This is a genomic window from Nocardiopsis sp. NPDC007018, assembly GCF_040635075.1.
Classification (GTDB): Bacteria; Actinomycetota; Actinomycetes; order Streptosporangiales; family Streptosporangiaceae; genus Nocardiopsis.
In genome coordinates, this window is the sequence record NZ_JBEYHA010000042.1 from 1 (window position 1) to 47,691 (window position 47,691).

Annotated in this window: 40 protein-coding genes and 1 pseudogene; 18 read left to right on the top strand and 23 right to left on the bottom strand. The window is 73.0% G+C overall.

Going from position 1 to position 47,691, the window contains the following annotated elements:
• Positions 1 to 179: 179 nt before the first annotated feature.
• The 4 genes from galK to ABZ635_RS20245 are packed head-to-tail and all read right to left on the bottom strand — an operon-like array spanning position 180 to position 3,960.
• Positions 180 to 1,322, bottom strand: coding sequence for a galactokinase (gene galK / locus ABZ635_RS20230; protein WP_357767347.1), 1,143 nt, complete (start codon positions 1,320 to 1,322; stop codon positions 180 to 182).
• 3 nt (positions 1,323 to 1,325) lie between these two features.
• Positions 1,326 to 2,351: a galactose-1-phosphate uridylyltransferase gene (galT, locus tag ABZ635_RS20235; protein WP_357767350.1), complete on the bottom strand. Its 1,026-nt coding sequence runs from the start codon at positions 2,349 to 2,351 to the stop codon at positions 1,326 to 1,328.
• Complete coding sequence (locus ABZ635_RS20240; RefSeq protein WP_357767354.1) at positions 2,348 to 3,316, bottom strand: EamA family transporter; 969 nt, start codon at positions 3,314 to 3,316, stop codon at positions 2,348 to 2,350. Before ABZ635_RS20240 ends, galT begins: the two co-directional genes overlap by 4 nt.
• Positions 3,313 to 3,960, bottom strand: coding sequence for a nitroreductase family protein (locus tag ABZ635_RS20245; RefSeq protein WP_357767357.1), 648 nt, complete (start codon positions 3,958 to 3,960; stop codon positions 3,313 to 3,315). The genes ABZ635_RS20240 and ABZ635_RS20245 overlap by 4 nt, the downstream gene beginning before the upstream one ends.
• A 78-nt stretch (positions 3,961 to 4,038) precedes the next feature.
• Here ABZ635_RS20245 and ABZ635_RS20250 point away from each other — a divergent pair, with 78 nt between their 5' ends.
• The gene (locus tag ABZ635_RS20250) at positions 4,039 to 4,545 is read left to right on the top strand and encodes a MarR family transcriptional regulator (RefSeq protein WP_357767360.1); all 507 of its coding nucleotides are present in this window, start codon (positions 4,039 to 4,041) and stop codon (positions 4,543 to 4,545) included.
• Positions 4,546 to 4,639: 94 nt separating this feature from the next.
• On the opposite strand, the gene ABZ635_RS20255 is transcribed toward ABZ635_RS20250, so the two are convergent.
• The 3 genes from ABZ635_RS20255 to ABZ635_RS20265 all read right to left on the bottom strand — a co-directional run bounded on the left by ABZ635_RS20255 (position 4,640) and on the right by ABZ635_RS20265 (position 7,152).
• Entirely contained in the window at positions 4,640 to 4,828 is a 189-nt protein-coding gene (locus tag ABZ635_RS20255) for a CsbD family protein (protein ID WP_357767362.1), read from the bottom strand.
• Between the two features lie 110 nt (positions 4,829 to 4,938).
• Positions 4,939 to 5,742: a bifunctional hydroxymethylpyrimidine kinase/phosphomethylpyrimidine kinase gene (thiD, locus tag ABZ635_RS20260; protein ID WP_357767365.1), complete on the bottom strand. Its 804-nt coding sequence runs from the start codon at positions 5,740 to 5,742 to the stop codon at positions 4,939 to 4,941.
• Positions 5,743 to 5,898: 156 nt separating this feature from the next.
• Positions 5,899 to 7,152 carry an NAD(P)/FAD-dependent oxidoreductase gene (locus tag ABZ635_RS20265; protein WP_357767454.1) on the bottom strand — a complete coding sequence of 418 codons (1,254 nt, stop codon included), beginning with the start codon at positions 7,150 to 7,152 and terminating at the stop codon, positions 5,899 to 5,901.
• A gap of 259 nt (positions 7,153 to 7,411) precedes the next feature.
• On the opposite strand from ABZ635_RS20265, the gene ABZ635_RS20270 reads away from it, so the two are divergent.
• The 3 genes from ABZ635_RS20270 to ABZ635_RS20280 all read left to right on the top strand — a co-directional run bounded on the left by ABZ635_RS20270 (position 7,412) and on the right by ABZ635_RS20280 (position 10,561).
• On the top strand, positions 7,412 to 8,017 hold the full coding sequence (locus ABZ635_RS20270; protein WP_357767368.1) for a TetR family transcriptional regulator C-terminal domain-containing protein: 606 nt from the start codon (positions 7,412 to 7,414) through the stop codon (positions 8,015 to 8,017).
• Between the two features lies 1 nt (position 8,018).
• Entirely contained in the window at positions 8,019 to 9,320 is a 1,302-nt protein-coding gene (locus ABZ635_RS20275; protein WP_357767371.1) for a DUF418 domain-containing protein, read from the top strand.
• A 74-nt stretch (positions 9,321 to 9,394) separates the two neighbouring features.
• Positions 9,395 to 10,561: a hypothetical protein gene (locus tag ABZ635_RS20280; protein ID WP_357767374.1), complete on the top strand. Its 1,167-nt coding sequence runs from the start codon at positions 9,395 to 9,397 to the stop codon at positions 10,559 to 10,561.
• Between the two features lie 158 nt (positions 10,562 to 10,719).
• Here the strand turns inward: ABZ635_RS20280 and ABZ635_RS20285 are convergent, their stop codons facing one another.
• A complete protein-coding gene (locus tag ABZ635_RS20285; protein ID WP_357767376.1) occupies positions 10,720 to 11,844 on the bottom strand; it encodes a hypothetical protein in 1,125 nt (374 codons plus the stop codon).
• Positions 11,845 to 11,990: 146 nt separating this feature from the next.
• A complete protein-coding gene (locus tag ABZ635_RS20290) occupies positions 11,991 to 12,788 on the bottom strand; it encodes a TIGR03084 family metal-binding protein (RefSeq protein WP_357767379.1) in 798 nt (265 codons plus the stop codon).
• A 136-nt stretch (positions 12,789 to 12,924) separates the two neighbouring features.
• On the opposite strand from ABZ635_RS20290, the gene ABZ635_RS20295 reads away from it, so the two are divergent.
• Together ABZ635_RS20295 and ABZ635_RS20300 are read left to right on the top strand one after the other, a co-directional pair.
• On the top strand, positions 12,925 to 14,088 hold the full coding sequence (locus ABZ635_RS20295; protein ID WP_357767381.1) for an acyl-CoA dehydrogenase family protein: 1,164 nt from the start codon (positions 12,925 to 12,927) through the stop codon (positions 14,086 to 14,088).
• A 20-nt stretch (positions 14,089 to 14,108) separates the two neighbouring features.
• Positions 14,109 to 14,822 (top strand): TetR/AcrR family transcriptional regulator, encoded by a 714-nt coding sequence (locus tag ABZ635_RS20300; protein WP_357767384.1) that lies wholly within the window; start codon positions 14,109 to 14,111, stop codon positions 14,820 to 14,822.
• 258 nt (positions 14,823 to 15,080) lie between these two features.
• Here ABZ635_RS20300 and ABZ635_RS20305 read toward each other — a convergent pair whose 3' ends face one another.
• Positions 15,081 to 15,269 (bottom strand): hypothetical protein, encoded by a 189-nt coding sequence (locus ABZ635_RS20305; RefSeq protein ID WP_357767387.1) that lies wholly within the window; start codon positions 15,267 to 15,269, stop codon positions 15,081 to 15,083.
• A 328-nt stretch (positions 15,270 to 15,597) separates the two neighbouring features.
• A complete protein-coding gene (locus ABZ635_RS20310; RefSeq protein WP_357767390.1) occupies positions 15,598 to 20,463 on the bottom strand; it encodes a hypothetical protein in 4,866 nt (1,621 codons plus the stop codon).
• 213 nt (positions 20,464 to 20,676) lie between these two features.
• Between ABZ635_RS20310 and ABZ635_RS20315 the strand changes: the two genes are divergently transcribed.
• Entirely contained in the window at positions 20,677 to 22,071 is a 1,395-nt protein-coding gene (locus ABZ635_RS20315; RefSeq protein ID WP_357767393.1) for a CoA transferase, read from the top strand.
• Between the two features lie 247 nt (positions 22,072 to 22,318).
• Here ABZ635_RS20315 and ABZ635_RS20320 read toward each other — a convergent pair whose 3' ends face one another.
• From ABZ635_RS20320 to ABZ635_RS20335, 4 genes are all read right to left on the bottom strand, one after another.
• The gene (locus ABZ635_RS20320) at positions 22,319 to 23,278 is read right to left on the bottom strand and encodes a nucleoside hydrolase (RefSeq protein ID WP_357767395.1); all 960 of its coding nucleotides are present in this window, start codon (positions 23,276 to 23,278) and stop codon (positions 22,319 to 22,321) included.
• A 50-nt stretch (positions 23,279 to 23,328) separates the two neighbouring features.
• Entirely contained in the window at positions 23,329 to 25,953 is a 2,625-nt protein-coding gene (locus ABZ635_RS20325) for a protein kinase (RefSeq protein ID WP_357767398.1), read from the bottom strand.
• 64 nt (positions 25,954 to 26,017) lie between these two features.
• A complete protein-coding gene (locus ABZ635_RS20330; protein ID WP_357767401.1) occupies positions 26,018 to 27,016 on the bottom strand; it encodes a small ribosomal subunit Rsm22 family protein in 999 nt (332 codons plus the stop codon).
• A 113-nt stretch (positions 27,017 to 27,129) separates the two neighbouring features.
• The gene (locus ABZ635_RS20335) at positions 27,130 to 27,936 is read right to left on the bottom strand and encodes a hypothetical protein (RefSeq protein WP_357767404.1); all 807 of its coding nucleotides are present in this window, start codon (positions 27,934 to 27,936) and stop codon (positions 27,130 to 27,132) included.
• A gap of 152 nt (positions 27,937 to 28,088) precedes the next feature.
• Here ABZ635_RS20335 and ABZ635_RS20340 point away from each other — a divergent pair, with 152 nt between their 5' ends.
• From ABZ635_RS20340 to ABZ635_RS20375, 8 genes are all read left to right on the top strand, one after another.
• Positions 28,089 to 29,915 (top strand): carbon starvation protein A, encoded by a 1,827-nt coding sequence (locus ABZ635_RS20340; protein WP_357767407.1) that lies wholly within the window; start codon positions 28,089 to 28,091, stop codon positions 29,913 to 29,915.
• 4 nt (positions 29,916 to 29,919) lie between these two features.
• Positions 29,920 to 30,201 carry a cory-CC-star protein gene (locus ABZ635_RS20345; RefSeq protein WP_357767409.1) on the top strand — a complete coding sequence of 94 codons (282 nt, stop codon included), beginning with the start codon at positions 29,920 to 29,922 and terminating at the stop codon, positions 30,199 to 30,201.
• Positions 30,192 to 31,142: an ArsA family ATPase gene (locus ABZ635_RS20350; protein ID WP_357767412.1), complete on the top strand. Its 951-nt coding sequence runs from the start codon at positions 30,192 to 30,194 to the stop codon at positions 31,140 to 31,142. Before ABZ635_RS20345 ends, ABZ635_RS20350 begins: the two co-directional genes overlap by 10 nt.
• A gap of 319 nt (positions 31,143 to 31,461) precedes the next feature.
• On the top strand, positions 31,462 to 32,532 hold the full coding sequence (locus tag ABZ635_RS20355; RefSeq protein WP_357767415.1) for a substrate-binding domain-containing protein: 1,071 nt from the start codon (positions 31,462 to 31,464) through the stop codon (positions 32,530 to 32,532).
• A gap of 62 nt (positions 32,533 to 32,594) precedes the next feature.
• Positions 32,595 to 34,262 (top strand): sugar ABC transporter ATP-binding protein, encoded by a 1,668-nt coding sequence (locus tag ABZ635_RS20360; RefSeq protein ID WP_357767418.1) that lies wholly within the window; start codon positions 32,595 to 32,597, stop codon positions 34,260 to 34,262.
• On the top strand, positions 34,259 to 35,275 hold the full coding sequence (locus ABZ635_RS20365) for an ABC transporter permease (protein WP_357767420.1): 1,017 nt from the start codon (positions 34,259 to 34,261) through the stop codon (positions 35,273 to 35,275). Before ABZ635_RS20360 ends, ABZ635_RS20365 begins: the two co-directional genes overlap by 4 nt.
• Entirely contained in the window at positions 35,272 to 36,252 is a 981-nt protein-coding gene (locus ABZ635_RS20370) for an ABC transporter permease (protein ID WP_357767423.1), read from the top strand. The genes ABZ635_RS20365 and ABZ635_RS20370 overlap by 4 nt, the downstream gene beginning before the upstream one ends.
• A gap of 85 nt (positions 36,253 to 36,337) precedes the next feature.
• Positions 36,338 to 37,606: a Gfo/Idh/MocA family oxidoreductase gene (locus ABZ635_RS20375; RefSeq protein WP_357767426.1), complete on the top strand. Its 1,269-nt coding sequence runs from the start codon at positions 36,338 to 36,340 to the stop codon at positions 37,604 to 37,606.
• An 85-nt stretch (positions 37,607 to 37,691) separates the two neighbouring features.
• Here ABZ635_RS20375 and ABZ635_RS20380 read toward each other — a convergent pair whose 3' ends face one another.
• From ABZ635_RS20380 to ABZ635_RS20395, 4 genes are read right to left on the bottom strand one after another with little or no spacing between them, the layout of a single operon-like run.
• On the bottom strand, positions 37,692 to 38,165 hold the full coding sequence (locus ABZ635_RS20380) for an SRPBCC family protein (protein ID WP_357767457.1): 474 nt from the start codon (positions 38,163 to 38,165) through the stop codon (positions 37,692 to 37,694).
• 5 nt (positions 38,166 to 38,170) lie between these two features.
• Positions 38,171 to 38,431: an acyl carrier protein gene (locus tag ABZ635_RS20385; RefSeq protein ID WP_357767429.1), complete on the bottom strand. Its 261-nt coding sequence runs from the start codon at positions 38,429 to 38,431 to the stop codon at positions 38,171 to 38,173.
• A 29-nt stretch (positions 38,432 to 38,460) separates the two neighbouring features.
• Positions 38,461 to 39,672: a beta-ketoacyl synthase N-terminal-like domain-containing protein gene (locus tag ABZ635_RS20390; protein WP_357767432.1), complete on the bottom strand. Its 1,212-nt coding sequence runs from the start codon at positions 39,670 to 39,672 to the stop codon at positions 38,461 to 38,463.
• Entirely contained in the window at positions 39,669 to 40,937 is a 1,269-nt protein-coding gene (locus ABZ635_RS20395) for a beta-ketoacyl-[acyl-carrier-protein] synthase family protein (protein ID WP_357767434.1), read from the bottom strand. The genes ABZ635_RS20390 and ABZ635_RS20395 overlap by 4 nt, the downstream gene beginning before the upstream one ends.
• A 533-nt stretch (positions 40,938 to 41,470) precedes the next feature.
• Here ABZ635_RS20395 and ABZ635_RS20400 point away from each other — a divergent pair.
• The 3 genes from ABZ635_RS20400 to ABZ635_RS20410 are packed head-to-tail and all read left to right on the top strand — an operon-like array spanning position 41,471 to position 44,301.
• Entirely contained in the window at positions 41,471 to 42,160 is a 690-nt protein-coding gene (locus tag ABZ635_RS20400; protein WP_357767437.1) for a LysE family translocator, read from the top strand.
• 51 nt (positions 42,161 to 42,211) lie between these two features.
• The gene (locus ABZ635_RS20405) at positions 42,212 to 43,261 is read left to right on the top strand and encodes a 2-ketoarginine methyltransferase (protein ID WP_357767440.1); all 1,050 of its coding nucleotides are present in this window, start codon (positions 42,212 to 42,214) and stop codon (positions 43,259 to 43,261) included.
• Positions 43,258 to 44,301 (top strand): aminotransferase class I/II-fold pyridoxal phosphate-dependent enzyme, encoded by a 1,044-nt coding sequence (locus ABZ635_RS20410; protein ID WP_357767443.1) that lies wholly within the window; start codon positions 43,258 to 43,260, stop codon positions 44,299 to 44,301. Before ABZ635_RS20405 ends, ABZ635_RS20410 begins: the two co-directional genes overlap by 4 nt.
• Before the next feature lie 124 nt (positions 44,302 to 44,425).
• On the opposite strand, the gene gltS is transcribed toward ABZ635_RS20410, so the two are convergent.
• The 4 genes and pseudogenes from gltS to ABZ635_RS20430 form a co-directional block, all read right to left on the bottom strand.
• Positions 44,426 to 45,622, bottom strand: a complete 1,197-nt coding sequence (gltS, locus tag ABZ635_RS20415; protein ID WP_357767446.1) for a sodium/glutamate symporter — start codon at positions 45,620 to 45,622, stop codon at positions 44,426 to 44,428.
• Positions 45,619 to 46,557 carry a formimidoylglutamase gene (hutG, locus tag ABZ635_RS20420; protein ID WP_357767449.1) on the bottom strand — a complete coding sequence of 313 codons (939 nt, stop codon included), beginning with the start codon at positions 46,555 to 46,557 and terminating at the stop codon, positions 45,619 to 45,621. Before hutG ends, gltS begins: the two co-directional genes overlap by 4 nt.
• A 5-nt stretch (positions 46,558 to 46,562) precedes the next feature.
• Positions 46,563 to 47,321 carry an IclR family transcriptional regulator gene (locus ABZ635_RS20425; protein ID WP_357767451.1) on the bottom strand — a complete coding sequence of 253 codons (759 nt, stop codon included), beginning with the start codon at positions 47,319 to 47,321 and terminating at the stop codon, positions 46,563 to 46,565.
• Between the two features lie 268 nt (positions 47,322 to 47,589).
• A pseudogene (locus ABZ635_RS20430) lies at positions 47,590 to 47,691 on the bottom strand (carbamoylphosphate synthase); the annotation flags it as partial.

Below are 47,691 nucleotides of genomic sequence, written 5' to 3' on the forward strand. Positions count from 1 at the left end.
GTCAGAAGGGCGTCAAGGTCGGTCGTCACACACTGATCCTCGACGCCCTTCGTCTTGCCCGCAGGCGTTTCAGAGATTTCCCATCAACGATCTAGGGGGTCTGGACCGCCTTTCGGGCGCCTACCCGCCGCCGTCCGCCGTCCGCGGCCGGTCCCGCCCCTGCCCCGACCCGGCGCTGGTCAGGCCAGGCGGCGGGCGCCCGACGACGGCGGCGCCGCGAAGACCGCCGGGGCGGTGTACCCCCGTTCGCCGAAGGCCGCGCGCACCGCCTCCCCGCAGTCCCGCGCGAGCTCGGCGTCCACCAGCGCGACGACGCAGCCCCCGAACCCTCCGCCGGTGATCCGCGCGCCCAGCGCACCCGACGCCAGGGCGGCCTCCACCGCGGTGTCCACCTCGGGCACACTCACCTCGAAGTCGTCGCGCAGCGAGACGTGGGAGGCGGTGAACAGCGGGCCCGCCTCCCGTGGGCGCCCGGCCCGGAACAGCGCGGCGGTCTCCAGGACCCGGGCGTTCTCGGTGACCACGTGCCGTACGCGGCGGCGTGTCACGGGGTCGGTCAGGGTGTCGAGGGCCCGCGGCAGCTCTTCGACGGTCACGTCGCGCAGCGCCCGCACCCCCAGGGCCCGCGCGGCCTCCTCACAGGAGCGCCGACGCTCGGCGTAGGCCCCCTCCACCAGACGGCGCGGCGCCCGGGTGTCCACCACCAGCAGCGCCAACCCGTGGGCGGACGGGTCGAACGGCACCTGCCCGGTTTCCAGCGAACGGCAGTCCAGGGACAGCGCGTGCCCCTCGGTGGCGAGCATCACCGCGGACTGGTCCATGATCCCGCAGGGCATGCCCACGAACGCGTTCTCCGCGCGCTGCGCCAGCCTCGCCACTCCGACCGGGTCGGGGCCCGGCGGGTACAGGCCGGTGGCCGCCAGGACCGTCGCGCAGCACACCGCCGCCGACGTCGACAGCCCTGCCCCCGCCGGGACGGAGCTCTCCACGAGCAGGTCCATCCCGCCGATCCCGTACCCCTCCTCGGCCACGGCCCACAGCGCCCCCGCCGGGTAGGCGGCCCAGCCCGGCACCGTCCCGGGGGAGAGGTCGGCCATGCGGGCCTCGAAGGAGTCTGGGAACTCCCGCGAGCGCATCCGGACCCGGCCGTCCGAGCGGCGCGCGGCGGCCACGGTGAGGGTGTGCGGCAGCGCGATGGGGAGGGCGAAGCCGTCGTTGTAGTCCGTGTGTTCGCCGATGAGGTTGATGCGCCCGGGGGCCGCCCACACCCCGTCCGGCTCGGAGGCGAACGCCCGCCGGAACGCCACCGCGGGGTCGTGCACGGTTCAGGCCTCCCGGAGGCGGTGGGCGGTGGACTCGGGGGTCACGTCCTGGCTGAACACACCGGCGCCGGACTCGGTTCCGGCCAGGTACTTGAGCTTGCCCGGGGCGCGGCGCACGGAGAAGAGTTCGAGGCGCAGCCGGGCGAGCCCGCGCGCCTCCGGGTCGCGCGCGGGGGCCTGGTGCCAGGCGGAGACGTAGGGCAGCGGGGCGCCGAACAGCCGGTCCGCGCGGCCGAGCAGGTCGGAGTACAGCTCCGCCAGTGCGGTGCGTTCGTCGCCGTCCAGGGCGGGCAGGTCGGGCACGGCCCGGTGGGGGTAGACGTGCACCTCCACCGGCCAACGGGCGGCCTCGGGGACGAAGGCCGTCCAGTGCTCGTTGCGCAGCACCACCCGGGGCCCGGCCGTCTCGGCGGCCAGGATGTCGCCGAACAGGTTGCCTCCGGTGGCGGCGCGGTGCCGCCGGGCCGAGTCCAGCTCGCGTTCGGTGCGGGGTGTGACGAAGGGCAGCGCGTAGATCTGGCCGTGCGGGTGGTGCAGGGTCACGCCGATCTCCGGGCCCCGGTTCTCGAAGACGTACACGTGCGCCACGTCGGGGCGGGCGGACAGCGCCTCGGTCCGGTCGGCCCAGGCGTCGACGACGGTGCGCAACCGCCGGGGGCCGAGCGCGGCCAGCGAGGTGTGGTGGTCGGAGGAGAAGCAGACCACCTCGCACCGGCCCCCGGGCCCGTTCAGCGCGGGGAAGCGGTTCTCGAAGACCGCGACGTCGTAGGAGGGGGAGGGCACCTCCGTGCGACGGCCGTCGCGGGAGGGGCACAGCGGGCACTCGTCGCTGGGAGGCAGGTGCAGACGGTCCTGGCGGTGTGCGGCGACGATCACCCATTCGCGCCGGAGCCGGTCCCAGCGCAGCTCGGAGCCGGAGGCGACCGGCGGCAGCTCCCGCCGGTCCGGGGCGTCCTCGCGGTCGTGGCCCTCCTCGTCGTAGTAGACGATCTCGCGGCCGTCGGCCAGCCGTGCGGAGGACTTCCTCATCGTGCTCCCCAGTGGCTGGCCGTGTCTGTGGGATTACCGTGCCCGGTGCGCCCGTGGGCTGTCAATGGGGGGAACGGGACTCTCTCGCGGCCGGGGCGCGGGCCGTGCGAGGTGAACTGGACCAGCAGCACCGCGCCGACCGCGGTGAGGGCCCCCGCCCCCTGCATGACGGTAAGGGTCTCACCGAGCACGAGGAACCCCAGGAGGGTCGCGGTGAGCGGGCTGGCGAACGAGAGGAACGACGCCGCCAGGGCGGGCAGCCGCTCCAACCCCCGGAACCAGAGCACGTACGCGAGCAGGGCGCCGATCAGCCCCAGGTAGGCGTATCCGGCCAGGTTGGCCGCGCTCAGGCTCGCGGGCAGCCCCTCGAACAGCAGCGTCGGCGGGAGGAGCACGAGCCCGCCGGCGGTGAGCTGCCAGCCGGTGGCCCCGAGCAGGCTGACCCCTGGGGGGCGCCCCCAGCGCTTGGTGAGGACGATCCCGGTGCCCATGGACACGGCGGCGGCCAGACCGGCCAGCACCCCGACCGGGTTCAGCGCCGTCTCGGGGCCCACCACCAGCAGTCCCACCCCGGACGCGCCGAGCACGCAGGCGAGCAGGTGGGTCGGCCGGAGCCGGTCGCCCAGGAGCAGCGCTGCCAGGAGCAGGACGATCACCGGCTGGACCGCCATCACGAGCGCGGCGACCCCGCCGGGCAGCAGGTAGGCGGCCACGTAGAGGAGGTAGAGGAAGGCACCGATGTTGAGGGTGCCCAGAACCAGCGAGCGCCACCACCACACCCCCGAGGGCAGGGCCCGGGCGAACAGCACGAGAAGCAGACCGGCGGGGAGCGCGCGCAGGAGCGCGGCCAACAGGGGGCGGTCGGGTGGGAGGAACTCGGTGGTGACCAGGTAGGTGCTTCCCCAGACCATCGGCGCCAGGGCGGTGAGCAGGGAGTCACCCGCGATGCGCGCGCGCCCGTTCACAGTGCCTTCCCGTAGCGGTCGCCGAAGGCGAGGCGGTTCAGGGGCAGGCGGCCGGGGTGGGGGCGGCGTTCGGCGGGGTGCCCCACGGAGAGCAGGAGGGCGACGGCGAGGTCGTCCCGGTGGTCGGCGCCGATCGCCCGGAGTACCTGGTCCTCCCGCCAGCCGTTCATGGGCGAGGAGGCCAGCCCGAGCGCGGTGGCGGCGAGCATGGCGTGGGTGGCGGCGATCACCGCGTCCTTGACCGCGTACTCGCGGCCCAGACCGCGCGCGTCGAGGTCGCGTTGGAAGTCGATCCCGGAGGTGGCGGTGGCCCGGAGGAAGTCCTCGTCCCAGGCCCCGTTGTCGCGGGCGGCCCGGTAGACCTCGTCGAGGTCCTCCTTCCAGCGGCCGGTCTCGGCGAGGAAGACCAGGGTCAGGGGGGCTTCGCGGGGTTGGCGCTGTCCGTGGGCGGCGAGGGAGAGCGCCTCCCGTACGGCGGGGTCGCGCGCGACCACCACCGACCGGGACTGGAAGTTCCAGCTGGACGGTGCCTGCATGGTGAGTTCGAGGAGTTCGGCGAGGACGTGCTCGGGGACCGGTTCCGGGTGGAAGCGGCGGACGCTGCGCCGGTCGCGGATGGCCTCGGTGACGGTGGGGGGTGTCATCGGTGCAACTTTCGGTGTCGAATTGTTCGATGTCGAAAGGCGCCGAGGACGTCAAGGTCGCGGCGCTATGATCACCGGATGAACGACGCCGTCGACCTCTTCCTCGCCCAGTGGGCCCGCGAACGTCCCGACCTCGACGTCTCCCCGATGGGGGTGATCGGTCGGATGAACCGCTTGCAGCGGCTGCTCGGGCGCGGGGTCGGCGAACTCCTGGCCGAATACGACCTGGAGCGCTCGGAGTTCGACGTGCTGGCGACGCTGCGGCGGTCCGGGGAACCGTTCCAGCTGACCGCCAAGGACCTGGTCAGGATGATGATGGTGGGCTCGCCCGCCATGACGAACCGGGTCGACCGCCTCGTGAACAAGGGGCTGGTCCACCGCGAGACCGACCCCGCCAGCAGGCGCCGGGTCCTGGTCACCCTGACCGAAAGGGGTCGGGAACTGGTGGACGACGCGGTGGCCGGGCACGTGGCCAACCAGGCGCGCCTGCTCGACGGCCTGAGCGGACAGGAGCGGGAACAGCTCTCCGGCCTCCTGCGCACACTGCTGCTCTCTCTGGGCGACACCGCCCCCGAGGTGCCCTGACAACGACGAGGGGGAGGCCCCGTCCGGGTCCTCCCCCTGATGCTGAGCGTCCCGGGCACGGCCCGCGTGCGGGCGCGGTGTCCGGAAGCCGGTTCTAGTCGCGCTTGTCGTTCGGGGTCAGGGCGTCCTTGACCTTCTCGCCCGCCTGCTTGAGCTTCGACTTGGTCTGCTCGGCCTTGCCCTCGGCCTGCCACTGCTCGTTGCCGGTGGCCTTGCCGAGGCCCTCCTTGGCCTTGCCCTTGAACTCGTCGAACTTGTTCTCGGCCTTGTCGCTCTCGGACACGCGAGCCTCCTTCGATCGGATGCACTCACAGCCCTGTCCGATTCACGCGGAAACATTCGCGATCGGTGCGACGGATGTGGCCGAAGTGACCAAGGGCACCCGGTGCGGGCTCAGGCCCGGGCGGGCGCGACCGGCACGACCGAGGCGAACGGGGCGTGGGTGGTCAGCCGCTCGGCGATGCCCTCGCGGACCATGGCCTTGGCGGTGCGCACGGCGTCGCCCACCTCGGCGCCCTTGGCCAGTTCGGCCGTGATGGCGGCGGCGAAGGTGCAGCCCGCCCCGCTCACGCGCTCCTCGCCGATCTTCGGGGCGCTCAGGACGGTGACCTCCTCGCCGTCGAAGTAGACGTCGACCGCGTCGGGGCCGGGCAGCTCCGTGCCGCCCTTGACGACCACGTGCCGGGGGCCGAGTTCGCGGATGCGGCGGGCGGCCTCCACGAGGTCGTCGACCGTCTCGATGGACTCCATCCCGGCGAGGGTGCGGGCCTCGAAGTGGTTCGGGGTGATGACCGTCGCCAGCGGCAGGATCTGCGCCGTCAGGGCCTTGTCCGTGTCCAGTGCGGCGCCGGGCTCCTGACCCTTGCAGATCAGCACCGGGTCGAGGACCACGTGCCGCCACGGCTGACGGGCCAGCGCCTCGGAGACCACGTTGATGGTGTCCGGGGTGCCGAGCATGCCGATCTTGACGACGTCGAGGTCGTGGCAGCTCGTGGCGGCCTCGATCTGGTCGGCGATGACACCCGGGTCGACCGGGACGAACCGGTGGCCCCAACCGTTCCCGGGGTCGAAGGAGACGATGCAGGTGATCGTCCCCATGCCGTAGACGCCCAGTTCCTGGAAGGCCTTCAGGTCAGCCTGGATACCGGCGCCGCCGGTGGCCTCCGACCCTGCGATCACGTACGCGCGGTTGGTCATCGCCAACCTCCCTCTAACTTGCTGTGCAGATGCGCGGTGTCGGGGCCCTCGCGGGTCACGAACCCAGGGGATATTGCATCACAACTGTTCATTTCCGGCACAACGTGCATGGTGCGGTGAACGCGAGGCCAGGCCCCGCAGGGCCTGCCGACACCCTCACCACGCGGCCAGCAGGCCGTCCGTGGTGTCGTAGCCGCTGACGTAGGCACCCTCCACGGTGTTCTCGCCGGTCGTCGGCTCGCCCGCGAAGTACAGCACCCCCTCCAAGGGCGCGGCGAGGGCGTCCGGCGCGTCGTGCGCGCCCGGCGGGACGTAGAGGTAGGCGCCCCGGCTGAACACGTCGGCCGCCCAGTCGTGGGTGGTGCGGGCGACCGGTGCGGGCGGCTCCTCCCCGAGAGCGCCGGACAGCGCGTCCAGCCCGGCGGCGAACCGCTGGGCGAGGGGGAGGGCGAGGAGTTCGCGCGCCCGCTCGCCGGCGGCCCAGGCCACCACCACCTCGGGGTTCTCCCGGGACAGGCACCAGAACACGAACCCCGTGTCCTCGTCCCACCCCAGGGCGTCCTCGTCGGCGGGAAAGACCGCGCGGTCGAACTCGTACACGAGCTTGAGGGCGTCAGTGCGGTCCAGGGCGCCGACCGCGTCCCGGTGTCCGGCGGGCAGCTCGGGCTCGAAGACCACGTCACCCGCCTTGAGGACCCCGATCGGCAAGGTGACCACGCACCGGTCGGCGCGCACGCCCACGGTCCCCTCCGGCGTGGCCGCGGTCAGTTCCACACCCCGGCCGGACCACCGCACGCGGCGCACCGCGTGCCCCAGCCGGACGTCCAGGCCGTGCGCGAGCGGGGGCAGGAGGCCGTCGTAGCCGCCGACCACCCGGAAGTTCTCCCGGGGCTCGGACCACCAGTCGAAGAGCCCGTAGTCGCGCATCCACCTGGCGCTCCACCGGTCCAGGGCCTCGTTGTCGATGGACACCGGCGGCCACCGGTCCTCCGGGACGCCCATGCGCCGCAGGTAGGCGGCGGCGTCCTCGTCGTCGCGGGGCTCCTCGGGGGTGGGAACGGGAGCGGGCACACCGTCCCCGGCGTGCATCCGGACGGTCTCCACCCCGGCCTCGGCCACCAGTTCCCAGGTGTAGGCCTCGCGGCCGTGGATCAGTCCGGCGCCCAGCTCGACCGGGACCGAACTGAAGGAGTGGTCGGTGTACAGCTGGCCGCCGATCCGGTCGCGGGCCTCCAGGACGATCACGGACAGCCCGTGGTCGGCGAGGTTGCGTGCGGCTGACAACCCGGTCACACCGGCACCGACCACCGCGACGTCCCAGCGCTCGCGGGCGGCGTGGGCCGCCCCGCCGAGCACGGCCGCTCCGCCCAGGAGTACGCCGCCGCCGAGCAGGAGGGACCTGCGGCTCAACGCGCGACGTGGAGCGCCGCCCTTCTGCCGCCCGTCCGCGCTCACGCCGCCTCCACTCGGTGCGGCCCCCGGTACGGAGGCGTCGTCCTCCGCATTATCGGTGCGGACCCCGACCGGTGCGGACCGGGCCGGACCGGTCGGAGCGGGTCCGGCGTCGGGAGCGGGCGGGTCGAGCCCGACGGGTGAGAGCCCTCGGAGAGGGTGTGGCCGGAGGCGGCCACCGGTTGCGCGAATAAAAATATGCTCGTAATATTTTTATATGCCACGCACCGCTGACCACGACGAGAGACGGCGCCAGGTCGCCGAGGCCCTCCTGCGCACCATCGCCCGCAAGGGCCTGGCCGCCACCACCTTCGCCGACGTCGCCGACGAACTCGGCTCCTCGGTGGGGCTGGTCCAGCGCTACTTCCGCAGCAAGTCCGACCTCCTGCGCTTCGGTGTCGAGCACCTCTACCAACGCGGCGCGGAACGCATCGACGCGGTGGAACGGGTCGCGCCCGTCCGCCACCACATGTTCCGGATCGCGCACACCCTCCTGCCCCTCGAGGAACGCCGCAGGGAACTCACCGTGTGGCTGGAGTTCCTGCCCACCGCCGTGCGCGACCCCGAGATGGCCGAGCTGCACGGAACCACCACCCGCACGCTGGTGGAGGGGCTCGCCGAGGGGTTCGAGGCGGCCCAACGGCTGGGGGAGCTCTCCTCCGACCTCGATCCCCGCGCCGAGGCCGCCGCGCTCGTCGCCCTCGCCGACGGCCTCACCCTGCACCAGCTGGCCACTCCGGACCTGTTCGACGACGCCACCGCCGAGCGCGTACTCCGGCGGCACTTCGACCGCCTCTTCGCGGCGACCACGGAGAACACCTGACATGACCGGCCACGACACCGCTCCCCGGCGTACGGGAACCGGGGAGCACGCCCCCCACGGGAGGCCCTCCGGCGCACCCGCCCCCGGTCGCGCGAACGGCACCCCCGAACGCGCCGCCAGCGGGCGCGCACCCCGCGACCGCACCCCCGGCGGCGGTCGGCTGCCCCTGCTGGACGTGCTGCGGGGCGTGGCGATCCTCGGCACGCTCGCCACCAACGTGTGGCTCTTCGCCGGACCCGGCGGTGACTCCGTGATCCTCTACGGCACCGACGACCTCAGCCCCTTCACACCGTTCCACGCTGACCCCTCCGCGGCCACCCTGGCCGAGGGCGTCTTCCGAACCATCGCCAACGGCAAGTTCCTCGCCCTGCTCACCCTCCTGTTCGGAGCGGGCCTGGCCATCCAGTTCGATTCGGCGGCGCGGCGGGGCGCGCGCTGGCCGGGCCCCTACCGGTGGCGGGCCCTGTTCCTGTTCGTCGAGGGCACGGTGCACTTCACCCTGGTCTTCGCCGGAGACGTGCTCATGGGGTACGCGGTGGTGGCGCTGCTGGTGGCCTGGCTGCTCACCCGCTCCGAGCGGACCAGGAACACGGTCATGTGGGTGTCGGTCTCCCTGCACGTGGCACTGATGGGGCTGGTCACCGCGGCCCTGACCACCCAGGCGACCGGCCCTTCTGCGGTGCCTCGGGAGGCGGTCGAGCTCTACGCCCACGGCTCCTACCCGGACCAGGTGGCGTTCCGCCTGGACCACGCGGTGGGTCTGCGTCTCGAACCCGTCCTCACCTTCGGGCTGATGGTGTTCATGTTCCTGCTGGGAGTGCGGCTGTTCCGCACCGGGGCGTTCACCGACACCCCGGCGGGGCGGGCGATCCGCGCCCGCCTGCTCAGGTGGGGCATGGGCCTCGGTGTCCCGCTCACCGCGGCCACCGCCCTCGCCGGTCCGGACTGGCTCCTCCTGGACCGCTACGTGGTGGCTCCGCTCGTCGCCGTCGGGCTCATCGGCCTGATCGGACTCCTGCTGGACCGGGCGAGCGGCACCGGGCCCGTGGCGTCGGGGATCTCCTCACTGGGCCGGATGGCGATGACCGGGTACGTGACCCAGAACGTCGTCCTCATGTTCGTCTGTTACGGCTTCGGGCTCGGACTCGCGGACCGGATGGCCGACACCGGACGGTGGTGGGTGCTGGTCCTGTGGGCGGTGGTGTCACTGGCCCTCGTCACGGGGGCCCAGCTGTGGCTGCGCCGCTTCCGCCAGGGGCCGCTGGAGGCGCTCCAGAAGAAGGTCCTCTCCCGCGCCCGTTGAGGCCGGAACACGCTCCCGGTCGCCACCCGCACATCGGGCCGAACCTCCGCCGGTGGCACGGAGTCACACGGAACATGAGCCACACAGAGACCCTCCCGGCCTTCCTGAACCTGTTGGCCGCCACCTACGCCGAGTACGACGTCGCGGCGACGCCCCTCCCGCCCGCCGTGGTGCGCCTCCCCCTCCCGTCGGAGGACGGTGAGGAGCGGTACTTCGACATGGACTGCGCCACGATCCTCACCGACATGGAGTCCGTCCCGGCCGAGGAACACCCCGACTACGCCCAACAGATCGTGTTCGGCATGATGCGACAGCTGCGCTCGCGCGGCATGGCCTTCGGCACGCACTACCCTCCGCTGTCCGGCGACCACGTCCGCCGGGCCCTGCTCGCGGCCTTCGCCCAGCGCGGCTTCGACGCACGGTTCCACGACCCCCAGACCGTGGTCGTGTCCCGGCACGGCGGACAGGGCGGGGACGTCGGCCCCGCGACGCTCCGCGTCCACCGCTACCTCTCCGCCGTCGAGGAGGCGGGCGAACACGAGGCGGAGCGGCTCGCGTCCGCCTACCTGGACGAGGTGGAGGCCGACCTCGCCTCGGGGACGGCCACCGAGGTGCCCGTGGAACGGCTACGGGTCCGGGTGTACCGGCGGGACGCGATCCCGGCGGAGGCCCTGGACTCCCTGGTCACGCGAGCGCTCACCCCCGAGCTGGTCGAGGCGGTCGTGGTCGACCACCCCCGGAGCATCGCCCTGTTCCAGCGCCGCCAGCTCGGCGACCTGACCCCGGAGCGGGCCTTCGCCGCCGCCGTGGAGAACTCCCTGACCGACCCCTTCGAGGTCTCCGAGAACGACCTGCTCGGCACCCCGATCATCCATATCGGCGGCCCCGATCAGGAGTACACCCTCGCCCACCTGCACGTACTGGACCGCTACCTCGGTGAGGCCCCGCACGGGGCGCTGGTGGTGGTCCCGTCCCCACCGGTCGTCATGGCGCACGTGCTGGGTCGCGGCCACCCCGTGGCGGCGATGGAGCACATGCAGGACCTCGTCGAGCGGTTCGTGTCGGACGCGCCCAAGCCGGTCAGCTCGAAGCTGTACTGGTGGCACCCGAGTTCCGGGGCCAAGGGGTTCCCCGACCTCCGTGAGGTGGCGGTCGAGGTCGACCACGAGAAGCGGTCGGTCACCCTGCACGCGGGCGACGACGAGTTCAGGGAGCTCCTCGGGACGCTGATGCGGGGGTGACGCGGGAGTAGGGGCCCGGCCCGGGACGAGGAGCGGCGGGCCGAGCCACCCCGTCCCGTCGGCGCGGGGCACGGTCGCGTTCGCTTCGCTGGCGTGGCGGGCCCACGCGCCCCGGCGCCTCGGTCGAACTCGCGCACCCGTGTGGGCGCGGGCCCGGTTCAGCTCACCTCGCCCGTGTCGGCACCGACCGGGGCTTGGGGGGCCTGCTCCGCCGGTCTGGACGCCCGTCTTCTCGAGGCGACCACCCGTACGGTGAGCCCCTCCCTGCGGCAGGCGCTGGCGAGGGAGGAGTCGCTCCGCTCCCGCACGTTGTACCGGCGGCCGGTGAGGTCCACGGTGGCTCCGGAGGCCCTGATACGCGGAGCGATCCGGGGCAGGAGGGTGTACAGCTCACCGGGCATGGGCTGGCGGCACACGCCCTCGCCCACCCATCGGTCGCCGTACATGCGGTGGTACTCGGAGAGCCAGGCGGCCAGGCCGCCCTCGGGGACGATCCGCCCCGTGGCCAGGTCGTCGTCGATGCCGAGCGTGGCCAGTACGCGCAGCCAGGCGCCGCCGTCGGTGATCGAGTCCGGGAAGAGCTCGGCCAGGTGCTGGCGGACGGTGTCCTCCGGGGCGGCCGTCGCGAAGAGCTCGTCGGCGTCGTCCAGGACACGGTCCGGGATTCCGCGGCCGCGCGCGGCGGCCAGCACCCGGCCCAGGTCGCGGGCGCGTTCGCCGTCTCCGAGCCCGGCCCTTCGACCGGAGGTGCGCAGCTGGGAGACCAGGGCGGCGGGAAGAGCGGCCCCGCCCCGGGCGTAGGCCTCCAGGAGGAGCACGAACTCCCGGTGCGCGTCCGCGGGCTCGAACAGGGAGGTGAGTCTGCGCCGTTGGGCCGACAGCTCCTTGGCGGGCAGGGCCCGGTGCCGGGCGAAGAACAGGGCGTTGTCGACGGTGTGGTCGGGGTCGAGGGGCAGTCCGTGCTCGGTCTCGGCCCCGCGTGCGCGGGAGTAGGCGGTGCCCGCCAGCCGCGGGTTGCCCCGTGCCAACCGCTGCCCGATAGTGTCCCAGGCCCAGGGCAGGTGTTCGACTGGGAGTTCCAGGGCGTCGATGGTCTCGCCGACGTGGCCCAGGAGTCTCGCCGCCCGTGTTCCGCGCAGGGTGAGCCGTTCGTAGGCGTCGGTCAGCTCGCGGGCCTGGGGCAGGCGGGCGGGGTCGTGCGCGCTCGTCCAGTCCGCGTGGAGCGTGGAGGGAGGGGAGCCGGAGAGCGTGGAGGGAGGGGAGTCGGGGAGGGTGTGGGGCATGGGTCGAGTATCGCAAGTACGGAGGACAGATCGACGTTGTGCACAGGCTGGGTTCCATGTGACATGTCGGTCGGGTTCTGCACCGGGGGCGGTGGAGCGTTGCCGTCGCTCCACCCCCCGACCCGGTCCCGAGATCACCACTGAGGTCACCCCTGGGGGAACTGGCCCGGGCGGCGCCCCGCCCCCGGGCCGCCCGCGTAGGTCTGTCCCACCTCCAACCACTCCCGCGCCGCCGGGCCCTCGGCCTCCAGCCCGGTGTCGTCGGGGTGGCGGCGGCGGGTCAGCACCAGGCAGAACTGCTCGGCGTCCCCGCGCACGACCGCCCCGGCCCCCTCGGGTCCCATCCGCCACGCGTCACCGCCCGGCCCGGTGAGCTCCACCCGTACCTCCTCGCCGGGTTCGGGCAGGCCCCGCACCAGGTAGCTGTAGGAGCGGGTGCGCAGGGCGAGGTGCACGACGTGGCGCAGGCGGTCGGTGGCCGCACGGGTCACTCCCAGCGCGTCCGCCACGTCCTGGCCGTGCGCCCAGGTCTCCATCAGCCGCGCCGTCGCCTTGGAGGGCACGCTCATCGGCGGGCCGAACCACGGGACCCGGGTCCCGGCGGGCGCGTCCAGGAGGGCGGCGCGGAGCGCGGCCGAGGCGGTGACCCAGCGGTCGAGCAGCGCTCCCGGCGGTAGGGCGGCCAGCGGTGCGGCGGCCGAGTCCACGTACCCCTCGGGATCGGCCAGGGCCGCCTCCAGGACCGCCGCGAACCCCTCCGGATCGGTCACGGCGGTCAGTGCCGAACCGTCGAAGAAGGCCAGGTGGGCGACCTGGTCGGCGATGCTCCAGCCGGGTGCGGGGGTGGGCCTGGACCAGTCGGCGGGGTCGGAGCCCCGGAGCAGCGCGGCCAGGTCCTCCTGTTCGGCACGCAGGTCCTCGACGAGGGCGGCGGTGTCGACCACGGGGGCTCCTCACCGGGACCAGTCGGCCCCAGATGTTGACTGACTTGTCATGTTCCGCGCACCATAACAAAGTGTGAGCTGGATCTCCCAGGGGGTTCGGCCGACCCTCCCGCGACACGGATGCGAGTGTGCGTACATGACCGCGACCGACTCCCCCCGGACCGACCGCTGGAACACCCCCGACCGCGCGGCGCTCCGGGAGACCGTGCGGGCCTTCGCGGCCAAGGAGATCCTGCCGCACGTCGAGCGCTGGGAGGACGAGGGCGAACTCCCGCGCGACCTGCACCGCACCGCCGGAGGACTCGGCCTGCTCGGGCTCGGCCAGCCGGAGTCCGTGGGCGGCGAGGGGGAGATGATCGACCAGCTGATCGTCTCCGAGGAGGCGGTCCTGGCCGGTGTGCCGACCGGGGTCCTCGCCTCCCTGTTCACGCACACCATCGCGCTCCCCGCCCTGGTCGCGGACGGTCGCGAGCACCTGGTGCGCGACTACGTGCGGCCCGCCCTGGCGGGCGATCTGATCTGTTCGCTGGGCGTCACCGAACCCGAGGCCGGGTCGGACGTGGCGCACCTGCGCACACGGGCGGTCCGCGACGGCGACTCCTGGGTGCTCAACGGCTCGAAGACCTTCATCACCTCGGGCTACCGGGCCGACTTCGTGACCGTGGCCGCGCGTACCTCCGACACCGGGCACGAGGGCATCTCGCTGTTCGTCGTGGACCGCGGGACCCCCGGGTTCACCGCGGCCCGCAAACTCGACAAGATGGGGTGGCGCTCCTCGGACACCGCGGAGCTCTCGTTCTCGGACGTGCGGGTGCCCGCCGACCACCTCGTCTGCGGGGAGGACGAGGGGTTCCTCCAGATCATGCGCCAGTTCGCCAGCGAACGCATCGGCCTGTCGGTGCAGGCCTGCGCGGTGGCGCGCCGGTGCGTGGACCTGTCGGTGGCGTGGGTGCGCGAACGCGAGGCGTTCGGCGCGCCGCTGTCACGGCGACAGGTACTGCGGCACCGTCTGGTGGAGATGCACCGCCGGACCGAGGTGGCCACCGCCTACGTACGGGGGATCGCCGAGCGGCTCCAGGACGGCGAGCCGCTCGTCTCGGAGGTGGCGATGGCGAAGAACACCGCGACGGAGGCCATGGACTACGTGGTGGACAACGCCGTCCAGCTGCACGGCGGAGCGGGGTTCATGCGCGGGACCGAGGTGGAACGGCACTACCGGGACGCCCGGGTGTTCAGCATCGGGGGAGGCACCTACGAGATCATGAACGAGGTCATCGCGAAGTTCCTTCCCCTGCGGTGACCACGGAGCGAGGGGTGGCAGTGGGACGACGGACGCCGACGGGCAGGCCTCCCACCGAACGCGGACGGCGCACACGGGGGGTTCTGGTGCACGCGGCCCGCGAGGTGTTCGAGGAGCGCGGGTTCGAGGAGACCAGGGTCGCCCTGATCACCGGCCGGGCCGGGATCGCCTACGGGAGCTTCTACACGTACTTCGACTCCAAGGACGAGGTGTTCCACGAGGTCGCCAAGGGGGTGGCGGGGCAGATGTTCGACGCGGCCCGATCCGCCGCGCCGCCCGGCACCGACCCCGTCGAACGGATCAGGCACGCCACCGGCAGGTTCCTCGCCGCCTACCGCGACAACGCGCGGATCATGCAGGTCATCGAGCAGATTTCGCCGCGTCACCCGGTGTTCCGGACGCTCTTCCTGGAGATCCGGGGGTTGTTCGTCGAACGCATCTCGTCGGGGACCCGCCGTCTCCAGCAGGAGGGGCTGGCCTCGGCCGACATCGACGTGGAGACCACTGCCAGCATGTTGGGCGGGATGGTGGAGCACACCGCCCGCGTGCTGTTCCTGTACGGGGAGGAACACGACCCGGATGTCGTGGTGGAGACCGCCACCCGCCTGTGGGCGCGCGGGATCGGACTGGAGTACGCGCCTCCGGGGAGCGCGGCGCACACGGGCGCGGAGCGGTGGGAGGACGAACACCTCCGGCCCCGGAACCGGAGCGGCGCAGGGGACGGGAGGTCGTGACGCGCTCGGGTGAAACGACTGCTCCTCGGTCGATATGCGTGCGCGGCGGTGGTGCGGGGCCCGGTGTGGGCGCCGGGCCCCGCCCTCGTCGTTCGGTCGGATCGGGACGACGGTGGCGTGGGTGGGGTCTGGCCCACGACACCGCGGTGTTCAGTCCGAGGAGGGGACCGGGGGACGGCGCGGGTGGCTGGCCTCGGCTGGCCTCCCGGCGCCGACGGAGCCCCCGGCCTCGGACGGGCTCCGTCCCGGCTCAGCGCGTCAGGTGGTGCCCCTGCCGTGGCAGTTGCCGCACGTCACCCACTCCCGGATACCTCCGGAGCCGGTGACCCAGCTTCCGCCCTCGCCGTTGCACGTGCCGCAGATGCCGGCGCTGGGCAGCGGCAGCACCCTCCCGGCACGAGGGGCCGCCGTGGCCCGAGCCTGGCACACCGGAGTGATCGTCGACATCCGTGGAACTCCTTCTCTTCGGGGGCCTGGGGGTGGACCATCGGGAGACCCGATGACCCGGCCCCGGTCCACACGGTGACCAGGGCGGGAGCGTGTCGACCAGCCCGACGGCCCGACACCGTCGGCGCCGGGTGGTCGAGATGAACGACGTCCCTTCCCCCTCCTCCAGCACCTCGACGGGGAGCACCCCACGGCACGGGGTGTTCGAGGTGCTACTGGGATTCTTTCCGAGAACGGGCCTCTCTCACCACCGAAGTCCCCGGATTTCTCCACACCAGCACCCTGACGCCCTGACATCCCGGCACCGCGCCGCTCTCCCCGGTGAGGATCAGCCGACTCCGCGCTCTCGCCAGGCCTCGGCGAACATCTCGTGCGGGGGAGCCACCGGCAGCGCCCGGCTGAACGGACCGTGTCCCGCTCGCCTTGAGTCCGTGCCGATGAAGTGGGACTCCAGCTTGGCCGTCTCCATCGGTGGGAACGGCGCCTTCAGCTCCGTCCACCCGCCCGGTAGGAAGAGCGTCCGCCCGGCCCGGGAACGCCTTCGGCGCTCGACCACCCCCCTGGCGAGCAGGTGCTCCTCCGCCTTCCGGTGCCGGTCCGTCCCCCACCCGTTCCACCGGCGCACCCTGCCGTCCGTCGGGTGGGCCAGCGCGAGGACTTGAAGGTAGAGCGTCGCCGCGTCGTCGTTCACCCTCAGCCGCTCGGACACCTCCGCCACGAGCTCCGGGGCGCTCAGGCGCGGGTCGGCTTCGAAACCACCCGCCGGAACCGGGGTGTTCGCGGCCCGTTCGACCATGCGCGTCAGGCCACCGCCACAGACCACGCGCGTCTGGCGGACCAGGAAGGCCAACTCGTGCCATCCGCCCTCGTCGAGGCCGCGCAGACAGCGGTCGACGGCCTCGTCGTCGAAGAACCCGGCGAGCAGGAGCATGACGTGCGAGAACCGGTAGGCCCTGTGCTCGGGGACCACGAGCACGCCGTCCGACCAGAGCGCGTGCCCGGTGCCCGGCTCGATGGTCCCCCCTGCGCCCACCCTGATCCTGGTGCCTTCCACACTGACCCTGACCTCCCGCGCTCCGGTCAGATCGATCCACTTCTCGTCCTTGCCCGCGCTGACGTAGGCGGGTGCGGGAACGACGACCTGCGGCGACCGGAGCCGACGGACCATCTCGTCGTGGACGAGGTCCGCACGGGCCCGGCCGGGGTGGCCCACCGGGAGCTCGGTGAGCGCCCACACCAGTAGCGAGGCCGTGTACAGGTAGGGGCGTACCTGGTTCTCCGGGGAGAAGAGGTAGACCTGGCTGTCCGTGGCCGGGCTCACGGGGTACACGCCGTCGGAGCGGTCAAGCATCAGGGGGCGTTCCCACGGTCCGTTCGGGAGCGGGATCGCGACCTCCCCGGCTCCGGTGTCCGCGCGGGGTTCGGGTTCCCCGCCGCCGGCGGAGGCGTCCGCAGCGGTCTCCGCGGCCCCACCCGAGGTTTCGCGCTCAGACGCGCCCCCCGGTCCGGTCAGGAGCGCCGCCCACTCCGGACCCAACCCCAGGTCCTTCTTGACCAGGGCCGGGAGGTCGTCCTTCTTCGCCTTCCTGGCGGACGCGGAGGGCCGGACCCCGAGGAGCTCCACCCATACCCGGGCCATCCGTTCGGCGGCTCGCACCATGCCGCCGTCCTCCCACAGGTCGGCCGGGTCAGCGGGCACGGCCGATCCCAGGAGCCGGTTCGTGTCCGCCGCGGAGAGCGTCGCCCCGGTCCTGCGGTACTCGGTCTGCGCGGTCTTGCTGCTGGGGAGCGCCCCCGGCCAGCCAGCGCCGCCGGTCAGGACGAACTCCGCCACGGGGCGCATCACCCCGGTGTGCTGGCGGAAGACCTTGACCGCCTCGGCGGGGACCTCCACGGGGCCTCGGCGTTCCCACGACTCCAGGAAACCGCGCAGCCTTCCCGCCTCGTCGCGCTCCACACGCAGGGGCTGGGCCTCCTCGGCACCTTCCGGCGCCGGGGCCGTCGCGGGGCGCAGATAGCCGTAGCGACGCTCCGGGAGGTAGCGCCCGGACCAGTGCGGTGCGGCGGCGTTCGCGTAGCGCTGTCGGTCTCGGGGCGGATCGGTCACCACCGCCCGGCCTGTCGCCAGCAGGGGGCCCAGCGCCGCGCCGGTGGCGGTGCCCGTGACCCACTCCGTGCCGGGCTTCGTGAAGGGCTGGTCCGCCAGCGTGCGTACCAGCGCCACCAGAGCGTCCCGCCGATCGTCCCCGGCGGACCCGGTGGCCAGGCGCCAGACGAGGGCGTCGGTCAGACCCAGGAGACGGGTCCAGGGCGCCGCCGGAGTTCCGGGCGGGCCCAGCCGCCGGTCGGGCTCACCGGACCGGCCCTCCAACCGGGCGCCGTCGGCGGCGATCGCCGTGATCAGGCCGGACCTGTCCGGGAAGCCGAGCGTGAAGGTGTCGTCCGGCAGCAGCCCGGCCAGCGCGTCGGCCAACTTCCGATCCGGGACCTCCCCGGCCGGGCGGGGCAGCCGCCCGGACCGGACCCGCCCCGTGCGGTCGGCCATCGCCTCCGCCGTCAGACGGAGTTCCACGGCCCACAGCACCGCCCACACCACGCCCTCGACGACCTCCGGGTCGGTGACCTCGGCAAGCACGCGCGGCAGGGCCTCGCGTACCGCTGCGGCACGGGCCCGGGCGATGCCGTCGGCGACCTCGGGGAGCGCGACGTCCGGAGCCGGGTCCTCGGGTACCGGCGCGGCCAGGGCGCTCTCCAGAAGGAGGCGCGCGGCCTCGGAGTCCACCGCGCGCAGGGCCCGGCTGGTCGCGGGATCGCGCGGGGCCAGGAAGTGCCAGTAGGCGGGCGGCGGCACGAGGGGGCGGCGGCCCACGGCGTCGAGTTCGCGCAGCCTGCCCTTGGGATAGGACCAGACCTCCCAGACCAGGGAATCGTCGGTGGCGTCCCGGCACTGGAGCACGGTGTGACCCGACTGCCAGCGGTAGGCGAGGAGCCCCTCGGCGGGGTTCTCGGGCATACGGACGACACCCCAGTAGATGAGGTCCCGGTGGTCCGAGAACGCGGCCCGACGGCCGTCGGTGCCCTCGATCGCGCGATCGGGGTGGCGGTCGTCCGCCTCTCCGGGGCCGGTCCACACCGCCCTGGCCCCGGCGAGCCCGTCCTTGGCGCCCAGCGGGGAGTCGTCGACTCCGTCGGGCAGCCGGACCAGGTGCAGCCGCGTGGACAGGAGGGCGGCGTAGTCCAGGCGCTCCTCTTCGGTGAGGAAGTCGGGTCCGGAGCTCCCCGCCGGGGCCCCGGTGGCCGCGTCGACCTCGGGGGCCGGGGTGTCCCAGTGGTTCGGGTCGTTCCACACCCGCACGCCGTCGGTGGTGTGCTCTCCTTCGTAGGTGATGCCGGTGCGGTCGCCCGGGTAGAGGATGCGGTCCTTGTCGTAGCGGCCGCCGTCCGGACTCTCCAGTACGAGACCGAGGTCGTAGTGGTGGGCGGTGCCGCTGTTGTACAGGGCGGGGTCGGGCCCGGTCGAGAACGTGTCCTCGGGGGCCGAGCACCAGAACGCGCGCGGTCGGCGGTCGCCCCAACGCTGGTGGTCCTCGGCCTTCCACCAGGTCACCAGGGCGTCGCCGCCGACATGGTGCACGACGTGCGCGGCGGCCTCCTCCGGCAGGTGGAACCGGTGGGTGCCGCGCCGCCCCGCGTGGTCGACGGTGATCGCGGTGTCGCGGCCGTACACGGTGAGGGCGGGCCACGTGGAGGTCGCTCCCAGGACGCCCCCGGGACGGGCCGCGACCTCCGCGACGGCCTCCTCGAAGGCGGGCCAGGTGTGCTCGGCGGGGACACCGAACCGCAGGGTGCGGGCCAGTGGCTCGACCATGTCGAGTTCGGCCAGGGATGCGGGGAGGCCTTCCAGGGCGGCCATCACCGGGTGGGAGAGGTTGAGGTCCAGGGCGGACAGCTCCAGTTCGACCTCGCCGAGCGGCACCGATCGCAGGCGGGCGAGCCGCCCGCGCGTCTCCTCCACGAGGTCGGGGTCGAGCTGGGGCGAACGGGCCAGCCGGACGGCCTCGCGGATGGGCCGGGTGCGGTCCTCGGGCGCGTCCACCGCGATGCCGAGGTCGTCACAGGCGATGAGGAGGCGCCCGTTCACACGGTTGTGCAGGTAGCGGCCCTCGAACAGGCGGACCGGGGCCGCCTCCGCGCGCAGCCGGGGGGCCAACCGGGACAGCATCGTGAACAGTTCCTCGGGGAGCTCCTGCTGGCCCACCGTGTTGCGGGACCACAGGTGCCCGTACATGAAGTGGAACTCCGACAGCCAGGCCGCGTAGCCGCCCTCGGGTCGCAGACGGCCCTCCACCATGGCGTCGGCGATCCCCGAGGTCTCCAACATCCGCAGCCAGGCGGCGCCGTCCCCGGCCGTGGTGGGGAAGAGGGCGGCGATCCCGGCCGTGTGCTCCGGGCGGGGCGGGGCCTTGGTGAAGGCGGCCCCCGCCTGGTTCAGCAGACCGTCCGGCACGGGGTTGCCGCGGGAGTCGGCGAGGAACCGGCCGATGACGCGGGAGGTCTCCTCGGCGGCGGTTTCCGGGGCCAGGTCCAGGGACCGTACCGAGACGCGCACCTGGGAGACGAGGTCGGCCGGGGGCGGGGTGCCCACCGAGGCGCGGTTGTGGGGTGATCGCACGGCGGCCGCCGCCACGGCGCCGCCGGAGGCCCAGGCGTCCAGGAAGCGGACGAACTCGCGGTGCGCCTCCTCCGGTGTGCGGTGTTCGGCGAGCCGGTCGCGGTGGGCGCGCACTTCCGAGGCGGGCAGTACGCCGTGCCGTGCGAAGAGGAGGGCGTTCTCGGCGACGTGGTGGGGGTCGCGGGTGAGACCGTGCCGCGACTCCAGCTCGCGCGCCCGGAGGTAGGCGGCGGCCGCGTGCCTGGCCGCCTGTCCGTCCGCGTGCCCGCCCCTGTGCCTGAGGAGGCGGTGGGCGACCGTGTCGGCGAGCCAGGGCCGGTGCTCTGTGGGAAGTCCGGTTTCCCTGAGCCAGCTGTCCATGTACCCCTGGAGGTATCCCGTGTCGTGGGGCGACGTGCGCAGCTGCTCAGTGAACCGGTCGAGGAGGCGGCGTGCCTGGGGCTCGTGTTCGGGGGAGTGGGACCGGACCCAGTCCAGGTAGAGGGTGGACGAGGAGGGGTCGGAGGGGAGAGGTAGGGGCATGCCGGGAGTATCGCACCGTTCGGTGACAGACCGTGTCCCTTCCTTCGGGCCTGTGGAGGAGACCGGTGAGGAGGCCGGTACGGCGGGGACGGGCACGGGTGTCCGTGGTGTTCGGGAGGCCCGAGGGATGCGTGTGAGGTAGTGGACACCACCGTTGTCCACAACCCGGAGCCGACCGCTGCGGCGCCGCGCCCGGACGGGCACAATGGCCCCATGATCACCCCCAGCGGAGTACGAGACGAAGCGACGGCCCGGGCATGGCAGGCGATCGGCGGCGCGCCCGAACTCACCGAACGGGTCTCCTACCGGGGCGCGGGCGAGGTGCTCCCGGCCGCACTGCCGGTCCGTGAACTCGCCCGGGCCACCGTGGGCGTCTGCTCACTGGCAGCCGCCGAACTCCTGGCCACGCGCGGCCACGGGCCGGTTCCCCCGGTGACCGTCGACGAGGGCGCCGTGGCCACCTCCTTCATCAGCGAACGCCACCTGCTGGTGGACGACCGGGCCCCGACCCCCTTCGCCCCGCTGTCCGGGTTCTGGCGGGCCGCCGACGGCTGGGTGCGCACCCACGCCAACTATCCCCACCACCGTGCCCGCCTGCTCGCCGCCCTGGGCATGGCCGAGGACACCGGTCCGGACGCGCTCGCGGAGCGGCTGGCCGCGATGCCCGCGCGTGAGATCGAGGAGCGGGTCTACGCGGAGGGCGGCCTGGCGGTCGCCGTGGCGCCCGCTCCCGGAGACGGTGGGGAGCCCGGGGCCGAGGGGGCGTTCCGGGCCGCCGGGCTCCCGCTCGCCGAGTCCAGTGTGCTCGGCGGGGACGGCGGCCGCCGACTGCCCGAGGGACACCTGCCCGCCAGCGGGGTGCGGGTCCTCGACCTGACCCGCGTCATCGCCGGACCGGTCGCCACCCGCACCCTCGCGCTGTTCGGCGCCGACGTGCTGCGGGTGGACTCCCCGGACCTGGAGGAGGACCCGGACAGCCACACCGACACCGGCATGGGCAAGCGCTCCACCCTGCTGGACCTGGGAACAGACGAGGGGCGAGCGAGTTTCGAGGCGTTGCTGGAGACCGCCGACGTGGTGGTCACCGGCTACCGGCCGGGCGGGCTGGACCGCCACGGACTGGCCGCCGAGGAACTGGTCGCCCGACGCCCCGGGCTGGTCGTGGCCCAACTGTGCGCCTGGGGCGGGACGGGGCCGTGGGCGCGGCGAAGAGGGTTCGACAGCCTGGTGCAGGCCGCGAGCGGGATCGCGGCGATCGAGTCGGGCCCCGAGGGACGCCCGGGGGCGCTGCCCGCCCAGGCCCTGGACCACGGCACCGGCTACCTGCTCGCCGCCGGGGTGTTGCGGGCCCTCACCGACCGGCAGACCGACGGCCGGGGCCGCCACCTGAGGTTCTCCCTGGCGGGGACCGCCGGATGGCTGATGAACGACATCGCTCCGGTGCCGTCGGACGGGGGCGGGTACGACCCCGCCGCGTGGCTCACCGAGAGCCCGTCCGCGTACGGAAGGCTGCGCCACGCGCTCCCGCCGGTCTCCTACGAGGGCGGTCCGGCTGGCTGGGAGCACGCGTCCACCCGGTGGGGCGGGGACACGGCCGCCTGGCTCTGACGGCTCCGCAGGGCGTGCCGCCCCTGGAGGGCCGGTTTCCGGAGGCGGCGCCCCCGGTCCGGCCGTGGGGGTGGGGGCGTTCGCGGGAGCACCGGGCGGGGGTTGCCCTGGCTGGGCCAGTCCCACGGAGGCGGCGCCTCCGGGGCCGTGGGGTACGGGTGGGCGTCGGGAGAGCTCGGAGCCCTCGGGAACGGAGGAGGACCGCGAGGGCCGGTCCTGAGAGCTGGCCTGGGGCCGCGGGCCCTGATCACCCCTGCTCGGCACCGCCGCCCTCGGGCAGGAAGAGGGCGTCCTCGAGCCAGCGGTTGAAGGGGGCGTAGGTCGCGGAGGCGCTCAACCACACTGGGGCACCGCCCGGGGCGAGGGACATCCTTCCCCGGTCGTCCAGAGCCACCTCCGCCCGGTCCAGGTGAACGAACGGCAGGTCGAGCGCGGCCGACAGCGTGAGGGCGTCGTGCTGGATGCTGCCCGGATGGAAGGAGTCGAACCAGAGGTCGAGGTGGCGGTGGAGCAGCCCCTGCCAGGTGTGCTCGCCGAACACCGACAGGCGCCGGTACAGCGCGCTGTCGCGGTCCACCTCGATGTCGGTCCGGAAGGTGACGTCCGAGATGACCAGCCGGACACCGGTGAGCCGCCCCCGCCCGATCGCCGAGAAGACCCGGTGCGCGGCGCCGACGTCCATCCGGATGTTGTGCTCGGCGACGGAGGGGTTCCGGTAGTTCAGGGCGCCGCCCATCTGTGTCACGCACAGGCGCTCCCGGGCCTCGGGGACCTCCGAGAGTACGAGGGCGAGGTTGCTCAGCGCCCCCATGCCCACCCAGCGCACGACTCCCTCGGTGCGGGAGAGGAGGTCGCGGACGGCGCCCACGACGTCCCGGGGCTGCGCGGGCACCTCGCCGGGAACCAGCGTCCCGGCACAGAAGTAGCGGGTGCCGCCGGAACCGTGGCCCGCCACGACCGGGACGTCGGGTCTTCCCAACAGGTCCAGGAGCCGTCGGGCCAGACGCGACCGCTGGCCGTACCCGACGCTCCCGCCGGTCTCGTCGTTGGTGAGAACCAGGGCCAACTCGGGCACGGAGCGGGCCGCCGCAGCCACCGCCACGGCGTCGTCCGGGTCGCCGCCGACGTCGGTGTCGAGCACGATCGGAGCCCTCCGCCCGCCCAGCGGTTCGTCCACGGTGCGGTCGGTTTCCTCGGAATGCGGCATGGGGTGTCCGTTCCTGGGACGGGGGCGGCGCGCGGCAGGGCCCGGGGCGGTCAGCGGGTGGGGACGGTGAACTCCTCCACCGGTTCCAGCTCCTCGTCGAGGAGGACGAGCCGTGTCTCCTCACCGCCGTACCGGTCGGTGGAGACCAGGAGGGTCGAGTCGTCGGGGGAGGCGGTGAGGGACAGGTAGACGCGCGCGGAGTCGTCCCGCGCCACGAGTTCGCCCTCCGCGTCCCAGGCTACGAGGAAGCCGTCGCCGCGATCCGCGTCGTGCCCCGAGGCGAACACCAGGTCCCCGCCGTCGCCGAGAGCCACCTCCCGGATCGTGGCCGTCGTTTCCCGGAGTTCCTCCGGCAACGGGAACGTGCGGGGCTCCTCCCCGGATCGCAGGTCCCACAGGGCCACGCCCTGGGGGCCGGCGGAGACGACCGTCCCGTCGCTGATCGCGGTGGCCTCCTCGAACGTGCCGGGCCACGGCCGGAACTCCGGGACCTCCGGGTGGGGCTCCCCGGTGGCGGCGTCCCACACGGCGACACCGTTGTCCAGCGCGGCGACCAGCAGGTCTCCTTCGGGTGAGGTCCCCACTCCGTGGAGCACACCTTGGACCGTCCGTTCGGGGTCGCCGTCGGAGAGGGGTTCCCCGGGGACCTCCACGCTGTAGCGTTCCTCGCCGTCCTCCACGCCGAAGGCGCTCACCGTGTTCTCCCCGGGGTCGGCGAAGTACACCGTCGCGCCGTCCGGGGCGAGCGCGAAGAACCCGTCGTCACCGGCGTCGGGTAGTTCGACGACGTGTCGTTCCCACGTCTGCGGGTCCCAGACGTGGATCGCGGCCACGCCGTCGTTGACGGACCTGACGGCCTTACCCGCGAGAGCGGAGCCGTCGGGTGCGGCCGCCAGGTGCGAGTAGCTGAAGGCGAAGTTCTCGTTCGCGCGGGTGAGGCGGCTCACCTGTTCGACGCGGTCGGTCTCGAAGACGTTCACTCCGGCGGTGGAGAGCGTCGCGAAGCGGTCGCCGCCACCGAGGAAGACGGAGTCCACCACCGCCTTGTGGTTCGGCCGGGTTCCGTCGGGGGTGGGCTCCAGGGGCGGGGGTTCGTTGGAAGCGCTCCTGTCACCACCGGAACCCGACGCGGTGACGGTGGTGGTTCCGCCCGTGGCGTTGACGACCAGGGCGAGGGCGGTCACGGCCGCGACGGTGGCCGCGCCCACCAGCCAGAACATCCGAGGACTCGGGGTCTCCTCGGCGTTCACCACCTGTGGTTCCGGCGGGGGAGGCAGAGGTGTCCCGGGGTACTCGGCGGGGCCCTCGTCCGCCCAGGGAGATCTCAGGTCCGGGGCGGCCGCCTTGGTCCGCTCCGCCACGGAGGGGCTCGAGGTGGGGGCCCGCGCGGGCTCGGCGTCCGGGGTCGGGGGCGCGGACGGGGAGCCGGTGGACGGTGGGGGAGCGTCGTCGGAGGGGGCAGCTGGTCGCGCGGCGGCCTCGGCCGGGGGTGTGGCCGCTTCGGTCGGAGGTGCGGCGGCCTCTGCCGGAGGTACGGTGGCTTCGGCCGGGGCGTGCGGCGCTCCCGACCCGCTCACCTCGGCGGGCGGGTCCGACGGAACACCGGTGGACGCCCCGGCGGCGACGCTCCCGGACTCCCTCTCACCCGTGGCGGTGTCCTCCTTGTCCTCCTTGGGGGGCTCCCCGCCCGCTGCCTCCCCGGGACCCTCCTCGTCGGCGTCTCCCCGCGCAGCCTCCTCCGCCTCGACCTCCACGGCCGTCGCGGCCAGGGTCGGGACGATCCTGGTCTGGGCGAGGGTGCGTCTGACCCGGGTGGCGACGGCGTCGGGCAGCCACTCGGTGGCGTCGCCGTCGCCCAGCGGCAGTACGGTGCCGGTCAGTTCGGACAGCACCGCGCCCAGCTCCGGGCGGTTGTCCGGGGCCTTGGCCAGGCACGCCGTGACCAGTGGGCGCAGCGCCTCGGGCACGCCGCCCAGGTCCGGTTCCTCGTTGACCACCCGGTACAGCTGTGCCGGGGCGTTGCCCGTCCCGAAGGGTTGACGGCCGGTGGCGGTGAACAGCAGCACCCCGCCGAAGGAGAACAGGTCGCTGCGCCGGTCGACGACCGACCCCACGGCCTGCTCCGGCGACATGTACGCGGGCGTGCCCAGGGCCTGCCCGGTACGGGTGAGCTGGGTGGCGTCGGCGGCACGGGCGATCCCGAAGTCGATCACCTGGGGGCCGCGCGGCGAGAGCAGGACGTTGGAGGGCTTGAGGTCGCGGTGGATCAGTCCGACCGCGTGGATCGCCGACAGGGCCTCGGCCAGCCCCGCCGCGAGCACTCGGAGCGAGGACTCGGGGAAGGGGCCACTGTCGCGTACGGCGTCGTGCAGGGAGGGGCCGGGTACGTACTCGGTGGCCAGCCAGGGGCGCGTGCCGTCGGTGTCGGCGTCCAGGACGCGCGCGGTGTAGGGGCCGCGTACCCGGCGGGCGAGGTCGACCTCGCTGGCGAACCGGGCGCGGAACTCACGCTCCCCGGCGTACTCGGGGCGGATCACCTTCACCGCGGCCAGGTCCTCCCCGGAGGCCTCGGTGGAGACGGCGAGGAACACCACCCCCATGCCGCCCTCGCCCACACGTCGGAGCAGGCGGAAGCGACCCAACTCTCGGGGGTCGTCAGGGCGTAGTGGTTCCACGGGGCTTCGTTTCCATGCTCGGGGGGCGCACGCCGAAGGGTAACGGACGCGCGTCCGGGCACGGTCAGCGGCCGGTCCCCTCCGGTGGCGGCCACGCGTCGCCCCACTCGGCCTTGCGGGCCGCGCGGTAGGTCTCGCCCTGGCGTTTGGACACCACCCGCTCCTCGACACCCGGCGGCGTGGTGCACAGGTTCAGCGACACCAGTCCCTTGCGCTTGTGGGGGTGGCGCAGGACGCGGTTCGCGGGGCGCGCCACGGGTGCGGACGTGGCGGCCACGAACGAGAACTTCTCGTCCTCGAACCCGAGCGTGCCGAACTTCAGCCTGCGCTGGACGCCGGAGCGGTTGAGCCGCTCGGAGAAGTGGCACCAGTCCTCGCCCGGGGCGATGGGGCAGGCCTCGCCGTGGGGGCAGGGGGCGGCCACCGTCAGCCCCTCCTCGGCGAGCTGCCGCCGGGCGGCGATGACGCGCGCGTAGCCCTCCGGGGTGCCGGGTTCGATCAGCACGACCGTCCCGGCCCGGCGGGCGAGGGAGCGTACGACCTCTTCCTGGACCCGGGGGGTGAGCTCGTTGAGCACGTACGACATGGTGGCCAGGTCCACGCGCGGCCCGTCCGGAACGGCGCCGGTGAGCCGGAACCGCCGCCATTCGGAGCCGCTGACGGCCGGGGCGGTGGACCTGCGGGCGATCCGCCTGCCCAGGGCGATCGCGGGGGCGGACTGCTCCAGCACCGTGGTGGAACGCAGCGACGGCCAGGCGTCCGAGGCGGCCCACACGGCGGCGCCCATGCCGCCGCCGACGTCCAGGTGGGTCGCGGGCGCGAGGTCCGGGATCGAGGCCGCGGCGGTCTCGAAGGCCGAGCGGGCGGCGGTGAAGGTGGCGGGGAGCCGGTACGCGGCGTAGGCGGCGACGTCGGTGTCGGAGGCGAGCACCAGGTCCTCGGGGTCGACCCGGCTCCGGTACTTCCCCATGAGTTCCTGGACCGAGGCGGCCAGCGCGTGTTCGTCGGCCCCGCTGGCGACGCTGTCGATCGCCGCGAAGAGTTCGCTGTTCAGATTCCCCATGCGTGTTTCTTCTCGATCACCGGTACCCGCGCATTCTATCCACCGCGCCCCCGCGCCCCGGGGCCCACGACCGAGGGGACCGGAGGCCGTGACCGGGGAGGGTGGTCCCCGGGTCAGGTGGTGGGGCGGGACTCGGCGCGGGCGATGCCGGTGCGGCAGGAACGGGCCAGCGAGCGGTGGTTGGAGAGGCGTTCCAGCAGACCGTAGGGGGAGAGGGGACCGGCGGGGTTCGCTCCGGTGGGAGACCCCTGCGCCTCGGTGACGGTCAGGGCGTCGCCGGTGAGCGTGCCCCGCCGGGACCACCGCTCCCACCGTTCGAAGTCGGGGCTGTACTGGTGGGAGAAGACGAGGGCTGGTTCCCCCGCTCCGTCAAGGGGTGCTCCACCGCGCGCCCACAGGGTCACGCCGTCCTGGCCCGTCCAGTCCTCGGCGGTGACCACCTCGACCTCGGGGCGGCCCCGCCGGTCGCGCACCAGCAGGGCGTCGGCGGCCCGGGTCCGCGGGTGCAGGTCGCGCTGCTCCTCGACCCCGGTGAGGGAGACGATCACGCGCGGCACCCACCACCAGTTCTCCCGGCGGGCGATGAGGCTGTCGGCGCGCAGGCGGGTGGGCGGGTGCTTGAGCGCCTCCTGCTCCACGAGGTGCTCCACGAACAGGGTGCCGTCGACGTCCTCCAGCACCTCGACCGGCCCGGTGCCGACGACCGCCGCGCCGGTGCCCGCGTCCGCCGCGCTCACGCTGAGGGCCGCCGTCCGGCCCCTGAGGGAGAGGGCGGTGTCGGCCATCGAGTAGGGCAGCGCGACACACGGGAAGTCACGCCACATGAGCGGAACGACGGGAATACCCGAAGGGCCGGAAGGGGTGGTCCATGAGAGTTCGGCGACGGTGGATCGCTGCCAAACCGTGATCAGATCAGCCAAGGTCAGGCCTTATATGTGAGGAATGCCGCATGTTAATTTCTGGTGACTTTAACCCATGTTCCGAATCGGCCGCGACCCCCCAGGCTGACGAGCACGGATCGAGGGGTCGCGGTGACGGATCGGACCCGGAGCGTGAAAGGTAGGCCACGGCCATGCCCGCAGCCCTAGTCCTACTCGCGTCGGTGGCGGTGTTCGCCGTTGGCTACCGTTACTATTCGCGATATTTGGCAGAGAAGGTGTACGCGCTCGACCCCGGGTACATCACCCCGGCGCACACCTACAAGGACGGTGTCGATTTCGTTCCGACGAATCGGCACATCGTTTTCAGCCACCACTTCATCTCGGTGGCGGGAGCCGCCCCCATCGTCGGTCCGGCGGTCGCGGTGTTCTGGGGCTGGGGCCCCGCACTCGCGTGGATTCTGCTCGGCACCGTCTTCGCGGCCGGCGTGCACGACTTCGGCGCCCTGGTGGTGTCGGTCCGGCACAAGGCCCGCAGTATCGGCACCCTCGCGGGGGAGGTCATCAGCAAGCGCTCCCGCACGCTCTTCCTGGTGATCATCTTCTTCCTGCTGACCATGGTCAACGCGGTGTTCGCCGTGGTCATCTCGAACCTGTTCGTGAACTACCCGGCGGCCGTCCTGCCGGTCCTGATCGAGATCCCGCTGGCGATCGCGGTCGGCCAGATCGTGTACAAGAGGCGCTCCTCCGCGCTGGTGCCGTCGATCATCGCGCTGGCCCTGGTGTACGTGTGCATCCCGCTCGGCGTGATGTTCCCGATCGACATCACCGGCGTCTCCGAGGCCATGGGGATGACCCCCAACACGGTCTGGATCATCCTGCTGTTCGTGTACGCGTTCGTGGCCTCCCGCATCCCGGTGTGGATGCTGCTCCAGCCGCGCGACTACATCAACCTGCACCAGATGATGCTGGCGTTCGTGGTCATCTTCCTCGGCGTCATCGTCGGGTGGGACACCATCGTCGCCCCGGTGATCAACAGCGACGTCCCGGCCGGTTCCCCGCCCTGGTTCCCGCTGCTGTTCGTCACCGTGGCCTGCGGGGCCATCTCCGGCTTCCACAGCCTGGTCTCGTCGGGTACCACCGCCAAGCAGATCGACAAGGAGACCGACTCCCGGATGGTCGGCTACCTGGGCGCCGCCGGTGAGGGCACGCTCGCGGTCTGCTCGATCCTGGCCTGCACCGCCGGTGTGGTCGCCGCCTCCGCCTCTCCGCTGGCGGACTGGAAGGGCCTGTACAGCGATTTCGGGTCCGCGTCCGCCGGGGCCACCGGCAACTTCGTCGAGGGTGTCGGCCAGTTCGCCCACAACCTCGGCGTCCCGCTGGAGATCGGCGTCATCTTCGCGGTGGTCGTGGTGGTCAGCTTCGCCGCCACCACCATGGACACCGGTGTGCGCCTCCAGCGCTACATCGTCCAGGAGATCGCGGAGATCGTCCGCTTCCGCCCGCTGGCGCGCAACCTCACCGCGGCGACCCTGGTCGCCTCGATCGTTCCGCTGGGCCTGGCGCTCATCCCGGGCGACTTCGCCTTCGGTACGCTCTGGCAGCTGTTCGGCACCACCAACCAGCTCACCGCCGGGCTCGCGCTCGCGGTGATCGCGGTGTGGGTGACCAAGCGCGGCCGCAACCCGCTGGCCATCCTCATCCCGCTGGTCTTCCTGCTGGTGATGACCTCGTGGGCGCTCGTCGTCAACCTGGTCGCGTTCCTGAAGTCGGACTCGCTGATCGACCTCTTCCTGCTGGCTCCGCTGGACTTCGTCATCTTCGCGCTGGCGATCTGGCTGGTCGTCGAAGCCGGGCTGGCCCTGCGCAAGGCGTTCGCCGCGCGCCGGGCGGGGGAGCTGCCCGTGGACGGCGAGGAGGAGTCCGGTGGGCCCGTCTCGCCGGAGACCGCTCCGTCCGGGGCCGCGGGCTCCGAGGGCGTCACCACCGAGGGCACCGACCCCGACCCGAAGGAGAAGTAACGACGTGGACCCGACGGGTGCGCTCTCCCGCGTGCGTGACGCCTGGAAACGGCTGGAGGCCTTCCACGACGAGGTCTTCGCCTCGCGCTGGCGTCAGGAACTGCGCCGGGAGGCGCGCACCCAGGAGGACACGCTGCGGGCCCTCCTGCTCCTGGAGACCCTGGGGGTGGAGGGGCCCGTCTCCTATGAGACGCTCGACCTGATCCCGTACATGGTGGCCGACCTGCACGAGTGGCACCTGCGTATGGGGCGCGACGATCTCGGCGGACCGGGGGTGTGCTGTTGAGGCTCGGCCGAGGACGCCGTGAACGGCAGGTGCCGCCCGCGCCGGTGCCGGGTGAGGCTCCCATCGTCTTCTTCGGCGGCAAGGGCGGGGTCGGCAAGACCACGACCGCCGCCGCGTACGCGCTCGGCCTGGCCGACGCGGGCCTGGGCACCCTGCTGGTCTCCACCGACCCGGCCCACTCCCTCGGCGACGCCCTGGACGTGCCGCTCGGCGACGACCCGGTGCGGGTGGCGGAGCACCTGTGGGCGCGCGAACCCGACGCGGACGCGGCCCTGCGCCGCCGGGTGCGCAGGATCGGCGACGACGCGAGCGCCGCCCTGCCCCGGGAGATCCTGCCCGCCGTCACCCGCCACCTGGAGCACGCGGCCGCCGGCCCCGGTATGGCGGAGTCGGCCCTGGCCGACCTGCTCATGGACGCCATGGAGGAGGTTCCCGGCACGTGGGACCGGCTGGTGGTGGACAGCGCCCCCACCGGTCACCTGCTGCGCCTGCTCGACCTGCCCGAGCTGCTCACCCCGTGGGTCCAGGGCCTGGTGCGCCAGCGTGAGCGCGCCGTGGACGCCGACCGTTTCGCGGTCGGCGTGGTCGGCGGTACCGGGGACGGCGCACCGGACGACCCGCTGCTGGAGAGGCTGCACGCCCGTCGCCGACGGCTGGAGCGGGCGGCCGCCCGTCTGCGTGAGGACGCCGAGGTGAGGCTGGTCCTGCTGCCGCGCCGCATGGTGCTGGCCGAGACCGACCGGGCGGCGGCACGGCTGGTGGAGACCGGTTTCCGTCTGGGCCGGGTGATCGTCAACCAGGTCCCCGAGGACGTGGACCCGGCGGTATTGGGCGCCGTCCGGGAACGCTTCGCCGCCCACGGCACGGTGGAGGTGCCGTTGGGCGCCTCGGAGCCGATCGGCCTCCGGGCCCTGCGCGACCTCGCCGCGCGACTGGGCTGACCGGCGCCCGCTCTCACCCGTCGCCTCCTCCGCACCGCACCTCTTCCGCACCCCCTTCGGGCCTCCGCTCCCGCTCCTCGGCACCGGAGGCCCCGTGGGCTGCCCCGGAGCTCGTAACCGACTCCGTCCCGTTTCCGCAGGCAGGGCCGTCCCGGCGTGGTCACGCTCCGTTCTTTTGTGTCAACGGAGAGCGGATCATCGCATACTTTCGTCGATTGGCGGCAAAAAGGTTATTGACGGTCGCCACAAGGGTGCGTAGATTCGTGACTCAGCTCACAGGATGGAGGTCCCCCCGATGGGTTCGACGAGGCACCGGAACATGCTTGGGCGACGCTGGCGCGGGTCGCTGGCGCTGGGAGCCGCGGCCGTAGCGGGAACACTGCTGGCCACGGCCTGCAGCACACCCGAAGGCGGCGGGGCGGACGACACCGAGGGCCCCTTCACGATCGGGGTCAGCAACGGGTTCATCGGCAGCGAGTGGCGCGAACAGATGCTGTCCGAGCTGGAGACGGCCTTCGGCGAGTACGAGGCCGAGGGCGTCGTCGACCAGCTGGTCGTGGAGAGCGCCGACGTCGACATCAACGGCCAGATCCAGCAGATCCGCAACCTCATCCGTTCGGACGTGGACGCGATCATCGTCAACCCGAACTCGCCCACCGCGTTGGACCAGGTGTTCGCCGAGGCCGCCGCGCAGGGCATCCAGATCGTCGCCATCGACCAGGCCGTCGCCTCCGAGGACGTCGTCAACGTCGTCATCGACCAGGCCGAGTGGGCCTCGCTCTCCGCCCAGTGGCTGGCCGACGAGGTCGGCGAGGGCGGCCGGATCATCGCGGTCAACGGCATCGACGGGCACCCCGCCAACGAGGACCGCTGGTCCGGGGCGCGCGAGGTCTTCGACTCCGCCGGGGTCGAGGTGGTCGCCAACGACTACGCCGAGTGGGACCAGAACCAGGGCCAGACCGTCACCCGCGACCTGTTGGCCAGCAACCCCGACGTCGACGGCGTGTTCGTGCAGGACGGCATGGCGCTCGGCGCGTTCCGCGCGTTGCAGGCCGAGGGCCTCGTGGACGACGTCGTCATGACCGGCGAGGCCCGGGTGGGCTTCATGCGCGAGTGGGACACCCTGCGCGGGGAGGGCGACTTCACGAGCATCGGCGTCCCCAACCCGCCGTCCGTGTCGGTGTCCGCCCTGCACGTGGTGATCCGGATGCTCCAGGGCGAGGAGTTCACCGCCGACGCCCTCGACGGCAACAACGCCTGGCTGCCCATCCCGGAGACCGTCACCGACGACACCTTCGACGAGCGGTTCGCCGAGGTCTCCGACGAGAACGACGCCTACGCGGTGGACCACGCGCTCACGCCCGAGGAGGCCGACGCCTACTTCGAGTAGTGGCCGAGGCGTACCCACCCCGTGGCAGTGGCCGCGACCGGACAGGACCAGGGAGAGGACCCGTGGACTCACCGCCGTTCCTGAGTATGAGCCAGGTGCGCAAACGCTACGGAGGGGTCACCGCGCTGGACGGCGCCGACTTCGAGGCCGACTCCGGGACGGTGCACGCCGTCCTGGGGCCCAACGGGTCGGGCAAGTCGACCCTGTTGAAGGTGCTCACCGGGGTGGTCGCCCCGGACGCCGGACAGGTGCGGCTGGACGGAGCGCCGCTGCGCCCGCGCGGCCCCCGCGACACCCTGGCCGCCGGGATCAGCTCCGTGTACCAGGAGCTGTCGTTGGTCGAGGACTTCACGGTGCTCGACAACCTGGTGCTGGGGGTGGAGCCCTCCCGTTTCGGGCTCCGCGACCGCCGGGCCGCCCTGGCGCGGTCGCTGCCGTGGCTGGAGCGGTTCGCCCCGGCCTTCGGCGGCCGGGTGCCGGTCCGCGAACGCGTGGGCGACCTCGACCCGGGCGAACGCCAGGTGGTGGAGGTGTGCAAGGCGCTGGTCCGCGACCCCCGGGTGCTGGTCCTGGACGAGGCGACCGCGTCGCTGCGGCGGGGCCAGGTGGAGGTGCTCTTCGAGGTCGTGGACGAACTCCGGGCGCGCGGGGCGCTGGTCCTGTTCATCACCCACCGGCTGGCCGAGATCTACGCGGTGTGCGACCGGGCCACGGTCATGCGCAACGGGACCGACGTGGCGACGGTGGCGGTGGCCGGGACCCCTGAGGCCGAGCTGCTGGAGCTGATGTCGGGCCGCCCCGCCGAGGGCCCGGGGGCCGCCCCCGCGCCCCGCGCCGCTTCGGGGGCGGCCCGGGCCACACCCGCCTCCACCGGCGACCCGGCCGCGCCGCCGCGCCTCGAGGTACGGGACCTCACCGGCGACCGCCTCCACGGGGTGTCCCTGCGGGTGCGCGCGGGCGAGGTGCTCGGGCTCGGCGGGCTCCAGGGGCAGGGCCAGTCCGAACTGATGGCGGCCCTGTTCGGCGCGGGTCGGCGCACCGGCGGCACCGTGCTGTTGGACGGCGTCCCCGTGCGCGCCCGCTCGCCCAAGCAGGCCGTCCGGGCCGGGTTCTGTTACGTACCCGGCAACCGGGGCGTCCAGGGGCTGGCACTGGGCCGACCCATCCTGGAGAACCTCGCGCTGCCCTCCGTCGGGCGCCGCGCCCTGTTCGGCGTGGGGCTGTCCCGGCGCCGTGAGGTCGCGGCCGCCCGTTCGGTGGCCGAGCGCGTCAACACCCGGTACGGCTCCCTGGACGACCCCGTCTCGACGCTCTCCGGCGGCAACCAGCAGAAGGTCGTGGTGGGCAAGTGGTTCGCCACCGAACCCACCGTGGTGCTCATGGACGACCCCGCCAAGGGCGTCGACATCGGTGCCAAGGCCGAGATGTTCGAGGTGGTCGCGGAGCTGGCCGCCTCCGGGGCCGCGGTCCTGGTGGGCTCCAGCGACGACCGCGAGCTGGTCGAGGTCTGCGACCGGGTACTGGTGATGTTCGAGGGACGGGTGGTGGACGAGGTGTCCGGCGACCAGCTCACCGAGGACACCCTGATCTCCAGCGCCATGCACGTCACCGGCGACGACCTCGCCGCCGCGCGGGAGGACGGCCGCACCGCGGAGCTTCCCGACCCCGGCCCCCCGGGCCAGCCGCCCCCCGCACCCCGACCCCACCCCGCCGAGGAGGGCGGAACATGAACCTCCTGAGGGGCACCAGCACGCACGACCTGCCGGGGCCGGCGCGGTCCGTGCTGTCCGCGCACATGCCGACCCTGGCCGTCGGGGTCCTCCTCCTGGTCACGGTGACCGCGTCCGCGATCCTCCAACCGGGCTTCTTCTCGCCCTACGGCCTCAGCGCCAGCTTCGCCACCTTCCTGCCACTGGCCACCATCGCGGCCGCGCAGACCATCATCGTGCTCGGCGGCGGGATCGACCTGTCCATCGGCACCGTCGTCACGCTGTCCTCGGCGGTGTCGGTGGTGCTGATGCAGGGCGACGACGCCCGCCTGCCCCTGGCACTGGCCGCCGGGCTCGCCACGGGCGCCGCCTGCGGGCTGTTCAACGGCCTGGTGGTGGCGGTCCTGCGGCTCCAACCCATCGTGGCGACCTTCGCCACGAGCTCGGTCTTCGGCGGACTGGCCCTGCTGGTGCTGCCCACCCCCGGCGGCGAGGTGTCCCCGGTGCTCACCGGGACCTACCGGATGGTCCTGGCCCTGTACGTCCCCGTCCCCGCCGTGCTGCTGGTGGTCCTGTTCCTGGGCTGGCGGGTGCTGCGGGGAAGCCGCTTCGGGCAGCACCTGTACGCGGTCGGAGGCAACGCCGACGCCGCCTACACCTCGGCCGTCCCGGTCTCTCGGGTGCGGGTGCTCTCCTACACGCTCGGCGGGCTGGTGGCCTCCCTGGCCGGGGTGGCGCTGCTGGCCGACGCCGGTGCGGGCGACCCCACCCTGGGCACCGAACTCACCCTCGGGTCCATCGCGGCCCTGGTCATCGGCGGCACCCGGCTGCGCGGTGGCTCCGGCGGCGTGGGCGGGGCGCTGGTGGGCGCCGTGGTGCTCTCCCTCATCCAGGGACTCGTGTTCTTCGCCGGTGTTCCCACCAACGCCCGCGAGTTCGTCTACGGCTGCGTCATCATCGCCGCGATCGCGCTCGCCGGGCTCCTCACCGCCCGCGACGGTTCGGCGGCCGCAGCACCAGGAGGACAACGATGACCCCCACCCTCCCCGCCCGTCGCCTGCTCCGGGACCCGGTGGTCGTCTCCGGCGCCGTCACCCTGGTGCTGTGGGCCGTGGCCAGCCTCTACTCCCCGGCCTTCGCCACGTGGGGGCACATCGTCACCACGCTGACCGTCGCCTCGTTCCTCGGGGTGATCGCCATCGGCCAGACCCTGGTGATCATCGCCGGAGGCGAGGGCATCGACCTGTCCGTCGGCTCGGCCGCGACACTGTCGGCGATCGTGGCCTCCCGCTTCATGGACGGCTCCAACGACGGATTCCTCCTCGCGGTGCTCATCGCCCTCGGCTCGGCCTGCGTCATCGGCGTGGTCAACGGGATCGGAGTCCTGGTCTTCCGGGTGCCCCCGCTCGTCATGACCCTCGGCATGATCGCGGTCGTGGCCGGGTTCATCAGGCTCTACACCGGCGGCCGCCCCGAGGGTTCGGCGGCGCCGCTACTGAACCAGCTGGTCACCGGCGACACCGTGTTCGGCATCCCCGGGGTCCTGTGGCTGTGGTTGGCGCTGTCGGTCGTGGTGGTCTGGCTGCTCCGGCGCACGTCGTTCGGGTGGCGGCTCTACGCGGTGGGTGCCAACCGGACCACCGCCCACCTGTCCGGCGTGAACCCCTCGGCGGTCCGGTTCAGCGCCTACGTGCTCTCGTCCCTGTTCGCCGGGGTGGGCGGGCTGCTGCTCCTGGGCTACTCCCAGAACGTCTACACGAACCTGGGCTCCGACTACATGCTCAACAGCGTCGCCGCCGTCGTGATCGGCGGGACCGCGCTGGTCGGCGGGGTCGGCGGCTACCTGGGCACCGTCGTGGGCGCCGTCCTGCTCACCGTCCTGAGCGCGCTGTTGCGCACCATGCAGATCGGCGGTGGCGAGTGGGGCGACGCGCCGCGCCAGATCCTCTTCGGGCTGGTGCTGATCGTCGTGCTCACCGCCTACGGCCGCCAGAGACACCTGCGCGCCTGACCCTCGGGGCCGTGACGCGGACACCCCCCGCGCCGTCGCGGCCCGCCACACCTTCGCACCACCAACTCGATGGGGAGACTCCAACGTGACTTCAGTGAACGGTCGGCTCGGCGTCGGCATCGTCGGCAGCGGGTTCATCGCCGACTTCCACACCCGCTCCTTCCGGGGCGTGCGCGACGCGGACGTGGTGGCGGTGTGCGGCCGGACGGCGGAGACCGTGGGCCAGGTCGCGGACCTGGCCCGGGAGCTGCGGGTGGGCGACCCCGCCGCCTACGACGACGTGCGCGCGATGGTGCGCGACCCCGCCGTCCAGGCGGTGTGGGTGACCACCCCCAACCACGTGCGGGTGGAGACGGTCCGGGCGATCTGCGAGGAGGTCGCGTCGGGCCGGGCCGAGCTGCGGGGCGTCGCCATCGAGAAGCCCCTGGGCCGTACCGTCGCCGAGGCCGAGGAGGTCCTGCGGTTGGTGGAGGACGCCGGGCTGCTGCACGGCTACCTGGAGAACCAGGTCTTCGCCCCCGGAGTGACGCGCGCCCACGAACTCGTGTGGGCGCGCGGCGCCTCCGCGTCCGGCTCCCCCTACCTCGCGCGGTGCGCCGAGGAGCACAGCGGACCCCACCGGGCGTGGTTCTGGCAGGGCGAGCACCAGGGCGGCGGGGTCCTGAACGACATGATGTGCCACAGCGTTGAGGCGTCCCGGTACCTGCTCACCCCGCCCGGCACCCGGGCCCGGGACTGGTTGCGGCCGGTGAGCGTGGAGGCCACCATCGCGTGCCTGAAGTGGGCGCGGCCGCACCACGCGGACGAGCTGGCCCGCCGGTTCGGGCCGGAGGTGGACTACCGCAGGAGCCCGTCCGAGGACTACGCCCGGGCCACCGTGGTCTACGTCAACGGCGACGGCCACCGGGTGATCGCCGAGGCGACCACCTCCTGGAGCTACGTCGGGGCGGGGCTGCGGCTCAGCTACGAGCTCCTCGGCCCGGAGTACTCCATGTCCTCCAACACCCTGGACACCGAGTCGCGGGTGTTCCTCAGCCGCGAGATCGCCGGCGGGGTCGGCGAGGACCTCGTGGAGAAGCAGAACGCCGAGGGCGGACTCATGCCGGTGGTGCCGGACGAGGCCGCGACCTACGGGTACACCGAGGAGAACCGGCACATGGTCGAGCGCTTCCTCGACGGAAAGCCGCCGAGGGAGGACCTCCACGACGGCCGGGACGTCACCCGGCTGCTGATGGCGGCCTACCTGTCCGCCCAGGAGGGCCGCCGGGTCGACCTCACCGACCCGGCCACCCTCGAACTCCTCGCGGGGTTCGTCCCCGACGTCGCGCGGGGTACCTGGCGCCCGGACGCCTGAGCCCCGGGACGCGCGGGGGGCCGCGCCCGTCCGGCGCCGTCATGGCGGCCGGTCGGGTCGCAGGCCCCCGAAGGGGCGGTCGGGGTCAGGAGACCGGGTCGTCCGCCAGCTGCCGGGCCCTGGCCTCCAGGGTGTCCCTGATACCGGCCAGCTCCCTCGGGGCGCTCTCGTCGAAGTGCTCCCGCATCCGGGCGTCGTCGTAGGGCGCGCCCGGCTTGCTCGTGAACTGGTAGTGCCAGGTCAGGCCCACGCCCTCGGGCCGGTCCTCGTAGATCCAGTTCAGGTGCATGTAGTCGAACGGTCCGGTCTCCACCCGCACGGCCCGGGCCTCGCCCGCGTCCTGGTAGGTGGTGCGGTCCGACACCCAGGTCATCACGCGGCCCTGTTCGTCGGGGTGCTTGGTGATGCGGAACCTGACGGTGTCCCCCTCCCGGTGGATCACGTCCACGGAGGCGTGACCGGGGAAGAGGTCGGGCCAGGAGGCGACGTCGTTGGTCACCTCCCAGACGAGGTCGTAGGGGGCGTCGATGACGACGCTGTACCTGACGTCGACGGCCATCGTGATCACACACTTTCCACGGAAGTAGGGGCGCCCTCGTTGACGAGGGCGATCAGTGCGCTGGGGGAGGGCGACAACTCGGCCTCGGCGCCCAGCCTGCGGCCCACCCTGCGCTCGATCTCGGCGACGACGCCGAGGACGCCGAGGGAGTCGACCCCCAGCTCGTCGAAGGTCAGGTCGGCCGCCGTCTCCGCGTCGGTCCGGACCCCGGCGCTGGTGGAGATCAGCTCCACCAGCTCCTCCAACGTGACGTGTTCCTGCGCCATGCTTCTCCTCGGATCTCGAATCTCGGATGTCAGACGTGGTGCGGGCCGGTGAGGACGACCGCGGAGACCCCGCCGCCCGCCCCTCTGGACAGGACCAGCGCGTGCCGAAGGCGTGCGGGCCGGGCCACTCGGACCACGAGGTCGAGTCCGGAGGGCGGGTCGGGGACCCGGGGGGTGGGCGGGACGGTCTGGTGCTCCAGGCTCAGGACGGCGGCGGCCACGTCGAGAGCCCCCGCCCCGGCGTGCGCCCGGCCGAAACCGGCCTTGGGCGCGGTGACCGCCACCCCGTCGGGGAAGAGGAGCCGGAGGGCGGCGGCCTCGTCGGCGTCGGCCTTCGGCACCCCCAGGGCGTCGGCGAACACCACGTCCACCTCGGCCGGGGCGACCCCCGCGCGGTGCATCGCCCCCCGGGCCGCGTGGAGCAGGCCCTCACCGCCGGGATCGAGGCCGCCGACCCCGCCGAAGGCGCTCGCGTGCCCGGCGACGACGGCGCGCACCCGGGCCCCGCGTGCCTCGGCGTGCGCCCGTTCCTCCACGAACGCGACGGCCGCGCCCTCGGCGGGCACGTAGCCGCGGGTCCCCTCGGTGAAGGGGAGGTAGGCCGTTTCGGGGTCGTCGCCGTCGTCAAGCACGCCAGACGCCGCCTGGCAGGCCAGCGAGTAGGGCGCGCCGAGCACGGACTCGCCCGCGCCGACCAGCATCGCGGAGCCGCCCCGGCGCAGTGCCTGACCCGCCTGGCCGAGGGCGTCGAGCATGCCCGGCTCGTCGGTCACCAGTACGCCGCACATGCCCTTGAGGCCGCTGCGGATCGACACCTGCCCGGTGCTGGCCGCGTAGAACCAGGCGATGGACTGGTAGGGCCCGACGTGGCTGGGGCCCCTTCCGTACAGGGAGGCGAGTTCGCGCTGGCCGAACTCGCCGCCGCCGGTGCCGGAGCAGAGCAGCACCCCGGTGGCGTAGGGGTCGGCGGCGACGTCGAACCCGGAGTCGGTCAGCGCCTCCTGGGAGGCCACCATCGTGAACCAGGTGAACGCGTCGGTCTGGACGACGAAGCGGCCGTCCAGGTGCTCGTGCGGGTCGAAGCCGCGCACCCGGCCGCCCAGGCGGACAGGGAAGTCGTCGGTGTCGAAGCCGGTCAGCGGTGCGATGGACGAGCGGCCCTCGGAGAGCGCCGCCCAGTACCCGTCGGTTCCCGTTCCCGAGGGCGAGACCACGCCCAGTCCCGTGATCACCAGGCTCATGACCGCACCTCGCTTCCCCGGTCCAGGACGACCGCCGACTGGAAACCCCCGAAGCCGCTGCCGACGGACAGCACCACGTCGACCCTCCGTTCCCGCGCCGTCAGCGGCACGTAGTCCAGGTCGCACTCGGGGTCGGGGGAGGTCAGGTTCGCGGTGGGCGGCACCACCCCGGTGTCCATGGCCAGCACGCACGCGGCCAGTTCGATGGAGCCGATCGCCCCCAGCGAGTGCCCCACCATCGACTTGATGGAGGTCATGGGGGTCCGGCGGGCGTGTTCGCCCAGGGCGCGTTTGACCGCGTCGGTCTCGTGCCGGTCGTTCTGCACGGTCCCGGACCCGTGCGCGTTGACGTAGTCCACCGCGGTGGCCGGAAGCCGCGCCTGGTCCAGCGCGGTCGTGATGGCGCGGGCCATCTCCGTCCCCTCACGGCGCAGGCCGGTCATGTGGAAGGCGTTGCCGTGGTTGGCGAAGCCCGCGACCCGGCACCGGGCGCGTGCGCCCCGGCGGCGGGCCGCGGACGCCTCCTCCAGAATGAGGATCGCCGCTCCCTCGCCCATGACGAAGCCGTTCCGGTGCCGGTCGAACGGCCGGGACGCGTGCCCGGGGTCGTCGTTGGTGTCCGAGGTCGCCCTGATGGCGTCGAAGCAGGCCATGGCGATGGGCGAGATGGGGGACTCCGCGGCACCCGCGACCACCACGTCGGCGAGGTCGTCCTCGATCGCCTGGGCCGCGTAGCCGACCGCGTCGAGGCCGGAGGTGCAGCCGGTGGAGACCGTGCGCACCGGTCCGCGCGCACCGACCCGCTCGGCGATCTCCCCGGAGAGCGTGCTCGGCGACAGGGCCCGTTCCAGGTGGGGGCCCGCGGCGCGGTGGTCGACGACCCAGTCGGCGCCGCCCCGGCTCATCGTGGCGTACTCGCGGTCCAGCCGGGTGGTCGCGCCGACCGCCGTCCCCATGCTCACGCCGAGGCGCCAGGGCGGCAGGTCGGCCGGGCACAGGCCGCTGTCGGCCAGGGCCTCGGCGGTGGCGACGGCGGCGAACTGCGTGTAGCGGTCCATGCGCTCGACCTCGTGCGGGTCCAGCCCGTGCGCCGTGGGGTCGAAGTCGACCTCGGCGGCGATCCGGGAGCGGAAACCGGTCGGGTCGAAGAGGGTGATGCCCCGGGTCGCGGTCCGCCCCGCGGTGAGCATCTCCCAGAACCCGGCCGTGTCGGTCGCCCCGGGGGCGACCACCCCGATTCCGGTGACGACGGCCTCTCGTGTCACGGCGCCTCCTCGGGGGACGGAGCGGTCGGGGGACGGCTGGTCTGGCTCACGGGGTCTTCTCCACGGTTGCGGGCACGCTGGCGCCGGGTCGGGGCAGGGGTGTGCTGTGCGGCGGAGCGGGCACCGGACAGACGTCGAGGGTGGACACAGGGGTCGTGGGGGGGCAGCGCGGACGGCACCGGAAGGTCCGACCGAGGCCCGAATGGCTACTGTCAGCACATGTGATATCACGCTGAGGTATCGGTGGTCGGCAAGTCGCGCGGCCGCGTCGTACCTGGGCAGCCAGCTTTTCCCGAATGGGGCTCCGAGGTCACCCCGCCGGTCGGCGGTCCGGCGTTGTGTGATGGTTAAAATGGCCGTCTTGTTCCATTAATCGGCGTGAAACCCTCATATGCGAAACGCGCTTCCCGGGCGGGTCGGGGAAGAAACCGTGCCTTGGTCTCTTGTCTGTTCTCACGGTGCGTTATAGCGTGTGCGCGTATCTGAATGAGCATCCTCGCGAAACGAGTGGTATGGACGCTCAGCAGGCTTTGGTGTCCTTTGTCGTATTCTCGGCCATTGTCATCGTCACGCCCGGACCGGCCACGGTGATCGTCCTGAGAAACGGCATCGTGCACGGGGCGCGCCCCGCGCTCGCCGCGTCCGCGGGGGCCGCCCTCGGCTCGCTCGCGTGGGGGTTCGCCGCCGCGCTCGGCGTCGCCTCGCTCGTGGCGGGCTCCGACACCGCGCTGGGCGTCCTGCGCTACGCGGGCGCGGCCTACCTCGCCTACCTGGGGGTGCGGACGGCCCTCGAACGCCGGCCCTCCCCCGACCCCGTCACGCCCCCCGACCCCGCCGCCCCCTCCGCGGAGCCCGCCCCCGACCCGGCCCCGGCGGCCGGGCGGCCCTCCGCCAGTCGCACCCGCACACGCCCCTCCACCAGGTACAAGGCCTTCCGGCAAGGGCTCCTCGCCGACCTGTTGAGCCCGAAGGCCGGACTCTTCTTCCTCGCGGTCCTGCCCCAGTTCGTTCCGCAGGGATGGGCGCCCATGCCCGCCATGATGCTCCTCAGCCTCGTCGACTCCCTCCTGGTGGCGACCTGGCTCGGAGCCCTCTCCCTCTTCGCTCACCACGCCCTCCGACGCCTCCACCAACCCGTGTGGTACCGGACGGTCCAGGCCGTCTGCGGGCTCGCCCTCGTCCTGCTCGCACTGCACGTCGTCACGGCCGACCCGGGCCTTTAACCGAACCGGGGTCCAGGCACATCACGCGCAATGATCGCGAAGGGATTCGTCATGCCTGAAACCATGAAATCCGGGCTGGAGATCAGGCTGGTGGAGGCTTTGCAGCCAGTCAGGTACTTCGTTCTGGCGCAGGTACTCCACCAGTTCATGGATTCCGGAATCCAGGAAAAGCTCACTGCGGGTCCCCGAACCGCCGAGCAGTTGTCCGTATCCCTTTCCCTTCAGCCCCGACGCCTGGAGGGGGTGCTGCACTATCTCGCGAACGAGGGCTATCTGAGCGAGAACGACGGCGTATTCTCCCTGGAGGAGAAGGCGAAGGAGACCGCCGTGTTCTCCTCCTGGTACAAACTCCTCGTCGGCGGCTACACCCAGACCTTCGAACAACTCGGCCAGACCCTGCGCGAGGGTGCGGGCTTCGCCACCCGGTCGGGGCTGGACGTCGGCGTCGGCAGCTGCGGCATCAGCCAGTACGACGCCTACCCCGTGATCGTCGACCTGATCGAGGAGGTCCGCGACCGCTTCGCCTCCGTCGTGGACCTGGGCTGCGGGGACGGAAGCTCCCTGGCCGACCTGATGGAGCTCCTGCCCGGCCTGCCCGCGGTCGGCGTCGACCCCGAACCGGCCAGCGTGCGCGCGGGGGAGGAGCTCATGCGCCGACGCGGCCTGGACGACCGCGTCCGGCTCCGGGTGGCCGGGGCGGAGGACGCCCCCGAACTCGACCTGGGCTCCGGCCCCGTCTGCCTCGTCTCCGCGTTCGTCCTCCAGGAACTTCTCGAACAGCGGGGCCGCGACGCGGTGGTCGGTCTCGTGCGCGAGGTGTTCGCGCACCGTCCCGACGCCCACTGGATCGTGATCGAGGTCGACAACCGCATCGACGACCGCACGGCGATGGCCCACCGGCTGGCCCTGGCCTACTACAACCCCTACTTCCTGGTGCACTACCTCACCGAACAGCGCCTGGAACGGGACCGGTTCTGGCACGAGCTCTTCACGGAGGCGGGGGCCGAGGTGGAACGGCAGCGGACCGCGGACCCCCGCGTCGACTCCACCGGCTTCCTGCTGGGGTACCGACTGCGGGCCGACGCCGGAGGGGCCCGTTGATCGAGACACGCGCACAGGCCGACCGGGAGCCCGTACCCGGAGGGGCCGAGCTGAGCTCCAACGAGTCCCCCCTGGGCCCGCCCCCGTCCGCGGTGGACCGGCTCCTCGCCCTCCAGCACACTCTGCACCGGTACCCGCGCGGCGCGAGCGACCGGTTGCGCGCGGAGATCTCCGGGCACTGGGGGGTGCGGCCGGAGTCCCTGGTCCTGACCAACGGGGTCGACGAGGCCATCGACCTGCTGACCTCGCTCACCGACCGGGTGTGGTGCACGGTCCCCGGCTTCGACGCCTTCTGGACGCGCCCGGAGACCCACGGCGTGCCCGTCACCCGGCTGCCGTTGGGCGAGGACGGGCAGCCCTCGGTCGGCCCGGAGCGGGTCGGCCCGCACGGGGTCGTCTTCGTCGCCCGACCCAACAACCCGACCGGGACGATCGTCTCCGGCGCGTGGCTGGACGCGCTGCCCGACCGCGTCGACTACGTCTGCGTGGACGAGACCTACGTCGACTTCTCCGAGGAGCCCGGGTACGTCCCACGCCTGGGGGAGTGGGACAACCTCTGCGTCTTCCGCAGCCTGTCCAAGTCGTTGGGGCTGGCCGGACTGCGCCTGGGCGTACTGGCCGCCCCGCCCCGGCTCGCGGCCCGGCTGCGGGAGCGGCAGCGGTTCTACTCGGCGGACGCGGTCAGCCTCCACCTGGCGGCGGCGGCCATCGGCGACGACGCCTACCTGGAACGGCACCGGGCCCGGGTGGTCCGGGGGCGGGAGCACCTCGCGGACCTCCTGGCCTCCTCGGGACTGTTCGTCGAGGTCCTGCGCACCCGGACCAACTTCGTCGTGGCCCGGTGCCCGGACCCGGCCGAGGCCGTCCGTATCCAGCGGTGGCTCTCCGAACGCGGCGTCCAGGTGCACGAGTGCTCGCTGCTCGGATACCCGGGGCGCCTGCGCGTCTCCGTCGGCACGGAGGAGGAGACCGCCCTGCTCGGCGGGCTGCTGTCGGAGCTGTCCCGGCAGCGCTCACCGGGGCCGCCCGCCCTGGAGTAACCGCCCCACGGGGGCCAGGAGTGCCCGCGGCCGGTCACCGCGCGCGGCGCCGGGGGAGCCGGGCGCCGCAACGACGAGGGGCCCCGGGTCGACGACGACCCGGAGCCCCGGCGGCGACGTTCGGTCAGGCCACCGCGTTGATGCACCACACGATCCACGGCAGCGCCACGATGTCGATCAGCACCGCGCCCGCCAACGGGACGATCAGGAAGGCCTTCTCCGAACGAACCCCGAAACGGCGGTTCAAGGCGTCCATGTTCGCCATCGCGTTCGGGGTGCCGCCCAGACCGTGGCCGACCATGCCCGCCACCATCGTCGTGGCGTCGTAGTCCTTGCCCAGCACGCGGAAGACCACCAGGGCGACGAACAGCAGCAGCACGATCACCTGTACCGCGAGGAGCAGCACCAGCGGCAGGGCCAGTGCGTAGAGTTCCCAGATCCGCAGCCCCATCATGGCCATGGTGAGGAACAGGCCCAGCGACAGCGACGACACGAGGGTCAGGGCGCCCTGGTGCATGCGCAGCCCGAACCGGTCGCCGACATTGCGCACCAGCGCGGCCACGATCATGGCCCCCACGTACGTGGGCAGCACGAACCCGGTCACCTCGCTGAACCACGTGCCCAGCGCGACCCCGGCGACCATCACCGTGCCGATCAGCACGGCGGTGTTCACCAGGGGACCGTAACCCACCGGCTCCTCGCGCTCCTCCACCTCGACCGGACCGTTCCCGACCTCGGCGGCGGACGGCACCTTCACCCCGTGGCGCCGCATCAGCCAGGAGGCCATCGGTCCGCCCAGCAGACCACCCGCGACCAGGCCGAACGTGGCGGCCGCGACCGCGACGGCGGTGGCGCCGTCCGTGCCCAGCGCCTCGGCGGTGGGCCCGAACGCGGCGGCGGCCCCGTGCCCGCCCTCCAGGGCGACGGCCCCGGCCATCACGCCCAGCACCGGGTCGAGGCCGAGGGCGGTCGCCATGCCGATGCCGACGACGTTCTGGAGGATCGCCAGCGTCCAGCACGCCAGCAGGTAGACGATCAGCAGCTTGCCGCCCTTGCGGAGCAGGCTCACGCTGGCGCCCAGGCCGATGGTGGTGAAGAACGCGATCATCGCGGGCTCTTGCAGCGTGGTGTCCAGCTCCAACTGGGCCACGCCGGTCTCCCGCAGGGTCAGCACGGCCAGCGCGAACGCGAAGCCGCCGATGACCGGACCGGGGATGCTGAACCGCTGGAGGAAGCCGATACGGCGCCGGGCGAACTCGCCCAGGAGCAGCAGACCGGCGGCCAGGGTCGTGGTCTGGATCAGGTCCAGGGAGATGTTCATGCGCTCCGCCCTCTGGCCGCGCGTACGCGGTCCACCATGCGCGCGGCCACGCGCGCGGTCCGTCCGTCCACGTCCAGCGACGGGTTGAGTTCGGCCACGTCGAACAGGGCCAGCCGGCCCGAGGCGGCGACCGCCTCGACCACGCCCTGCACGACCTCGGCGGGGACGCCCAGCGGCGCCGGGGCGCTCACCCCGGGGGCCACCCACGCGGGCAGGGCGTCCAGGTCGAGCGTCAGGTAGACGTCGTCCACGGAGTCGACGAACGAGCGGACGAACCCCAGCACCCGCTCCATGTGGTGGGCGGCGCACTGGTCGTCGGTGAGGTACTCGACCCCGAGCCGGTCGGCGCGGTCGAACAGCACGGGGGTGTTCCCGGCCTCGTTGACGCCGACGACGGCGTAGCGGAAGTCGCGGCCGCGGGCCCGTTCGGCCTCGTGGATCTGGAGGAACGGCGTGCCGGAGGTGGGCTCGGGCTCCTCGCGCAGGTCGAAGTGGGCGTCGATGTTGAGGATGCCCAGGGTGCGGGTGCGGTCCGCGCCCAGCCCCTCGTCCAGGCCCAGGTAGCTCGCGTAGGCGACCTCGTGGCCGCCGCCGAACACGACGGGGAAGTGCCCGTCGGCCATGGCCGAGGCCACCACCGAGCCGAGAGCGGTCTGGCCGCCCTCCAGGTCACCGTCGTCCACGAGGACGTCGCCCGCGTCGTAGAGGGCGTCGTCGCGGTGCAGGGCGAGCGGCGCCAGTGCCCGGCGGAGGGCGGCGGGGCCCTCGGCGGCGCCGGTGCGGCCCTTGTTCCTGCGCACGCCCTCGTCGGAGGCGAAACCGACGATCACGGTGCCGCGTCGGTCGGCGCCGTCGAGTGGGCGGACGGTGGTGTGCCAGCGCCGGTGCCCGGAGCCGGGGCCGTCGTCGCGCCCGGTCCAGACGGGGGGATTCACCCTCTTCAAATCGTTCCTCCACTCAGGTCACGCGCCGCCTCTTTGACGAGGCGGACGTAGTAGGGGCGCCGACGCTCGGTCAGCGCCGCCGGGGCCATCACGGTGACGACCCCCTTCAGGGCGCCCGAGTCGTCGAGCACGGGGGAGCTCGCGCCCCACACGCCCTCGTCGAGGGCGCTCTCGCTGACCGCGACCCCGCGCTCCCGCACCAGGGGGTGGGCCGTCTCCAGGTCCCGCACCCGCGCGGCGGGCAGGCGGTAGGCGGCGTACACCTCCTCGCGTCGGGACTCGGGGAGGTGGGCGAGCAGGGCCTCGGCCGTGGCGCCGCGCAGCAGCGGCCGCACGGCTCCGCGCGTGAAGCAGCAGCGCAGGACCCGGGCCCCCTCGACCGCGTCCACGCACAGGGCCTCGGTGCCCATCGGCACCATGAAGGCCGCCAGTTCTCCGGACTCGTGGGAGAGCCGTGCCAGCCGGGGGCCGATCGAGGTGCGTTCCAGCGCGCCGCTGCGGTACCGCTCGGCGAACCGGACCGCCACGGGCCCGGCTCCGTACGCGGGACCGGTGTCCCGGCGCTGTACGAAGCCGCTCGCGGAGAGGCGTTCCAACATGCGGTAGACGGTGCTGACCGGGATGCCGGTGATCTCGGCGACCTGTGCCGCCGTGGCCTCCTCGGTCTCGGCGAAGACCATCAGCACGCCGAGCAGGCGGTCGGTGGTCCTCCCGGCGTTACCGGAGACCGCGGTGGGTGCCGCGTCGGCGGACATGGCGTCTCCTTCCCGGGCCGAGTGAGCTCCGAGCTGCGGTGCGGGCTCGGGACCGGCTCACTCTACGGATCGGACAAAAGGGATGAATAGGGCAAATTCTCACCCCATGGGAAGGCTATGTCCCGAGGTCCGAGCGGGTGGAGAGCCGGTTCTGTGAGGTCGGGCTCACGGACGGCCTGGAGGGGGACGGCGTCGAAGGACGTGCGGCGGTCGGCTCCGGCCCAAGGAAAGGGGAGGTCAGAGGGGTTTCGGCGCAGGGCAACGCGCGGCCGGGGGCGGCCGGGTCGACGTCGGTGGCCACCACCCGGAATCCACTCTCCCGCAGGCGCAGGATGGTTCCGGGCGTGGGGGCGGAGCCCGCCGTCGTGAC

Bases quoted from the DNA above. Each gene is read 5' to 3' on its own strand.
- ABZ635_RS20370 (WP_357767423.1), top strand. From the start codon at position 35,272: ATGACCCCCACCCTCCCCGCCCGTCGCCTGCTCCGGGACCCGGTGGTC.
- thiD (WP_357767365.1), bottom strand. From the start codon at position 5,742: ATGACCAACCGCGCGTACGTGATCGCAGGGTCGGAGGCCACCGGCGGC.
- ABZ635_RS20365 (WP_357767420.1), top strand. From the start codon at position 34,259: ATGAACCTCCTGAGGGGCACCAGCACGCACGACCTGCCGGGGCCGGCG.
- ABZ635_RS20270 (WP_357767368.1), top strand. From the start codon at position 7,412: ATGCCACGCACCGCTGACCACGACGAGAGACGGCGCCAGGTCGCCGAG.
- ABZ635_RS20250 (WP_357767360.1), top strand. From the start codon at position 4,039: ATGAACGACGCCGTCGACCTCTTCCTCGCCCAGTGGGCCCGCGAACGT.
- ABZ635_RS20425 (WP_357767451.1), bottom strand. From the start codon at position 47,321: ATGTCCGCCGACGCGGCACCCACCGCGGTCTCCGGTAACGCCGGGAGG.
- ABZ635_RS20285 (WP_357767376.1), bottom strand. From the start codon at position 11,844: ATGCCCCACACCCTCCCCGACTCCCCTCCCTCCACGCTCTCCGGCTCC.
- ABZ635_RS20340 (WP_357767407.1), top strand. From the start codon at position 28,089: ATGCCCGCAGCCCTAGTCCTACTCGCGTCGGTGGCGGTGTTCGCCGTT.
- ABZ635_RS20310 (WP_357767390.1), bottom strand. From the start codon at position 20,463: ATGCCCCTACCTCTCCCCTCCGACCCCTCCTCGTCCACCCTCTACCTG.
- ABZ635_RS20295 (WP_357767381.1), top strand. From the start codon at position 12,925: ATGACCGCGACCGACTCCCCCCGGACCGACCGCTGGAACACCCCCGAC.
- ABZ635_RS20280 (WP_357767374.1), top strand. From the start codon at position 9,395: ATGAGCCACACAGAGACCCTCCCGGCCTTCCTGAACCTGTTGGCCGCC.
- ABZ635_RS20245 (WP_357767357.1), bottom strand. From the start codon at position 3,960: ATGACACCCCCCACCGTCACCGAGGCCATCCGCGACCGGCGCAGCGTC.
- ABZ635_RS20305 (WP_357767387.1), bottom strand. From the start codon at position 15,269: ATGTCGACGATCACTCCGGTGTGCCAGGCTCGGGCCACGGCGGCCCCT.
- gltS (WP_357767446.1), bottom strand. From the start codon at position 45,622: ATGAACATCTCCCTGGACCTGATCCAGACCACGACCCTGGCCGCCGGT.
- ABZ635_RS20320 (WP_357767395.1), bottom strand. From the start codon at position 23,278: ATGCCGCATTCCGAGGAAACCGACCGCACCGTGGACGAACCGCTGGGC.
- ABZ635_RS20330 (WP_357767401.1), bottom strand. From the start codon at position 27,016: ATGGGGAATCTGAACAGCGAACTCTTCGCGGCGATCGACAGCGTCGCC.
- ABZ635_RS20355 (WP_357767415.1), top strand. From the start codon at position 31,462: ATGCTTGGGCGACGCTGGCGCGGGTCGCTGGCGCTGGGAGCCGCGGCC.
- ABZ635_RS20390 (WP_357767432.1), bottom strand. From the start codon at position 39,672: ATGAGCCTGGTGATCACGGGACTGGGCGTGGTCTCGCCCTCGGGAACG.
- ABZ635_RS20385 (WP_357767429.1), bottom strand. From the start codon at position 38,431: ATGGCGCAGGAACACGTCACGTTGGAGGAGCTGGTGGAGCTGATCTCC.
- galT (WP_357767350.1), bottom strand. From the start codon at position 2,351: ATGAGGAAGTCCTCCGCACGGCTGGCCGACGGCCGCGAGATCGTCTAC.
- ABZ635_RS20405 (WP_357767440.1), top strand. From the start codon at position 42,212: ATGCCTGAAACCATGAAATCCGGGCTGGAGATCAGGCTGGTGGAGGCT.
- ABZ635_RS20275 (WP_357767371.1), top strand. From the start codon at position 8,019: ATGACCGGCCACGACACCGCTCCCCGGCGTACGGGAACCGGGGAGCAC.
- ABZ635_RS20315 (WP_357767393.1), top strand. From the start codon at position 20,677: ATGATCACCCCCAGCGGAGTACGAGACGAAGCGACGGCCCGGGCATGG.
- ABZ635_RS20380 (WP_357767457.1), bottom strand. From the start codon at position 38,165: ATGGCCGTCGACGTCAGGTACAGCGTCGTCATCGACGCCCCCTACGAC.